The sequence below is a fragment of the Pseudovibrio sp. M1P-2-3 genome, from assembly GCF_031501865.1.
GTDB classification, from domain to species: domain Bacteria; phylum Pseudomonadota; class Alphaproteobacteria; order Rhizobiales; family Stappiaceae; genus Pseudovibrio; species Pseudovibrio corallicola.
The window spans coordinates 1-57,671 of sequence record NZ_JARRCW010000002.1; the positions used below are offsets into that span (position 1 = coordinate 1).

General features: G+C 42.8%; 51 protein-coding genes and 1 pseudogene (1 of these 52 running past the window's edge). 32 read left to right on the forward strand and 20 right to left on the reverse strand.

Translation table 11 applies throughout. The annotated features are described in order from the left end of the window. A partial coding sequence (locus P6574_RS20545) for a DNA polymerase Y family protein (RefSeq protein ID WP_455429064.1) occupies positions 1–987 on the forward strand: 987 nt, incomplete at its 5' end. A gap of 9 nt (positions 988–996) precedes the next feature. Here the strand turns inward: P6574_RS20545 and P6574_RS20550 are convergent. Continuing rightward, positions 997–2,040: a replication protein RepA gene (locus tag P6574_RS20550; protein WP_310622212.1), complete on the reverse strand. Its 1,044-nt coding sequence runs from the start codon at positions 2,038–2,040 to the stop codon at positions 997–999. A 1,425-nt stretch (positions 2,041–3,465) separates the two neighbouring features. Here P6574_RS20550 and P6574_RS20555 point away from each other — a divergent pair. Further along, a complete protein-coding gene (locus tag P6574_RS20555) occupies positions 3,466–4,056 on the forward strand; it encodes a hypothetical protein (RefSeq protein WP_310622213.1) in 591 nt (196 codons plus the stop codon). A 226-nt stretch (positions 4,057–4,282) separates the two neighbouring features. Here the strand turns inward: P6574_RS20555 and P6574_RS20560 are convergent, their stop codons facing one another. The 10 genes and pseudogenes from P6574_RS20560 to P6574_RS20605 all read right to left on the reverse strand — a co-directional run bounded on the left by P6574_RS20560 (position 4,283) and on the right by P6574_RS20605 (position 16,488). Beyond that, complete coding sequence (locus P6574_RS20560; protein WP_310622214.1) at positions 4,283–6,730, reverse strand: TraM recognition domain-containing protein; 2,448 nt, start codon at positions 6,728–6,730, stop codon at positions 4,283–4,285. Between the two features lie 284 nt (positions 6,731–7,014). Beyond that, positions 7,015–7,146, reverse strand: a pseudogene (locus P6574_RS22195) (IS21 family transposase); the annotation flags it as partial. A 175-nt stretch (positions 7,147–7,321) separates the two neighbouring features. Continuing rightward, positions 7,322–7,840 (reverse strand): metallophosphoesterase family protein, encoded by a 519-nt coding sequence (locus P6574_RS20570; RefSeq protein ID WP_310622216.1) that lies wholly within the window; start codon positions 7,838–7,840, stop codon positions 7,322–7,324. A 48-nt stretch (positions 7,841–7,888) separates the two neighbouring features. Continuing rightward, entirely contained in the window at positions 7,889–9,196 is a 1,308-nt protein-coding gene (locus P6574_RS20575) for a type II toxin-antitoxin system HipA family toxin (protein ID WP_310622217.1), read from the reverse strand. 5 nt (positions 9,197–9,201) lie between these two features. Continuing rightward, the gene (locus tag P6574_RS20580) at positions 9,202–9,417 is read right to left on the reverse strand and encodes a helix-turn-helix domain-containing protein (protein WP_310622218.1); all 216 of its coding nucleotides are present in this window, start codon (positions 9,415–9,417) and stop codon (positions 9,202–9,204) included. Positions 9,418–9,582: 165 nt separating this feature from the next. Then, positions 9,583–10,224, reverse strand: coding sequence for a GNAT family N-acetyltransferase (locus P6574_RS20585; RefSeq protein ID WP_310622219.1), 642 nt, complete (start codon positions 10,222–10,224; stop codon positions 9,583–9,585). 131 nt (positions 10,225–10,355) lie between these two features. Next, the gene (locus tag P6574_RS20590) at positions 10,356–11,762 is read right to left on the reverse strand and encodes a UvrD-helicase domain-containing protein (protein WP_310622220.1); all 1,407 of its coding nucleotides are present in this window, start codon (positions 11,760–11,762) and stop codon (positions 10,356–10,358) included. Continuing rightward, positions 11,755–13,467: an ATP-dependent nuclease gene (locus P6574_RS20595; protein WP_310622221.1), complete on the reverse strand. Its 1,713-nt coding sequence runs from the start codon at positions 13,465–13,467 to the stop codon at positions 11,755–11,757. The genes P6574_RS20590 and P6574_RS20595 overlap by 8 nt, the downstream gene beginning before the upstream one ends. Positions 13,468–13,658: 191 nt before the next feature. Then, on the reverse strand, positions 13,659–14,555 hold the full coding sequence (locus P6574_RS20600) for a DUF5671 domain-containing protein (RefSeq protein ID WP_310622222.1): 897 nt from the start codon (positions 14,553–14,555) through the stop codon (positions 13,659–13,661). A 397-nt stretch (positions 14,556–14,952) separates the two neighbouring features. Continuing rightward, the gene (locus tag P6574_RS20605) at positions 14,953–16,488 is read right to left on the reverse strand and encodes a Fic family protein (protein ID WP_310622223.1); all 1,536 of its coding nucleotides are present in this window, start codon (positions 16,486–16,488) and stop codon (positions 14,953–14,955) included. 569 nt (positions 16,489–17,057) lie between these two features. Between P6574_RS20605 and P6574_RS20610 the strand changes: the two genes are divergently transcribed. Continuing rightward, a complete protein-coding gene (locus tag P6574_RS20610; RefSeq protein ID WP_310622224.1) occupies positions 17,058–17,240 on the forward strand; it encodes a hypothetical protein in 183 nt (60 codons plus the stop codon). 104 nt (positions 17,241–17,344) lie between these two features. On the opposite strand, the gene P6574_RS20615 is transcribed toward P6574_RS20610, so the two are convergent. The 3 genes from P6574_RS20615 to P6574_RS20625 all read right to left on the reverse strand — a co-directional run bounded on the left by P6574_RS20615 (position 17,345) and on the right by P6574_RS20625 (position 20,193). Continuing rightward, positions 17,345–17,749: a helix-turn-helix domain-containing protein gene (locus tag P6574_RS20615; RefSeq protein ID WP_310622225.1), complete on the reverse strand. Its 405-nt coding sequence runs from the start codon at positions 17,747–17,749 to the stop codon at positions 17,345–17,347. 186 nt (positions 17,750–17,935) lie between these two features. Beyond that, positions 17,936–19,249: an NAD(P)/FAD-dependent oxidoreductase gene (locus tag P6574_RS20620; protein ID WP_310622226.1), complete on the reverse strand. Its 1,314-nt coding sequence runs from the start codon at positions 19,247–19,249 to the stop codon at positions 17,936–17,938. Between the two features lie 17 nt (positions 19,250–19,266). After that, positions 19,267–20,193 (reverse strand): AAA family ATPase, encoded by a 927-nt coding sequence (locus tag P6574_RS20625; protein ID WP_310622227.1) that lies wholly within the window; start codon positions 20,191–20,193, stop codon positions 19,267–19,269. 268 nt (positions 20,194–20,461) lie between these two features. Between P6574_RS20625 and P6574_RS20630 the strand changes: the two genes are divergently transcribed. The 21 genes from P6574_RS20630 (at position 20,462) to P6574_RS20730 (ending at position 42,180) form a co-directional block, all read left to right on the forward strand. Next, positions 20,462–21,334, forward strand: coding sequence for a toxin co-regulated pilus biosynthesis Q family protein (locus tag P6574_RS20630; RefSeq protein ID WP_310622228.1), 873 nt, complete (start codon positions 20,462–20,464; stop codon positions 21,332–21,334). A 17-nt stretch (positions 21,335–21,351) separates the two neighbouring features. After that, positions 21,352–23,046 carry a PilN family type IVB pilus formation outer membrane protein gene (gene pilN / locus P6574_RS20635; protein WP_310622229.1) on the forward strand — a complete coding sequence of 565 codons (1,695 nt, stop codon included), beginning with the start codon at positions 21,352–21,354 and terminating at the stop codon, positions 23,044–23,046. Then, entirely contained in the window at positions 23,047–24,387 is a 1,341-nt protein-coding gene (gene pilO2, locus P6574_RS20640; RefSeq protein ID WP_310622230.1) for a type 4b pilus protein PilO2, read from the forward strand. It abuts the gene before it with no gap. Continuing rightward, complete coding sequence (gene pilP / locus P6574_RS20645; protein WP_310622231.1) at positions 24,359–25,090, forward strand: type IV pilus biogenesis protein PilP; 732 nt, start codon at positions 24,359–24,361, stop codon at positions 25,088–25,090. Before pilO2 ends, pilP begins: the two co-directional genes overlap by 29 nt. Before the next feature lie 39 nt (positions 25,091–25,129). Further along, positions 25,130–27,004 (forward strand): GspE/PulE family protein, encoded by a 1,875-nt coding sequence (locus P6574_RS20650; protein WP_310622232.1) that lies wholly within the window; start codon positions 25,130–25,132, stop codon positions 27,002–27,004. Between the two features lie 2 nt (positions 27,005–27,006). Continuing rightward, positions 27,007–28,074, forward strand: coding sequence for a type II secretion system F family protein (locus P6574_RS20655; protein ID WP_310622233.1), 1,068 nt, complete (start codon positions 27,007–27,009; stop codon positions 28,072–28,074). Positions 28,075–28,085: 11 nt separating this feature from the next. Then, on the forward strand, positions 28,086–29,186 hold the full coding sequence (locus tag P6574_RS20660) for an ATPase, T2SS/T4P/T4SS family (protein ID WP_310622234.1): 1,101 nt from the start codon (positions 28,086–28,088) through the stop codon (positions 29,184–29,186). A gap of 30 nt (positions 29,187–29,216) precedes the next feature. After that, positions 29,217–29,717 carry a hypothetical protein gene (locus P6574_RS20665; RefSeq protein WP_310622235.1) on the forward strand — a complete coding sequence of 167 codons (501 nt, stop codon included), beginning with the start codon at positions 29,217–29,219 and terminating at the stop codon, positions 29,715–29,717. Positions 29,718–29,726: 9 nt separating this feature from the next. After that, positions 29,727–31,187, forward strand: coding sequence for a shufflon system plasmid conjugative transfer pilus tip adhesin PilV (gene pilV, locus P6574_RS20670; RefSeq protein WP_310622236.1), 1,461 nt, complete (start codon positions 29,727–29,729; stop codon positions 31,185–31,187). A gap of 13 nt (positions 31,188–31,200) precedes the next feature. Beyond that, positions 31,201–32,295: a radical SAM/SPASM domain-containing protein gene (locus tag P6574_RS20675; RefSeq protein WP_310622237.1), complete on the forward strand. Its 1,095-nt coding sequence runs from the start codon at positions 31,201–31,203 to the stop codon at positions 32,293–32,295. A gap of 38 nt (positions 32,296–32,333) precedes the next feature. After that, a complete protein-coding gene (locus tag P6574_RS20680) occupies positions 32,334–33,134 on the forward strand; it encodes a hypothetical protein (RefSeq protein ID WP_310622238.1) in 801 nt (266 codons plus the stop codon). After that, positions 33,127–33,720 carry a hypothetical protein gene (locus tag P6574_RS20685; protein ID WP_310622239.1) on the forward strand — a complete coding sequence of 198 codons (594 nt, stop codon included), beginning with the start codon at positions 33,127–33,129 and terminating at the stop codon, positions 33,718–33,720. The genes P6574_RS20680 and P6574_RS20685 overlap by 8 nt, the downstream gene beginning before the upstream one ends. Before the next feature lie 91 nt (positions 33,721–33,811). Then, positions 33,812–34,960 (forward strand): radical SAM protein, encoded by a 1,149-nt coding sequence (locus P6574_RS20690; protein WP_310622240.1) that lies wholly within the window; start codon positions 33,812–33,814, stop codon positions 34,958–34,960. Then, positions 34,960–36,075, forward strand: a complete 1,116-nt coding sequence (locus P6574_RS20695) for a radical SAM/SPASM domain-containing protein (RefSeq protein ID WP_310622241.1) — start codon at positions 34,960–34,962, stop codon at positions 36,073–36,075. The genes P6574_RS20690 and P6574_RS20695 overlap by 1 nt, the downstream gene beginning before the upstream one ends. Next, positions 36,072–37,163 carry a radical SAM protein gene (locus P6574_RS20700; RefSeq protein ID WP_310622242.1) on the forward strand — a complete coding sequence of 364 codons (1,092 nt, stop codon included), beginning with the start codon at positions 36,072–36,074 and terminating at the stop codon, positions 37,161–37,163. The genes P6574_RS20695 and P6574_RS20700 overlap by 4 nt, the downstream gene beginning before the upstream one ends. After that, positions 37,156–37,578, forward strand: coding sequence for a hypothetical protein (locus P6574_RS20705; RefSeq protein ID WP_310622243.1), 423 nt, complete (start codon positions 37,156–37,158; stop codon positions 37,576–37,578). Before P6574_RS20700 ends, P6574_RS20705 begins: the two co-directional genes overlap by 8 nt. Beyond that, positions 37,520–38,365, forward strand: coding sequence for a hypothetical protein (locus P6574_RS20710; RefSeq protein ID WP_310622244.1), 846 nt, complete (start codon positions 37,520–37,522; stop codon positions 38,363–38,365). Before P6574_RS20705 ends, P6574_RS20710 begins: the two co-directional genes overlap by 59 nt. Positions 38,366–38,376: 11 nt before the next feature. After that, entirely contained in the window at positions 38,377–38,673 is a 297-nt protein-coding gene (locus P6574_RS20715; protein ID WP_310622245.1) for a hypothetical protein, read from the forward strand. A 97-nt stretch (positions 38,674–38,770) separates the two neighbouring features. Next, on the forward strand, positions 38,771–39,787 hold the full coding sequence (locus P6574_RS20720; protein ID WP_310622246.1) for an SPASM domain-containing protein: 1,017 nt from the start codon (positions 38,771–38,773) through the stop codon (positions 39,785–39,787). Positions 39,788–39,849: 62 nt separating this feature from the next. Further along, positions 39,850–40,563 (forward strand): hypothetical protein, encoded by a 714-nt coding sequence (locus P6574_RS20725; protein ID WP_310622247.1) that lies wholly within the window; start codon positions 39,850–39,852, stop codon positions 40,561–40,563. A gap of 366 nt (positions 40,564–40,929) precedes the next feature. Continuing rightward, positions 40,930–42,180 carry an IS256 family transposase gene (locus P6574_RS20730; protein ID WP_310622248.1) on the forward strand — a complete coding sequence of 417 codons (1,251 nt, stop codon included), beginning with the start codon at positions 40,930–40,932 and terminating at the stop codon, positions 42,178–42,180. Positions 42,181–42,361: 181 nt separating this feature from the next. Here the strand turns inward: P6574_RS20730 and P6574_RS20735 are convergent, their stop codons facing one another. Then, the gene (locus P6574_RS20735; protein WP_310622249.1) at positions 42,362–43,456 is read right to left on the reverse strand and encodes a hypothetical protein; all 1,095 of its coding nucleotides are present in this window, start codon (positions 43,454–43,456) and stop codon (positions 42,362–42,364) included. Positions 43,457–43,469: 13 nt separating this feature from the next. Further along, positions 43,470–43,856 carry a hypothetical protein gene (locus tag P6574_RS20740; protein WP_310622250.1) on the reverse strand — a complete coding sequence of 129 codons (387 nt, stop codon included), beginning with the start codon at positions 43,854–43,856 and terminating at the stop codon, positions 43,470–43,472. A gap of 128 nt (positions 43,857–43,984) precedes the next feature. Between P6574_RS20740 and P6574_RS20745 the strand changes: the two genes are divergently transcribed. Next, entirely contained in the window at positions 43,985–44,686 is a 702-nt protein-coding gene (locus P6574_RS20745; protein WP_310622251.1) for a DotI/IcmL/TraM family protein, read from the forward strand. Positions 44,687–44,719: 33 nt separating this feature from the next. Here the strand turns inward: P6574_RS20745 and P6574_RS20750 are convergent, their stop codons facing one another. After that, positions 44,720–45,775 carry a hypothetical protein gene (locus P6574_RS20750; RefSeq protein ID WP_310622252.1) on the reverse strand — a complete coding sequence of 352 codons (1,056 nt, stop codon included), beginning with the start codon at positions 45,773–45,775 and terminating at the stop codon, positions 44,720–44,722. A gap of 368 nt (positions 45,776–46,143) precedes the next feature. Here P6574_RS20750 and P6574_RS20755 point away from each other — a divergent pair, with 368 nt between their 5' ends. From P6574_RS20755 to vapB, 3 genes are all read left to right on the forward strand, one after another. Further along, positions 46,144–46,569 carry a hypothetical protein gene (locus P6574_RS20755; RefSeq protein WP_310622253.1) on the forward strand — a complete coding sequence of 142 codons (426 nt, stop codon included), beginning with the start codon at positions 46,144–46,146 and terminating at the stop codon, positions 46,567–46,569. Between the two features lie 59 nt (positions 46,570–46,628). Continuing rightward, complete coding sequence (locus P6574_RS20760) at positions 46,629–47,198, forward strand: type 4 pilus major pilin (protein ID WP_310622254.1); 570 nt, start codon at positions 46,629–46,631, stop codon at positions 47,196–47,198. A 376-nt stretch (positions 47,199–47,574) separates the two neighbouring features. Then, positions 47,575–47,844, forward strand: a complete 270-nt coding sequence (gene vapB / locus P6574_RS20765; RefSeq protein ID WP_310622255.1) for a type II toxin-antitoxin system VapB family antitoxin — start codon at positions 47,575–47,577, stop codon at positions 47,842–47,844. On the opposite strand, the gene P6574_RS20770 is transcribed toward vapB, so the two are convergent. From P6574_RS20770 to P6574_RS20780, 3 genes are all read right to left on the reverse strand, one after another. After that, positions 47,829–48,967, reverse strand: a protein-coding gene (locus P6574_RS20770; protein ID WP_310622256.1) for an IS3 family transposase whose coding sequence is annotated in 2 segments (ribosomal slippage) — positions 47,829–48,703 and positions 48,703–48,967 — 1,140 coding nt in all. Because the reading frame shifts where the segments join, the coding sequence is not laid out codon by codon here. The genes vapB and P6574_RS20770 overlap by 16 nt on opposite strands. Positions 48,968–49,229: 262 nt before the next feature. Further along, the gene (locus P6574_RS20775; RefSeq protein WP_310622257.1) at positions 49,230–50,399 is read right to left on the reverse strand and encodes a hypothetical protein; all 1,170 of its coding nucleotides are present in this window, start codon (positions 50,397–50,399) and stop codon (positions 49,230–49,232) included. Between the two features lie 35 nt (positions 50,400–50,434). After that, positions 50,435–51,535 carry a radical SAM/SPASM domain-containing protein gene (locus P6574_RS20780; RefSeq protein WP_310622258.1) on the reverse strand — a complete coding sequence of 367 codons (1,101 nt, stop codon included), beginning with the start codon at positions 51,533–51,535 and terminating at the stop codon, positions 50,435–50,437. Positions 51,536–51,760: 225 nt separating this feature from the next. On the opposite strand from P6574_RS20780, the gene P6574_RS20785 reads away from it, so the two are divergent. From P6574_RS20785 to P6574_RS20800, 4 genes are all read left to right on the forward strand, one after another. Next, positions 51,761–52,768 carry an SPASM domain-containing protein gene (locus P6574_RS20785; protein WP_310622259.1) on the forward strand — a complete coding sequence of 336 codons (1,008 nt, stop codon included), beginning with the start codon at positions 51,761–51,763 and terminating at the stop codon, positions 52,766–52,768. Positions 52,769–52,988: 220 nt separating this feature from the next. Continuing rightward, a complete protein-coding gene (locus P6574_RS20790; protein ID WP_310622260.1) occupies positions 52,989–54,314 on the forward strand; it encodes a hypothetical protein in 1,326 nt (441 codons plus the stop codon). A 102-nt stretch (positions 54,315–54,416) separates the two neighbouring features. After that, positions 54,417–56,603, forward strand: a complete 2,187-nt coding sequence (locus P6574_RS20795) for a DNA topoisomerase 3 (RefSeq protein WP_310622261.1) — start codon at positions 54,417–54,419, stop codon at positions 56,601–56,603. A 98-nt stretch (positions 56,604–56,701) separates the two neighbouring features. Continuing rightward, a protein-coding gene (locus tag P6574_RS20800) for a hypothetical protein (RefSeq protein WP_310622262.1) crosses the window boundary here: on the forward strand, positions 56,702–57,671 show its 5' portion. The gene runs 5 nt beyond the window's last position; 970 of the gene's 975 nt are visible here — the first part of the coding sequence; the start codon lies at positions 56,702–56,704; the stop codon falls past the right edge of the window.

Sequence of the window (57,671 nt, forward strand, 5' to 3'; positions counted from 1 at the left end):
GTGTACCAAGCACGCCAACTTTGCCCGTCAATTGTGTTTCGTCCCTCACGTCATCAAATATATGCGCGTGCAAATAGAAAAATTGCTCAAGTTATTGATGAGATAGCTGAATTGGAACGTGTACGCCCAATTGACGAGTTCCAAGTTGCACTCAGCCCCAACCAGAGCAAACAGGCGGTAAAAACAAAAATAGGGCCAGAATTACGCTGCAGTATCGGATTAGGTCCCAACCACCTGCTTGCTAAAATAGCCGGTAAGCTTTCAAAGCCAGATGGCCTGCAATGGCTTAACAAAAATAATATGCCTGCTCGTTTGGAGAATATTCCTTTGGAAGCACTTCCAGGAATTGCTCATGGCGTTCGCAAGCGCCTCTATTATGCCGGTATCTTTGACGTACCCAGTCTTTATAAGCTGGATCCACGCCATGCCCGCCTGATATGGAGATCAATCGAAGGGGAAAGGTTTGTACGATTATTACAAGGCGAAGATATACCGGTTCAAGAGACCAAAAGAGGAAGTTACGGAAACTCAAAAGTACTAGCTCCTGAATACCGTGTGTTTGCTCAGGCCAAATTAGTTGCCCGCTGGCTCACTGAAAAAGCTGCTTCTCGTTTACGAAGAGACCATTATTGTACAAGGAAGGTTATGCTTCAATGCAGATTTTTACCCGGAGGCGGTTGGTCTGGCCAACAGAGCTGCCCAGCTACTCAAGATACTTTGATACTCTTAAAAGTTTTTGAGGAGTTGTGGGCCAAAATGCTTTCCCATGGAAAAGCAGCATTGGTGGGGGCGGTCTCTGTGCAACTATTGGAGATAATGCCGTTATCCGAGAGGTCAGGGGAGCTCTTCTTGCCACTAGAAGCAGGTAAACAGAATGAAAGAGAGAGGCTAGCAACAGTCATGGACCGTCTCAACCGTAGATACAAACGCCGTGTGGTCCAATTTGGCGATCAACATCAACATCCTGGATTTTTTGAAAAGAGCTAAAAATCTAAATCACCTCCTCCCCATCAGGGAAGGGGGTGATACCTGTCGTTTAGATGTTTCTATAGCCTGCTTTTCTGGAATCTGAAAAGCAGGCGCTTTTACAGCATAAAGCTTATCTGTTTTCAGTGCTGGGGGAGATGGTTTCAAAATGATTCCGTTTCTTGGATCCACCTCTACCCGAGCATCTTGATACACGGCTAATACTTTTGGCAGCCAATCATCTTTAAATTTGGCTTTGAATTGTGCCAATGATTTAAAACCGTGTCCGTGCTGGGCATAAATCCCACGCCACGTTATTGGAACATCCTCAGTGATATGATGTAGGCGATAACATAACCATGTGTATACATCGATTGCGATTGATGAGTTTTGCAATGCAGCAATCGCTCTCCCCTCCACCTTTAGACGGTGATTAATGAGAGTATTATAAAAAGATTCAGAAAGTACTGCTGTTGGGTTTGAACTGGCAAGCCTTGTGTTTATAGACATTTCCTCGACGATATTTTGTCTTTGGATTTTTTCAGTGCCATCATCTCGTATGTAGCTTAGGCTAATACGGCATGCAGCAATCCGATTTGCCTGTTCTAAGACCTGTGCTCTGCTTTTGCCACCAGTTGAGATGCCCATTTGGGTCATCCACTGCTGCATAGATGTACCTAACTGGATTACTGGCCCATTTTGGATCGCTTTACTCTGTAGGTAAAGCATGATCAATCTTGCTCGGGACCCATATGGAACTCCGTATTGTATGGGTTCACCATCTTCACGAGAGTACCCTGGCTCAATCATAATTGATAAGCCGGCGCTTTCACGATCCCAAATTTGATCAATGCTTTTAAGTTGTCGATGGGGAAATATTGAGACAAGGCCGAAGCCAGAGTATAATGTCTGGGCTACGTCAATTTTTGATTGCTCGTATTGTTGTTTTATGTCTAGAGCTTTTTTTTCGGAAGGAGTTGTGGCTTTTTTTTGAGCATAGTCATCGCCAAATTTCATTGCGATTTGAACTATATTTTCCTTACCGTCTTTAACGGGATTGGCTCTTTTTGCCATGGGTCAATCCTTGGGTGAAAATAAACTATGTCCTATCAATCAGTAAAACTTTTGCGAGAGTCAACCGTGACAGCAAATGCGCTCGCCCGCGCAAACAAATTAGAAAATTATAAATTTGTTGTTTAATTAGTATGTATCACTAAAGTCCCTCCATATATCACTAAAGTCCCTTCAAAATGGCCATATTTATCACTAAAGTCCCCTTTGTATCACTAAAGTCCCTTCTATTAAATTTGGGCAATGCTGCTGTTGATAACATAAGGGCAAGTGTAGGATAAATCTCCAATAAGCATTTGATAAATAAAGATAATAGTTATAAACAGTACGTAACTTAAGTCTGTTAATAAGTGCAATTATCACTAAAGTCCCGATTATCTCATCAGTTGTGTCAATATACTGTGGATACTGGTCAGGAAAAGGTGAGGGGGCTAAAATTCCTTCGTGATATCCAGAAACCATACCGAAGATATATCGGTGATTCACACCTAGTTCCTATCCCGTTGATATTACATGAACACTTGATTGGAGGCTTCCTGAAAAGGTCCCTTGGTGATGAAACAGAGATTCATATGGCACCCTTACAAATTGAGATTCACGTAAAATGCCGGAAGTTTGAACACGAATTATCACTAGTGAGAGTTCCTTAATGATTTATGGCAGGGTTCCCAGAAGGGACTTTAGTGAATACCCGAAATCAGAAAAGTCATAAAAACTCCATCGAAAGGGGACTTTAGTGATGTAAATGATGAATTTCCCATGAATTTGGCTGTTTTTCCGATGAAGAATGAAGGGTAGGGACTTTAGTGATATATTAATAAATAACTAATATAAATCAGATAGATAAGCGGTGTATGAAATGGGTATTACTGGTCTACTCAGGAGTTGTTTAGGCCTTTTTGAATGAAATTTACGGCTAAGATCCCATAAAAAAGGGACTTTGGTGATAATTTCATCCGAAAAAGTAGCTTTCTCGATCAGGAATTTGATAAAAACATGATTTGGATGATTAGAAATTGGGATGAGTTCAATAAAAAATAGAAAAACCTAGGCAGTACACTGAAGGGACTTTAGTGATTAAACAGTGTAAGTTATTGATATATATATTATAATAAAGTTACGCATGCCATCATGCACAAAGTGCAGGACTATTAGTAGACCGTCTTGGGCTTAACGGAAATTTGTATTGCTGGTTTCGGCTTGTCACAATGTGTCAAATTAAAAGTGTGTTAACACATTGTAGCGATTAGAGCCAAGAAGGGACTTTAGTGATATTTTGAAAATTATATATATTATACAAGTAGATAAGAGATGTTTTAGAGCTATGCCATATCCAATTGAGTTATGAAGCCGCGGGAGGCTACGTGAATGAATGGTAAACTAAATTGATAAAATGCGGTCAAATTGTTGAAGTATGGGAACGTTTAAATGAGTTTTGGATCACGTGGGAAATACCACAATGTTGGTTTATCAGACCGCTCCAGATTAGCAGCGACACCACGCCAGCGTATAAAGCTTAGAAATTTGACCGGCCGCCACATAGCCGGATTAACTCGTGGTCAGGCAGCGGAGTTGATCGAAGAACAGCTGGAACTACGTCAACAAAAACAACGCCCTCTAGATCAAATGAGTTCTGTTCTATTTCAGGCCATGGTTGAGAAGGCAGTAATGGCAGCAGATACTGCAGGGGATGTGTGGCAGGAGAAGCCAATAAGTGTCACTGCGATCTCAGCCTACAACAAAGAAAAACAGGAAATATCAATCTCAGGGCCTATTGGTTGGGCTTACCTAGAAGTTTCTGACAAACGAACAAGTTTTTATAAGTGGTTAAAGACTAATAGGTTGCTGGAGGCAAAAAACTCTAAGGTAAAACTTCCATATAAGTATGCCGACACATATGACTTGAACTTACAGATCGAGTGTTTGCGCGCGGCATGGTCAGTTTTTCAAAGTTCGTCAAATACATCTGGACTTATGCTTATGGCTATAACTGAGGATGAAATCTTAGGGCAACATTGATACTTTAATGCCCATGGGACATTAAAGTATGTTGAGATTATGTAGAAAATTACCCTGCAGCCTTGTTGTAAATCCATGACTCTTAGGTGTCAGATGCTAGACTAATGTGGGGGAGATCCTAACATGGCGGGCTGGTCAACAGGCCCACTTCACGAGGTACTGGCACGTGGTGTCCTCCCATAAGAGAATGAAAATCCCTTGAGCTTCAACTTTTTGAGGAATTGCATTAGTGATCGACCTTTTCGTCAAATAATTCATCTAAGTAATTCATGAGTATCATGCCACTTTTTGAATCAGAATTACCTTCCGTCTGGTCTTGCTCATTCTCAATATTCTCCCATAGGTCCTGAGTGGTTTCAGCTGCCTCGGACAATAAATCATGATCAGGTTTTGCTGGATCGTATTTATCTGTTCCAATAAGGCGTGTATCGATGTCCTGAGGTGTTACCATGTCATCAGTGGAGTAATTAAGCTCAGATACCTTGTTTAGTAGCCCGACATTGGGCTGTTCATGAACATTGATTGCGCTTTTTTCGGTCACATTAATAAATGCTTCATGAGGGATATCAGAAATGAAATCCGCGCCAAATTCTGGTTTCTCTATTGCAGCTTTAGGAGCACTTTGAGAATTGACAGCCTTCACTGCTAGTGCAAGTTTTTCAGTCTCTGTGGCCCCCCCTCCTGAGAAGAGGCTCAATGCAGCGCAGCTAGTTTCAATGGGTCTACGTTTACTGTCTTTACACGACCGAAGCTTTTGTAGGGAAACAGTCAACAGACCCATATCTGTTTGGGGGTTGGGATTCTTTGCGGTAGCCACGGCATTTTTCGAGATGAGTTCCGTGAATTTCTTATTAGTGACACGGTTTATTATCTTCGGTAAGACTTCCTCAGATTCAAGAACTTCAGGATCTGGTGTCGAAACAGGGATCAAAAAGTTTGTGCGCAGGTACAGCTTTTTCTTGTCTACTGTGTGCTCTGGTCCTGCGTAGAACAGCCGGGAACGTATGACCGTATCCCCGTTAATAACGGTAGCTTCACCTGTATTTTGGCCACGCAGATCGAGGTTGTCTACTCTATTAACCTCTGTGAGTCCTGCATCGCCGGGATCGGTATAGCCGCCGGTCAAGCCTGAGGTTGATCTTTTTAAGTTAGTACCTTGTGCTCGGTGGGCTTTACCACCTGCTGCAACAGCCATATCAACGGTGTCTTCATCACCAGTTTTCATTATAATCTGGGTGTTGGTGTTAGCAAGGATGGAACCTGCAATTTTGTCATTTAATGATTTCATTGCGGTGACATCTTGGGCACCGTAAACAACCATGAATCCCAAGCCTCTAGCCTGTGCTGCGATCAGGTTCATTCCATCTACTGTATAATAGCCCACTTCGTCAAAGTTGATGAGAAAAGGAGAAGCTGAGTTGGTGGCTCGGTCTTCTACAATTGTTTGCCAAGACCCCTCTACTTCACTTCCAAGGTTGGCGCCCATCATTACCTTCAGGTTCGAAATAATGATTTTACCAAGTGCAGCAAGTTCGTCTGTTGCCTTTTCTAGAGCAGGAAGAATGATAACCAGTAGACGTCTATTTAGGACAACATCAGTTAGATCAATATCGCCAGCTGATGCACCAAATATATGGCCATAGTCACTACTTAGGAGGGAGAACACCTTTGTAAACTGCATAACTTGATAGCCATGCTGTTCAAGAACAGTTTTGTCTTGGTTGGGTCCTAATTTATCATTCCATCCTGGAAGGTCCTGTAGATAGTCTTTGAGTGCTTTTCTAAGATCCTGAGGTAAATCTTTATTTAGGGTCTCATCGGCTAGCTCGTATAGAGCTTTCAAAGTGGTTGCGTTTCTAATTACTTTTGCGTTGAGCTCTAGTAGACCTTGATCGCGTTTCCATACCAGAGGCCTGATGATGGTTCCAATTAATGTTGTTGCCCTTTCCTTCCACATTGGATCTGACCCAGCATCTGCCATTAGGCCAATAATCATTTGAATGATGTTTTCAGCTGACCCTGAGGCGAAAGGGTTCATTGTATTTGTTTTTATACGGCCATGGGTCTTTGAAACACTTTTGTTCCCCGTCATATAGTTTAGGAGAAGTAGATCATCCTCGCGCCCCATTCGGCGAGCCAGGGCATAGATACTAGCAAAAAGATCAACATCACCCTTACCGTCACAATATAAGAACCCCGATCCCCATAAGATTGCATTACTTGCGAAGCTGATCATTACTTGGGTTTTACCAGCTCCGGTTGTTCCAAGTACGAGAAAGTGTTGTCGGCAGTCATCATTAGTAAGCCAGATTTCAAGTCCCGTTACCTGCTCATTTCCTAAATAGAAAATACCTTGGGCTTTTGATGGCCGCCCATCTTTAGGGCTTATTTCGTTCTTGTCGATCCTGTTTGCTTGAATTGGTAGTTTAAAGGGGACTTTTTCTGGTCTGGACTTAGCAAACAACGCTAGACTCAGAGCAATGAGGAGGGCAATATCAGCTGTACCGGGTACAAGAAAACCTACAAGTGCTAGAATAAAGAGTAGAGTTACAACAACCTCTCTTTTATGAAGAGAGTCAAATATTTTTTTGGAAACAGGCCGAGCATCACGAGTAATATGCTGCTGCCGTATTTCCTGCGATCCTGTTGTGCCACGAATTTCTTTATATGCCATAATGTGGATTGCCCAATTGAAGACCAAATTTATCCATAAATACCGGACTAATTAAAATAATTATAGGATTAAATGTGAGTTCCTAGGATATTTCAGGTTGTATCTTCATCCTAAGTTAGGTTAGAAAGGTACATGTTGTCGTCTCCTATGCTAAAAGCTTTGACATCATGTTTTTGTGATATGCTGTGTGCACTTAAAACTGTTTTTAAGTGCACACTTTTTTAGTAATATACGATAACTTGGCCGCCACATGCATTTTAAGGCTGCAATATGACAATGCAGAACAGTCTCTGGTTGTTACAGTAGTGTCCCCATAGAAATCGGGAATGCCCCAGAATATAGGAAAACAACCAGACTTTCCGCGGTATTCCCGGCTCACTGGTAAACTCTACATTAAACTCGGCAAAGTCCACCTGTGTCCCTTCAGGAAATACAGATGCGCTGCGAACGTGGGAAATATTCAAACAGCCGCTTGGGGGAGAATACATCCAGTACTAACGTCGCGCACCTTCTTTGGTTCCCATTTCTTGTCTCCGCGCAACAATCTAAGTAATATACTTGATTGTCCGGAAACTGGGGGGAACTCCAGAGTTATGCGAACTTACTGCGTATCTGGTTCACACTCACTGGGTAGTAGTTCCAGCAATCTACGCCCACATCCGTTGATCGATCATGATCTGGTAGGGAGCCATGTGAATGGCCAAAAAGGTGGATAGAGCCATGGTGGTCTTCCGGCCAAGTACGCCAAGCATAATGACACATGAAGTAGGTCTGCTTATTATGCTTGAAACGTAGCTGATTGGTTAAAGCCAATTCAGGTTGTCGAGCATCATGTGAAGTCCACGGAAGAGACCTAACTTCTTGATTGTCATGATTGCCGAGAACAAGTGATTTTGATCCATGCAAGCTTTCAAATATTCCGTGTAGACTTCCGGGAGGGGCTTTAAATGCAAAATCTCCGAGAACAAATACATGATCGCCTGGCCGAACCACAGCATTCCAGCGCTCAATAAGCTGTGAAGTCTGGTCTTCAGAGTTAGCAAAAGGTCGGTTGCAATGCTCTATAATGGCGTCATGACCAAAATGCGTATCCGCAGTAAAGAAATACAATATTGCCTCGTTGTTTGAAGTTTAAGATCTTGAAACCTATCTGTTTATTCACGGGCTAGGACGGCGCGGTATGCGAGGTGTGGAATTCAAATTTTCCTTTTGGTGGTATTCAATTAATGAGAGTATCTTGCGAGATCTAGATTGGATTTTTTTGTCAATTGTTTGTAGCACAGGGGACCTCTCACCTTTTTGTTGATACTCTTCCAGAAGTTCCTTGGATTTAGTAGATGTCTGTATTGCAAGTGCTTGCAGCTCTTTGATTAAAGTCTTCTTTGCTGCAGCAGTATCCGGTACCAATGAAAACCAATGTTTCAGGGTAATTTTGTGGGGCTGATATTGTGCCAGCATACTCATGGCCATATTACTGGTAAATTGAGGATAGATCGTGGTGCTTATAACATCATAGACCGGTGCCAACTGAGGTTTATCTTTATCATATATTAAGGCAAAGTTTTTGCCATGAGCGTCAGAGTTTCCGGCCAAATAGTTAAAGATCACCATTTGTCTGAATGTTAAAATGTCTTGTGCAGGGCGGCATGAAGCTTTTTTTATTAGATCCATTGAATGGGGTAAGCCGGGGCCTCCATCCGCTTCATATTTGAGAGCTGGTGGTACACTCATGGCCTGACAAAAGTCCTCTTGATGGAGTTTTTGTATGCTCCCGTCAACCTGTTTCAGCCGATCGTACCTTTCAATGAGCAAAAATTGTATATCTCCGGCTGTTGACTTTGATACAGAGGGGACGTTTAAGCCGACCCGTGCAGCTAATTCCATACAAAATAATTCATTTTCTACGGTGCCACTTAACCCTTTGATGTAGGGCTTTAAAATATGGGTTGTGGGCCTTCCTTGTTTGGGAAGAGCGATCTCATTATCTACAATACATACGGCCAGTTTATCTTGCGCGCCTGCAAGTGACATCCTGATCCCCTGTTCCCCCCCAAGGAGTGGTTTTTGTCGAAGTAGCTGGAGGAGTTCGTTCAAACGCTTCTCGCTAACAAAATCGACTTCCGAAGATGAGAGATCCGGGGGAGATGAGCCTGATGGCAACAAAGATAAGGCTCCTGCGCATTCGCCGCCTACCACTTCTAAAAGTCCAAATTGATTGTCCTCTGAAAGACCGAGTGTACGCGCAAGCCGGCGCCTTGCCTGTTCATCAGGTAGTAATCCTGAGAAAAATGGAGACGCTATGTGATCAGGATACGGTTCTTCTCGAAGAGGCATGGAGAAAGAAATGGGTGCTGAGTGCCTGCTCAAATAAGCCCCATCATACGTGAAGGACATCCGGGCCAATTCATCTTGCGTGAGCCGGCCAATAATTTCATTGATCAAATAAACATCCAGTTCACGATCCATATCTTTTATGAGCTCCTTGATTTTACTTCTATCGATAGTCCAAGTGCCTGCATAACTAAAAATGCTAGTCCTATTTGACAGCTACTCTTTCCGGTTTCGAGTTCGCGGATATATCGGATACCTACGCCGCTCACTGAAGACAGTTGGTTTAATGTTAAGTGTTGTGCTTTCCGTTCTTTCCGGATTGCAGAACCGAGATCTACATGGTTTTCGATTTTCATAATTGTCCCTCTCGGGACAATATTAGATAAAAAATAGAGATCTTCAAGAAAAAATCCCGTTCGGGATAATTATCGTTAAATACTGAAGTTAACATCAAATAAGTACCGATCGGGATTCATTGCAGTACCCACAACATGTTTGTAATTGAAATGCACATAGGGCTATCATCGCCTTGTACATACTGTGAGTTTTGATGGATAACTCTCATTTTTGTGGTCAGTTTCATAGATCAAAGTATCATCAATATGTTCTATAATATCTCGAAATTCACTATCATCGGTTAGAGGTATTGGGGCCGGTGTTGGATGGTTATTGAGGCCCATTACTAAGATATCTGCTACGTTATCAATATCTTCAGACAGTCTGGTTACATCATAGGCAGGCTGAAATCCAAGAGACTTCCAGAAAGGCATGGTATGGCCGCTACCAAGTGCAGCACTTCTGAGCCTAACACGTTGAATAAGGGATGAGGCTTGCGCCATGGTAGACTTGGCTAGCTGGGTTCCAATTCCTGTACCACGTAAAGATGGAGGTACATACAGCATATCAATATAAAGAATGCTCTCATCCTCCCATGCCTTAATATATGGTTGGGTTGAGAATATATCTTCAAAACCTTTCTCAACCTCAACATGTGCTGGCCATGGGAAATCTCTCAGATCCAAATGTATTCCTGAGCTATAATTGAACTGGAATTTCTCTAAATATTTTTCTAGTGACTGTGCTTTGATGAGGTCTAAATTTTGAGTAATTTGGTTAAATTCAAGAGCATCTGTTGCGTAAAGTGCCCTTTTATTGAGCTTCATAAGGAGCTCATTGAGCCGTTCATAATCGGGTTCGTGGTGAGCCGACTTGTGATCCAATTATACCCCCTCCGTAATCTTTACTTTTTCCCTGCCTAGTATCAGATTTCTTTTGCAAGAATAAAGAGGTAAATCTATGAAGGTTGCAAGGTGGAACTAGGAGAGCATACCAATATACGTTTTGCACCTCGCGTGAGGGCAACATAGAGATTTTGGGCATTTAAGGACTGGGTATCAACGATGACCACTTGATCGGCTTCCAGTCCCTTTACCAAAAGAGTGCTGCCGACAGCTCGCTTACCAATGGTACGGCTATAGAAGCGCCTTTCTTCGCGTATCTTAATAGCGCGTTCTTTAATATCGTTTGGAGAGGGCGATGAATTAAATGCCTTGAGTAGCCCCCGAAAAACATCCTCACGATAGATGGACACTCCGGGTTGTTTTGAAATTGCGGATAACATTGCAGCAGCGTATTTAGGCGTTCTACTCCTATCAAAAGTGAGGATTGCCTGCTCAGCCTCATTCGGAGGCTTACGTGCAGTACCGGACTTTAATGAAGTGAACCTTTTGATTGTTTTAGATACCTCTACGCTTCGGAGGATATCTCCAGCCTTTCTTATTAAAGTCTCTGTTGCCGTCTTGGAAGAAAATTCATATGTAGATACGAAGTCAATGAGATCGCTCAGTTCTGCATTTTCAACAACAGTGCTTCCCATCGTTGATCGTGCGATTTTTTGTTGCCTTCTTTTGTTCGTGCTATCACAAATAATTATAGAAGAGGTGATGCCATGTGGCATAGAATGAGTTGCCTCAAGTATTGGTGGCATGTTGGCGCTTGATGAAATATTGACCCAGGTAGCTCCAAATGGAGCTTGAAGTAAGTCTATGGGCTGCCCCATCAAAAGGTTAGACCTGATTGATAACAACCAATCTCCTAAGTCCTGCTGGCCGGCATTAATCCAACGATGGGGTGTCGATAATTCAGTTTGAAGCGGAAAATCTTGTAAAACTGTTTGGTCCCAATCTATCTGGGTATCGCCAAAATCGAATATGTTTTGAAGAGGGTCGCCAAACACGCAAGTGGGTAAAATCTTAGACAGCTCATTTACAATAGCGTGCTGTGTTGCCAAGCAGTCTTGGTATTCATCGACAAACAAGTGCTCGTAGTTTGAGGCAATAAGTTCACTTATGTGCTCCTTTTTAAGAAGGGACAAGGCAGCCGCTTTTATGGCTGGGTAATCATTTTTGGGGGTGGATAGCTGGAGCGTTTTTGATGTTATTCCGCTCTTTTCAGGAAACATACTTACAATACGCATTGCCCAGCCATCGAGTGTGGCTAATGCGTAATTATTTCGTGGTACAGCTTGTTGAACCAATCTACTTCGTAAAGCTGCAACCCCTGCATTTGTGTGCGTGAGCACGAGAATAGGTTTTGCAGTATGCCTAATCTTAAGACACTCGGTAATAAGGTGGGTTTTACCACAGCCAGCTGGTGCGACTATTGATCCCTTGGAAATATCCAATGCTGCGAGTTCAAGCATTTTGCCAATCCATCCATTTCAGAAGAGCGTCAATAACTTCCCTGAATGATTCATCAAGCATGGCGTAATTGGGTGCTATAATTTCATTTGCAACATATTCGTACCTATCAATTGACTTAAACCATCCGGCGCCAGCCTTTGCTGTTTTACCTAGAATGGTGACAGTCTCTAGTGAAACAGATTGATCATGAAGCTCGTGCCTTATGGTCTCAAGGTTATAAGAATTACTGGATTGGGATTTAATTTGATCATTTATTTTTGCCTCTCCAACTTCTGATACTGCATAGTTCAACAACTTTTCTAAAGGTAGATCGTCTACACTTTGGAAGATCGCATCTTCAAGAGCCCATCCGTTTGGCCATTTAAAGATGGAGCCACCGTTATTCAGAAAACTTTCTTCCCCATATTGTTCAAGAGCACGATCACTGTCCATAAAGATAGCGGTCCGGAAGCCCAAACGTAAGAATTCATTTGCCTTGGGAAGTATCCCAGAAGTTCCACCCGCATCGACCAGACTAACTCCAAGAATTTCATGTGATTTATTTCGTCCGTGTCCTATGCCCCGTATGAAACCGATTTCTGATTTACCTTCACAAATCACGATGCTTTTGGCCAAAAAGGCCTCAGGAGCTGTTCGTAGGATGGCTTGGGATGTTTCCAATGGCTCTATAACGGTTAGCTCGCCACTTGAACTGTTTTTTCTAACAATGGTAAGCTGACTATAAGTCAGTTCACGCAGGACAACCGGAGAGTGGGATGTCGTAAAAGTCTGAAGTTTACTATTTTGATCCTTTGACCCTAAATCACTTAAAAGGCGCCGGATACGATGAGGTTCCAGGCCGGTCTCAACTTCATCTATCAGTGTTATACTAGAGCTATGGGAAGCTTTTAGAGCAAGTCCTGATATGAGAAGCGTTTTCGAGCCTGTTCCAAGTGAGGTGAGGGGAACACTTCTCGCTCCATGAAGGGCAACTGCTCCCGCCCCAAAGCTGACCGCATTGGCATCAAGCAGCGCGGATACACCGTCACCAATTTCTATTCCAAGAGATTCTGCTGTTTCATCTACAGTATTCAAAGTGTCGGTGAGTTGAGCATTTGCTGTACTACCGAAATCCTCGCGTGCTTTTCTCGCAGAGCTGGATAGGGCTGCAGTAAGATCAGGACTTTCCTCAGTTAGTTTTTGGAAAATTGAGCCCTTACGCCAACTCATGTGCCAATCTGGATGGGTACCTAGTCTCAATGGTGATATTCGTTGTCGATCATCCCAACGTAGAAAACGTTGAATCCCTTTTTCTTCTGCGCGCCGTGATACCAAGGACCATTGCGGTTCAAGGTCACTTTCAACCTTTAGTTGGATTGCTAAACAGGCCTCTAAACCAGCTTCTGGTTCTTGGAGTACCTTATGATTTATATGATCGTAGGCTTGTAAAAAGTCTCCATAAATATCGAATGTCATAAGTTGCTCATCTAAATCTCCAAGAGCAATCCTAATAATTATAGGTTTGTGAGTCTCCAGATTATGGAAGTCAACATCTGAAAAGCTATAAGAACGTCTGGCGCCCAGACATAGGTCGATAGCATCCAAAATTGTTGTTTTTCCCGAATCTCCACATCCAATCAAGCAGTGTAAGCCGGGACTTGGGTACCACTTGAATTTTTTGATTGATCTGAAATTCTTAATTCCAATTGCCCGAATTTGTGACATTGAATCTAATGCCTATCAATTACATACCTCAATCCAGAATCGAGACTCAACAAGTATAGTATGTAATGATGGTCAGTTCATATACGGAATGGGCAGACTATGTTGAACTTGACAGCATCATTCATAGTCCGCGCCATCAGCCACCTCATGGTAGATGTATTGCACAGTCATAATGTGTATGCCTACCTGTACTACTGTTTGGCCTTTTTGATAGACTGTTTCACACAGTAGGTATTGCCATTGAGTGTCCCTGATAGGCCAGATAAACGAAGGGGATCGGAAACTTTAATGCATAACTGGAACCAGTTGGATGACAAGCGGTGGTATGTAATGGCGGCTGCATAGCCTGAGAGGGATTGCGGGTTATTTGCACAGCTCATGGGATCTAGGCTGGCTGGCAGCTCAGCTGCTTTGATGGTCAAGCATTGGGTAACCTCACGCTGCAATGTTCGCAAGTCTGATAGACGTATACGGTCCAGATATTCTTTGCGGCCTTGGGCAGGTCCGCCAATCGTTGCAAACGAGAGCAGCAGCACGAGGACTGCTAAGCCTGCCGGTAGGACATTCGCTAGTGATCCGGCGCGGGATGTGGTAGCGGCACGTTCTTGTCTGAAGTAATAAATGACAACGCTTGAGATCACCGCAAAGGCAGCGGACTTGGCTATAAACCGCGCAGTGACATCCCCATCCAAAAAACGATACACTAAGTAGATGGCATCACACAGCAACGTTAGTGAAGCAACAAAGATGGCAATCGCCGTCAACCATTTGCGAAATTCGCCGTGTTTTTGAGCAAAGTTATCTGTATGAACCCGCATATCTCGAACATGCAACCACACAAATAGGGGCGTGAAGACAATTGAGGCGGCCATGGACCAACGCTGCCCCTTAAGACTACCATACGAATGAGGTGTGGTTGGATCAGGGATCCAGAGCGTAATTTGCCCCAGAAGCATTATCAAGGTATTGATGATCACCATACCAAATGCGGTAAACAAAATTGAATAGAACAGTGCTTCCCATGCAGCAGTTGATTGCTGGGGTCTCGGTACGGCGCCACTTAGTTCACACCGTGCCCAGCTGTTCAAGGCTGCGTCTACTTCTCCTCGGGACCACTTATTATCTAACAAACACATGCGTATCTGTTCGTTGGATAGACCCTTATTGATAGCTTGGTGGACAAATTCAGATAAGACCTGCGATGGTTTCATGGTGCCCCACGATAACTCCAATTTCAGAACGGTTTCGTCAGCATACCATTATATTATGTGTTCCGGTCCAGACCATAAACCCCAGCGCTCACAACTGCCGTTCCACAAGATGTGCCGTATGGGACGGTGTGGGCCTGCCAAACACGCAACTCGGCGGCTTGGTTGCAAGATAATAGCTTCCACATGGCGTAAGGATTTAGCTGGGCAATGTTACATTGCTGCTCTGTCTGTATTGCTTGCTGCACTAATATTTAGAACCCAAATCGCAGATTAACTAAATTCGCGCAAAGCTTTCACGGTAAACTGCCTCAACCTGATGAATTTCTTCAGCCGTCAGCCCCTGAAACTCCCTTTCCATAGCGCGTTTTGATAGTTTGCCCGCATTTTGCTTCAAGAAGTTAAAGAGCAAGTCGATCATAGATGCGGGCATTTCGACCACCGCTTCAATTTTGGTTTTGAAAAAGTCGTAGTTTTCGAGGAATGCGGCCTGCTCTGGCAGGTCTTTTTCTATTGTTTGCTGAACGCAGTTATAGAGGAACTCGGCGTGTGAGGTTGCGTCGAAAAAGCGATAGAAATCAGCAGTGTCGTTGATGACCTCTACATTCATGCCAATGCTTGGTTTCCACTCAATGAACGGCAACAGTCTTTGAGAGTATATCTCCAACACCTTGCGATAGTCATCAATCCGCTCCAGAATTGCGGAAGAAACTGGAAACACAATGCCAGGCGGATTAAAGCCTCGCGTTGTCAGAACGTGATGGATGAGGTAGCGATGAATACGGCCATTCCCGTCTTCGAAGGGGTGGATATAGACAAAACCAAAGGCCAGTGACGCAGCAGCCAAGACAGGGTCAAGAGCACCTGCATACTTGTTATCAAACTCGATCAGCCCTTCCATCAGCCCAGGTAAATCGTCATGCTTGGCGCTAATATGCTCTGGCAGTGGCAGGCGCGTTTCGGGTTCATGCTCCCCCACGAAGCCGCCTTCATGGCGTAATCCAAGTTTGATGAAGCGCTCTTTCCCAATAACGATGTGCTGTAAGCGCAAAAATTCATCCATATCAAGTGGGTGTTTTCCTGCCTCTCCTATGGCTTTCCCCCATCGCTGGATGCGGTTATGGGGCGGGGCCTCACCTTCAATGGCGTAGCTTGATTTTGAGTCTTTCAAGAGTAGGAAAGCTGCAGTTCTAGCGAGAACACCTGCGGACAATTTCCCAACAACGTCTTGCGCTTGTTCATCAAGCTTTGCAGCCACATAGTGCTCCAGCTTTTCCGTACGGCGAATGAGCGGGCAATATTTGTTTGAACCGGTCAGGTTGTTTCTGACGCGGTGGCGCGTTGATGTGGAACCGCGCGCCCCCCATTGCAATTTCGTATCTACGATATCGGCATAGGTTCCAGCTTTAGCGTCGGGAAGATTGAGCTGCTCATCAAGTAGCCATTCGTATAAAAACCAAATGCGGCGCATATAGCGACTGGTTGGCTTCGCTCTGATCAGCTCTTCTATTTCTCCAGTCGGTAACGCATGGAACAGCTTTTTTAAGAGCGCTAAATCCAACCCTTCATATTTCAGCGCAAAAACGAGATGCCCTTCAAGGGTTGCAGCAGGCTCATGGCGTGGAGTGTATATTCGCCAACCATTCTCTTCATATATTTTGTGCCGCGCGCCAATGGCTGATAGAGTGAACGGCAGTGGAACCTCTAGCTCAAAAGCTTTGATCAAAGCGGCATACCCCACGGGCAGAGCAGGTTCTGGAAGCCTGCTTTCGTGAAAAATATTGACTGGCTGTGAAAAGAAGGTCTGGGGCATGGCACGCGTGAAAACCCATTACAGAATGTGAATATTGATATACATAAACACTATTATCATGAATTTTGATTACTTTCAGTGTTTTTTGTTCTAAACTGACACAACGCTTGAAAAGCTATCACGGCTGCTGAACATTAAAGGGGCACGGGTATACGGTAGGATGGGTTCTAACTAATGAGAACTGGTATAACACAACATCATTTATGGTTGTTACGTGCACCACAAGGAATCTTGTGAGACGAATTTGGAAGGTTAACTACCACAACGGAGGGACCGACTCCGTGTGTGCTGTATATGTTCTAGCTGTATGGTCCTGAGAGGAGGTAGAATCAACGTATCGTTGTCTGGCGGGAAAATAAAGGGATGCCTCCTATAATGGAGAGAGGTTCTAGAGGAAAAAGAACAAATTATGTGGGAGAAAATATATCAGCGCCATTTTAAGTTCCATAAAAAAGATTATCCGACTTTTATATGGAAGAACGGTATTTTAGACCCGTAACCTTCCAGAATTGCTGCACTTGTTGGAATGAGCGACCCTGTCAAGAAATTCATACGGGAGCTCTTATCTGATGGTTACTCGAGAGCGGTATCTTTGGACAGTCCACATCCTTGTTCGCTCCGATGGTGAGCGTCTGCCGATGGTGCTCGACGCCAACGGCGTGCCCGCCCATTATCCCACCTGCCTAATCCTTTCAAAGCGCGCCAAGCATCTGGCGTATTCAACCCTCTATGGTTATCCTACTGCGCGATGATAGAGTATATATATGTTGACCAAATTTCTGCTGGTAGGACTTCATAGATAACCGTGGACGGACTGTAGAGGTGTTTTATATTCCGTCCTAGATGACGAAAAATGCTATGAATCTTGACTTACTTTTGAAAGCTCCTTGGTTAAGGATAATATGCTTTTTTGTACATCACTACTGCATTTTTTAAAGTTGTTGAGTAATTCAAAGGCACCACTGATTGCTAAAAGCTCGCTTTCCTTGGTTTTTGAATATATTTCAACTCCATCAAGTTGGGAAATACCCATAAAAAAATATGATACTTCCACATTCAAATGGAAGCTGATTTTAAATAATCGGTCAGAGGATATCCGGTCAATGCCATGTTCATACTTTTGGACTTGTTGATGTGAGATACCAATAAGTTTGCCTAACTGGGGCTGAGATAATTTTATCTGTGTACGTCTGATACGTATACGAGAACCAATATACCGGCCGATATAGCTCTCTTCCTCTGTTTGGTTTTTTCTAGGCATTTATCCTACAATTCTGGGAGTACTCAATGGGTGAGTTTGAACTCATTCAAGTTTATGGCTTTAGAAAGAGAAGTTATTCCCTATTACACTGGTGATAAAAAACTAGCATGTGCAATGAATGTCTATCTCAAACGATCCTATTTGGGCTTATGCCCGATCTTGGAGCATAAAATTGCCTAACTATAATCAGCTGCCATCTTCTAAAAGGCCTAAGTTTGAATTTATCTTAATTTGTTGTGAATTGGGGTAAGGAGAATAATCTTGGGAAAGATTTTCAAGGTTTGTGATCCACTGGAATGCTCTATCACAATCGTTACTTGGTCCACCTAATTGTTTTGAGGATGTTTCACAATCAAGTTTCCAGTCAGTGACACTTTTATTGTGCTTATACCATGAAGAGACAACTTTATGTAACATTGCCGCTTCCTTTTTGTAATTTAGAGTGACGTTAAAGTTCGCACTTACGTCCCCCTCTATTGCCCGAGAGGCCGCCCTGCCCCGCATTAAACCATAGTGACACGCAAGTGTTACACCTTGACTTAAAATTGGATCGAGAAACAAAGCAGCATCTCCAGATAAACTCCAATTCTTTCCGTGTAATTCTTCAGAGGCATATGCATAATCTGGATGCTTATAAAATTCGTCTAGAGGACGATTATCATAAGTTCTCATCCCATTTAGGGGGCTTCCAAAAAGAGCTAGTGTCTTATCGAATATTTTCGTGCATCTCGGTGTGAGTGATTTCATATCTCCGGGGGCGCCGACGAAACCGACACTTGTTAACTCCCCCCCGGCTGCTCCAAGATGTATAAACCACATCCAGCCATAATCTGAGCTTATAATATTTGTACGGTAGGGTGAGAAGCCATTACTCATGGCTGTGTCCCAGCATATTGAATTTGAGTAGAAATATTTTGCAACTTTTGGCGCTGAAATTTTTTTACGTATTGATAGCCGCTTTGATAAGAATGCTGATTGTCCAGTACAGTCAATATAGTGTTTCGCTTTGATTTTTAACCCAGTTCCAGTTGTTATACTTTGGATATATGCATCCCCAAATTGACCGCGTATGGCAGCGTGTTTCGCTTTTCCCTCGATGAGGGATGCCCCGGCCCTAAATGCTTCTTCAAGCAATATCCTGTCAAATTGGTGACGGGGGACATGAAGGGCTAGTCTACCTTCATCCACTTTTAACTCATTAGGATAATTTAAAGAATTGTCACAAGGGTAATCGACATACCATGGTATCCTGCTCTCACCCCATACATATGCAGCCCCTATCTTAGGGTGAAAGTTCTGCTTCAAAACCGCATCTAAGACCCCTGCTTCTTGCAAGGTATATATGGTTCCAGTTAGCAATGCTTCGCCAATACGATGAGCGGCTGATGTTTCTTGTGACAAGAGGGCGACATTGATATCTGGATTTTCTTGTAAGGCGCCGATTGCGGCCATAGTGGCTGCAGGTCCGCTACCTAAAATTAGGATGTCTACTATTTTCATTATAGAGTACTCAATAATTAGGCCATGCTTGCTCTAGTTTTAGGCCAGGCTTCAAGCGCTTTATTAAGATAGAATTCATCTGTATATTTACCATCGGACATATATTTTGCGCGCGAAACAGATAGTACGAATTCTTCCGCATCAGCATAGTTTTCAACCTGAAGCATAATAGCGACCATTCGCAGATTCACAGTTTCTGGAATAGAAATACCGTAACGTGGCAAAGCTTCCTTTAAGTACTGCGTATAGTTGTCATAATTAGGGGCAGGTAGGCGTATCCTAACCTTTAAACGCCTTCTCAAGGCACTATCAAGGTCGCCATGGAAGTTTGTTGCCGCAGCTATAATCACATTTGGTGGGACTTTATCGAAAAGTGTTAGCAACGTTGTTACAACTTTTGTATCAGATCGCCCTTCACGTGATTGGCCGATAGCATCAATCTCATCAAAAAATAGTATACAATTTCTTTCGGAAACATAGTTGAAGATTTCACCGATTTTATCTAGATTTTCGGTTTCATTTTCACTAGCCAGTGCTTCATATCTGACAAAGTATAGTGGCAGATCCAAAAGATTTGCCAGAGCTTTCGTTATTTGAGTTTTTCCGTTACCGGGTGGACCAATAAACAGTAGAGTATTTCTTGGTTTGATACCAAATTCACTTAACTTATCTCGTGAATTATACTCTTCTGCAAATCTTCTAACTTCACTTCGAGTTTCCTCCGATAAGATGATACTTTCTAGGGTGGCATCACAGGAATGCCTGGAAAGTGCAATTGGAACTTGTATCCCATCCGACATTTTTTCTATTCGCTGTAGGACACGTCCATTGGCCTCGTGAATTAGGGTGTATTGTTGATTTTCGACTGTTTCCTGTAAGAAAGCCTGAAATAAGTCGATTTGAGATTTAGATAACCCATCTAATAATTTATCAAGATCCAACATAAAGAACGGTTCTTTCACATTTATCCTTAAACAGATGGATGAAATCTATTTTATATCTTCCATCTTCACGAAAATATAGATAAAAAATAGACGAATACCGCTTTTCAGTAAAGGGTATCGATCACTATTAATTTAGCATCCTAATGGGGTGAGTCCGTCTGTTGCATAAAAGGATAATATACCTTATTCACTTTATGAATAGATAAATATGCCAGTGATGTGGTTAGATATGGTAGGCCTGCGCGGGTGGTAAAGGGTTGTATTGCAGATGATGTCGTTTAGTCAAAAGATAACTAAAATAGTAGTCTCAGGTTCTATTGCTTTCCTGAGCACAGCTGCTGCAGCATACGATGGTTTTGGGAAAGATATTCCGCTCTCAATGGCAATGTCAAAACTAGTTCCGGCTGGGTGGAGAATTGACTATGCAGATGGAGTTGACAACCAAGCTTTAGTATCATGGTCATCTGCAAGTAGTTGGAAAGTTGCGTTAAATAAAGCGATCATAAAGCATGGTTATGCTGTTCACTACGAGAGAAATCGCTTGCTTGTTGTTCCTGCTAAAATATCTGCAAGTGGTGACAATGTTTCGAATATGTCGAGCAGCGTAGTTCGTACAGACACAAACTCTGCATCTCCATATGCCTTTCCCTCTTCATCTCGTAGTAGTCAGACCATGAGAAGGACAAATACATCTTCAGAATCTGAAGGTAAGTCAAGGAAAGTTATTGGTGGGGCTGGTTTTTTAATGACACCATATCACCAAGCTCAAGTAACTGAGACATCTGGACATTGGCGGCGAGGTTGGATGCCGTATGCCGGTGTTGATGGCCTTTCCAAAGGCGATGACCTGCCGCTTGTCGAGGAAATTCAAGGGGACTTGAAGAAGTTCCACATTATAAACGGACTAGGTTTACGAACAACTCTAGATGAATGGGCGTCTAAGAGTGGTTGGAAGCTTGTATGGGATAGCAGCTACTCATACCCAGTATCGGCGAGCGCAACCTACGTTGGAAATTTTGATGAAGCATCTACAGCACTAATTACTGCTATGGGCAATGCTCGTCCTGCGATAACGATGACTGTTTTTGAGGGGAATAAAGTCGTTGTTATCGGTAATGACGCAGCTGATGATGTTAATTAGAGTATTAGGATAAATCCATGACTCAGAGAAATCTTATTGCACTACTGTTTTGCTTACTGTTAGTTGGCTGCAATACATCAATGTATGAACGCGCACATAAGAAAACCCAAGATAATATAAGTGAGAGTTCCAAGTTACTTGATGTAGCGGCTGCGCCCATGAAAGCCACAGATATTTCATGGATCCAGAAAGTGGCGGGTGTATATATTGGCAGTGATGGAGTTCGAAATGAGAGAGGCACCCCTCTTCCTGCACGATATGAGCGAGAATCTGGAATATTTATTTCCCGCGAAGACCCGTTCACACTCCGCGAGATTGCAACTTTTATCACTCAGCATACTCAGATCCCAGTTATACTGGCCACTGCCGATAAATCTGCTTTTGGCGGTGCTTCGTCGCCTATAGATACCAATGCGACAAGTGAAATGCCATCTGGACCAGTTCCGCAAGGTTTCCCGATGGATACTGGACTTGCTGCTTTGACTAACCCAACATCAGTGATGGGAAGTTCTGGTAAGAGTGATGATGAAATGCAAACTGTTCAATTAAACTACAAGGGCGCATTGAGTGGTCTGTTAAACATTGTCTCTGCGAACTACAATCTCTCATGGCGTTATGATGGTGAAACTGTTGTTTTTGATAGTGTATTGACCAGAACCTATGACATTCCTGCACTTCCAAGTGTTGCCTCTATGCAGTTTGATCTTGCGTCTAACTCACAAACCTCTGCAGATTCTGGAGGCGTGACATCTGGCCAGTCAGCTGGGACCAAATCTACGAGTGATGTTTGGACTGAGTTGGACAAGGGACTGGCTAGTATTATCCCAGAAAATAGTGGACAGAGTTTTTCCGTTAGTATGGCAACTGGAGTTGTAACTGTTACAGCTGATCCAAACACGCAAAAGCGAGTGGCATCGTATCTAAAGATCATAAATGATCGATTGTCACAACAAGTTGCTCTGTCAGTGAAAGTTTATACTGTATCTGTAACCGACACAGATGATTTTGATATTGATATTGGAGCTGTTGTTGAGGCAGCCGGGAAATATGGATTAGCTATTGGTAACGCAGGAACAACAACTTCGGTACCAAGTGTTGCTGGAGCTGGTGGTAGCGGCTTAGGTTGGGCGATCTTAAACCCAAACAACCGCACGAATGGCTCTAACCTTCTTCTCAAAGCTTTGTCTTCAAAAGGTGATGTATCAGTAGTAACCACCGCAAGTGTGACAACACTTAACGGCATTCCCGTACCACTGCAAGTTGGCGAGCAACGGGATTATGTACGATCAGTACAAGTAACAACTACAGAAGAAGGCACGGAGTCATCAATTGAGCCAGGTACAGTGTCAGCTGGCTTTAATTTACAGTTGTTACCACGGGTAGATCGTTCTGGAGATTTATTGCTACAATACGGTATTACAATTAGTGAGTTGACTGGTGCAAATGACGGATTTGATACATTTGAATCAAATGGCACTAGTGTGCAACTTCGCAGACTTAATCAACGTAACTTGGTACAGCATGCCAAGATCCCCAATGGATCCACACTCGTCCTGGCAGGTTTTGAGCAAGTTAGCGCAGCTGGAAAAATGTCAGGTACAGGTAGCCCTCGTTTCCAGTTATTGGGTGGATCACGCGCATCATCTTTAAAAAAAGAAATTGTTGTTATTTCGATTACCCCTACCCTACTAGACATTAGGCGGAGGGGCTAAATGTCGGGAAACGATGAGATACTTTCGGCCCTTTCCGAAACAGAGCCTAGTTTAAGTGGTGAGGGCGTAAATAATACAGCAACGAACTTCTCTAGGGTTACTGTTGGTAAAAAAGAGTATGCAGTAGGCCTTGTTTGGGATCGCCCTAGTGAGAAAGGTAACATCGGCTCTTATGCGCGTAAAAAGGCAAGAGAGCCGGGGGTGCAAGCTCATTTTTACGTTATCTTAAAAGGTTACGTACGCCAATATGGGCTGGGTTTTAACCAGCTCGGGCATAAGGTTGGTATGCCGGCACTTGCCGGCTGTATGGCCTCGGCACAGGTTGGCACATGGGTTGGTGCATTTAAGGTAGATTCTGGATACTACATCATTGCATGTGAAAATGGTGAAGTTCTAAATGATGATACTGTTGATCAGATATTTAGTGACTATGATGAAGTGCAAACGGTCTTTGCAGACCTTCTGGAGTCCCGTGAATGGGACGAAGTGTTTGCACCTAAATCATTTCATATAGATGGTACAAAGCCTACTTCGATTGAAGCGCTTTTACCAAAGAAAACCAATGTAGTTTTGCAAGAGGTAAATCAAAGCAAGCTTTTACTCAAGCTTGGTTTGATATTTGCTACTACGATTACGTGCGCCATTGGATCATTCTATTATTTTGATGCAGCAGAAAAAGCCCGGATTGCTCGTGCGATTGAAACAAAGGTTGAAAATGCAACTGATAACTTTGCTGTAAAGCAGGAGCCTGAACCCATTCCTCCTATGCCATGGGAGGATCAACCACGTGGTTATGCTGTTCTACAGTCTTGTGTAAAGGAAATCTCTTCATTCCCGGCTATTTTGGCAGGATGGAAAGTGCAGGGGTTTCTCTGTAAAAGTGGGTATATTGCAGCGCGTATAGACCGTGTAGGTAAGCTAGAACTTGATGGTGGTCCGTTTAAGTGGGTCCAGCACCAACTGATAACTGATACCTTTAAACCGTCTATCTATCCTGATCCTGTGGGAAGTGGACAGAGAGTGTCTGTACAGTGGGATTTGAAGAACCTACCTAGGACAACTCTAGATATTGAGAGTGCTAAAATTTCCGTCATAAAGGGTGCTTTGTTGTCCTATTTTGAAAGTAGGCATATACCTATTTTCTTTGAAAGTGTGACGGGTGATAAGTATTCTCGCCAGGTTTCATTCTCATTCAAAACTAACCTCATACCAACAAAGTTTAATGAGGTATTTCGATTGCTGCCAGGCCTGATTTTTGAGGAAATTGATTACAACATGATCAGTGGAGACTGGACAATAAATGGAAAAGCATATGAAAAGATCCCTCAAGCGACTAGCTAGATTTGCTGCGGCCGTAGTTATACCTCTCACGACTTTACATGCGGCTTATGCGCAGGAGAAGAATACAAACTTCAACGCTGAAGGCTTCGATCTCATCAGTAATCAAGGTCAAGATGCTGACGCTGATGATCCTGGTGTATCCGTTGTATTACCAGATGGGGCGAGTTTGGATGATTCAGCTGAACGATTGCTAGAAATGGCCCGAACTGCAGAGGAAGCACTTGAAAACCTGATGGGTGGATCATTGCCCTCTGAGGAGAGCCTTACAGTCGATGAACTCAATTCAAAGAAGCATAAAATACTCTTGATGCGGCAGAAGGTTGAAGAGGCAAAGCTTGCTAAGGAGCTTTGGGTATTAGTAAATGGCAAAGATCAACTCAATGAGAAAGTAGTTGAATTAGAAAGGGAAAATGCTGCCTTACAAGAACAACTTCGTGAAATCCGTTCCAAAGCCCCCAGAGCTGTTAAACAAGATAAGAGCTTGCCTGTTGTATATGGCATTAGTGGTGTAGGTAGAAAAATACAAGCAACTCTATTGGTTCCTTACCATGGCAAGGTTACTGTAAATGTTGGGACGATTTTGCCAAATGGAATGAGAGTACACAAAATAGGTGAAAATGGAATTGTAGTAACGGATAGTGATACCATGATAACCTTACCATCAGGTACCAGCGTTCCTTTGACAAGGCCCTATGGCTCTTAATTTGTTCATTTGATCATCCTAGTATAGGAAGGATACGGTGTGGGTCTTAATGACGCGATACGTTCTGTATTTAAAAAGAGCAGCGCTAATGCCAATAATATTGTGCCTTCTAACCATAGAAAAAAAAATGGCAATCCGTTACCCTTAAAGAATGAAACTTTGGGGCGGAAGAAAATAGCACACTCAGCCGCCACAGGTAAGAAAAGCGTACCTAGCAAGATAAATAGAGCCAGAGTAGAGGCCGCTCCCCTCTCTGAACCTAATTTGCCTCAGATAAGATCACCACATGCCTCAGCAATTAGTAAATTTCATACACCAAGGGATGATCAGCTCTTAATTATTAGGAACTATACTGGACCCGTTCACACTTTAAAGGGTGGTATTGCTGAAGTTAATGGGAACCTTTGTAATGCCATTTGTATTATTGGGAAACCTAAAGATAATCTTATTGTCCTTCTCGATAAGAAACGCTCCAAGGATGAAGACGTTCTCTTACAAATTGTGACACTAACACGTAAGAGAATTCGTTGGTTCAAGGCTTTTCTCGTTGAAGAACACATTATTCGCACTCTAAATGATCGTAGTATACGTTTGGGTGAAGAGGATAATGCCAATGAAGGTGTAGAGCGTCAGAGAGAGTTTCTTGAGATTATTGATACGGCATTCAGGAATGGCGCTACAGATGTTCACTTTGAAGTAAAGAACCTCCAAACTCGTATTGAAGGGCGTATTGATGGGCACATAATTCCTTTGCGGGAATTACCCGCGGCTGATGGGAAGCTTTTACTTGGTGCGGCATTCAACATGGCAGATGAGGCAGACGCAAACTATACCCCTAGCACTCCTCAGGGAGCACGTATCAGTGCTACTGGTAGCGATGTATCATTGCCCAATAATATTCAAGCCTTACGACTACAGTTTAATCCTCAATCTCCAGATGGGTTTAATTTGTCCGTGCGGATTTTGCCGATGCGTAAGGATAGTAGTAATGACATAGTCCATTTAGGATTTGATGCGTATCATATGAAAGACATTTCTATAATGCGAAAGCATCCTGAAGGGGCAGTAATTATTGCAGGGCCAACTGGATCTGGTAAATCCACTACTCTAAAGAACACTCTCGGTAAAATTATGGAGGAACAGCCGGGGAAACGAACACTAACCATTGAAGACCCTCCAGAATATGAAATACCAAGAGCTGTTCAGATACCGGTAACGAATGCTGATACGTCTTCTAAGAGACGTGAGGCTTTTAACAAAGCTATTGGATCAGCGCTACGTTCGGATCCAGACATTATCATGATTGGTGAAATTCGTGATAAAGAATCAGGAACCTTAGCTATGGAAGCAGCTAACACTGGTCACAGTGTATGGAGCTCGCTTCACGCAAATGATGCATTCACGATCTTGATAAGATTGAGAGAAATGCAGATTAGTCCAAGTTATATTTATGAGGCAGGTATTGTTCGAGGGCTTATCGGGCAACGTTTGGCACCCGTACTAGATACAACGAAAACAATCAACCTGAAGGTGGCTGTTCAAAAGGGCTACGTTAGTGAGAGCACTTACGAAACAATTGTAAGTTTGGTAGGTGACTATGCAAGGTATATTAATGTAGCTGATTGTGCTGGTAATGGAAAAAATATACTTAAATATTATAAAGGGCGGACAGTTATCTCCGAAACGGTAGTAACAGATCAGCAATTTCTTGATTTAGCTAGGGATAACCAGAGATCTAAAGCCATTACATATTGGAAAGACTATCTAAATGGGATTTCAATGATTGAGCATGGGGTTTTAAAGATGTGTAGGGGTATTTTGGATCCACGTGATGTGGAGTCAAAAATTGGTTTGCTTCAGCAGGTAGAAAAGGAAAGAATTCAAGAGATTTTGAAAGATAAATTGGAGCAATAACAATGAATAATATTGAACTAAAGTTTATTCAGCTCCAATTTAAACTTTCAAAAGGTAAGCAAAATGATCTATTGATGCAAATTCTCCAGTTTTTGGATGCTGGCATGACTATAACCAAGGCATTAGATAATATATATCTTTGTGAAAGTTTTGATGGTAAAAAACCCAAAGCTATAGGTGCAGTTGCTGCAAAAGAATGGTCTCGTGTAATTAAAAATGGCTTAGGGTTAGGAGAAGCGCTGGCGGGGTGGATCCCTGAAAGTAACCGTGTAATCATTAGTGCTGGAGACGCTGCGGGAAACCCTCCAAAAGCAATAAAAAGTTACCTAAGAGTTAGTGCTGCGGGTTCTAAAATTTCAAGTGCTTTATGGGGATCTCTAGGTTATCCTATTTTTCTGTTTTCATTTGCTATTCTGTTTTTGATATACACGTCAAAGAAAATCATACCGACATTCTCTGATATGCTACCGATAGAACAGTGGCCAAGTGTACCACATAGTCTGGCAACAGTATCTGGTTTTCTTGATAATAATATTATATCAGGCATAATACTATTAGTTCTATTGGTATTTGCTATCATTTGGAGCTTACCGCGCTGGACTGGTCGTGTACGACAATATGTCGATTATATACCACCATATTCACTATATCGTATTATTGTTGGTTCTGGATTTTTGATGTCGTTTTCAAGCATGATGTCAACGGGTATGCCAGCACCAAAGATCTTGCCAACTTTACTTAGGACAGCTTCTCCATGGTATGCAGAAAGACTGCAGCAAATAAAATATCAAAACGATAACGGCAATAATATTGGCAAATCTTTGTATAAAAGTGGTTATGTATTCCCCACAATGCGCGCCGTTATGAACTTGCGAGCATACTCGGAACTTAAGAATTTCGATAGGATTGTTGAAGAGTTGGCTGATCAATGGCTAGACGAAAACATATCGACCTTTGCGAAAGTTGCAAAGATACTTAGTATTCTAGCCCTATCCAGTTTTGCTATGATTGTGCTTTGGATTTTCTTAAGTATGCAGATCCTAACGACGCACTTGAGTTCGTCTATGTAAGAGCCATATTAATGTCAAATGATTTAATGAATGCCCGATTAGACGACACCAAGGACTTAGAAGATGCGCTGAGCAGTACAGTCGTACAAAGGTTATCAACCCTACCATTTACGGATATTTATTTTTCCGCGAATGGGAAGGTTATGATAAAGGGATTTGACTATAAAGATAATAACCTGAACGGATTACCTGCCAGTGTCCTCATGGAGTTGGATCAACTAGGCAAACTAATCCTACGCAAAGCGGCACGACAGGATGAATTTTTTCTTGACTTTGGTGGTATTCGTTATCGGATAGCAGCTCTCAGTACAGTGCAAGGACAATTGTATGTTGCCAGAAGAGCAATGGCCAATGTCCCGAATATTCAGGATCTGAATATATTTACCCCGACTAGAGGGCGTAGATTAGCTGCGATCGGCCATAGTGGTGGCCTAATTCTCATTGCTGGTCGAACCGGGAACGGTAAAACAACAACAGCATATTCCTTATTGAAATATTACTTAAGCACGTTGGGTAATACTGGCATTACGATAGAAGACCCTGTCGAAATGACTTTAAGTGGTCCAGTGGGTAAGCGTGGAGGTTACTGTTTCCAGACAGAGTTGAAATCAGGGCAGTCATATTCTGATGCGTTAAAAGTTGTTTTGCGTGCACACCCTCGCTTCATTCTGCTGGGTGAGATGCGCGAAGCTGAGGATGCATATGCGGCACTACGGGCAGCAATTTCAGGGCACTTGGTAATTTCAACTATCCACGCAGGTAATGTCCAGGAGGCTATTGAGGCGATGATCGTTCTTGCTGCCTCAAAAGGGATGAGTGAAACATTTGCAAGCAGTCAATTGTCTACAGGTTTAGTTGCAGTAATACATCAAAGAATGATGCATAGCAGAAGCGGCAAGTTTCAAAAAGTTAACGTAGAAACTTTGTTTATTGACAAAAATGATGCGGGAATACGAAATTTGATCAAAAAAGGGGACATCCCGAAATTGGGCACGTATATTGCCGCCCAGGCAAGTGAAATGAAAATTGAGGATGGGGGCGGAAGCGCTAAAAGACTTGAGTCTATTACAGCTTCAAGCAAACGACTTCTAAAAAAACGAGTACATGAATAGAGTTGGATCGAGATGCAAGCAATTTATAGTATGAGTGTAATGCTGCTCCTGATTGCAACGGTCAGCTTCTTGTCTCGTGAAGTCCAGCCTTCCAAGGTGATTGATAGCCGAGGTGTAGCCCATCATATGGCTGTTTACCATACTGTTGCTGCGAAGCATTGTGCAAATACCAGCTGTGTAAACGGTGTTGTTAATGTACCTTCATATCTGCCTGATAATTTGAGCAATTCTTACTACTCAGATGGTAAGACATTCGAAAGCATTTTCGACACTTCATCCAGTTCTGTGGTTACATATGCTGTTAGGGAACCTATTGGAAAGGCATCCATATCATTTGAAGTATTAACGGCCGGGCTTTTATCAATTTTTGAGGGGCACTCTTTAAGTGTAGGGTACTATGATGCAAGCCTTAGTAGAATAATTAGTAGAATTCCAACAGCCGCTCCCTCTAGTTCTCAGGTAACCCTTCCTAGTCCCTTCGGTGGCAAAATACTGCCAAATGGAACCCCAACTATACTTACACGCATTTAGGAGGCTGGCATGACATCTCATACTATCCATACAAAAAGGCAGCTTCATTTAAGAAGGATAAGGGGTGCTACCCTTATTGAGAGTTTGCTTGCTGTAGGCATAATTGCAGTTATGATGACAACATTCGTCAGAATGACAAATGAAACGATGATCAAAGTAAGAGCCAAAGCACTGGCAGATCAGATAATTGATATTCGGGTAGCCGCTACAGAGTATATAAAAGCAAATAAAACATCTCTTCAGTCAACCGCCCCTTCAGCACCCTTAGTAAAAGTTGTTTCTGTAGGACGCACATCTGCAACAGCAACAATACCAAGCACTTCCTTACAGGGTATGGGCTTCCTTCCTGACAGCTACATTAACAAAAACGGATTTAATCAAAAATATGCTCTCTTGATCCAAAAAAATAGTTCTGGTGGACTTAATGCGCTAATAACATCATATGACGGCCTTACAATTTCGGATGATCTCCTAGGATTTATTACCACCTTCGTTGGAGCCAGCGGGGGACATATGCTGTCAAATCCTTTAAGTGGTACTTCAGGCTACATCACTGGCTTTCAAGGTGGCTGGCAAGACAAAGCAACCAACTGGGGTACAACTGGTGTCAAGCCAAGTAAGGGACATTTCATGTCAACTCTGGCATTCACCGATGAGGGACTTCTTACTGACTATCTTTATCGCAATGATATAGGAATTCCAGAAGCAAACAGGATGAACACGTCTATAGATATGAATGGACACTCCCTTGAAAATGTTAGCAAAATTACAGGTAATACGGATCTTGAAGTCGGCAACAATCTGAAAGTCGTCCTTGATGTTTGGTCTGGTCAGGATGTGCTAGCCAGCAGAGATGTACATGCAAATAGAGATGTATATGCAAATAGACATATAGTTGCTAAGTCAAATGTCGTAGCTGAAGAGCACTTGAAAGCTAGATTGAACCTTTATGTTGATGGTAATAGCTACTTGTCTGGAGACGTGACAGCTGAACAAAATCTTGGAGTAGCAAACACAGCTACCATTAAAACCACCAAAACCGAAGATTTACAGGCTGATAAAATGGATATGGACTCGGTTGTTTATAGTACAGGCCGAGGGATTTCTGCTGGTGATAATATTAAATTATCAGACCTGCTGCCACGGATGGTTGCTCAATATTCCTATCAGCGGCTGTCAACGCAAACTAGCACCCAACGATTGGTGTATAAACCGCAATGCGGTGGAGATCCAAGCCGCGCTAGAATTTTTATAAATAGAAAACAAAACTCCAATAGAGCCCGATATCTTAATGGTCTACGTTATAGTAGAGGCACTATCATTGATGACGATTCATATGTGGATGTATATGATGATGTGTATGCGGTTAGTGTTGATAGTAATTTCTGGCGGGTGGAGTTCCGTGGTCAGGAAGATATGCCCGGAACTGCAAAGGCTGTTATTGCCCGCACATATTGTTTTTATGGCTGAGGGCTTTGAGTAGATGCCGGTTGTTTACCTAAAACCTACCAATAGATGCACCATTGGGTGTTCTCATTGTTTTTTGCCTGAGTCCGTTAGGATGAGCAAAGAAAAAATGAGCGAAAAAACACTACACAAAGTAGGTTACTTCCTAAGTGAGGCTCAAAAATATGGCGATAAGCGAACCCCTCATATTATATGGCACGGGGGCGAGCCGTTATCCTTATCTGCAAATTACTTGTCTGGCGCTGTAGAGATATTGAAACAATATCTGCCAAAATTTACCCAGTCGATACAAACATCCTTGATACCATTGAAAGATGAGCATATCCCGTTTATCAAAAAAAACCTTAGATCAAGGATAGGAAGCTCCATTGACTTTGGTCCCAGAAAGTTAAATGGATCCGTTTCAACTTACCATGATATATGGCTCAAGAAGGTTGAAAAAGCGCGCTCTGCTGATATTGAAGTTATCCCGACTATGGTCGCATGTAAGCACCACATAGGCCATGAACTTCAAATATTAGATTGGATGGTTTCCCATCATTTTAAGATATTCTCTGTAGAAAGATACAATAACTTTTCTGACAATACTATATCGGTTGATCGGCCTTCAAACAAAGAGCACGCTCAGTTTTTGAATAATCTGTTTGATGCCCTAATGGAGCGGATGAGGAAGACAGGATCTTCTCCCTTGGTTGGAGCTATCAAGGCCGCAATATATGGTATTATTTACGGCCTACAAGGAGACCGATGGGGCGGTGGTTGCCAGACCAGTTTCATTGTGATTGAACCTGATGGTAGCTTGAATAGTTGTCCAGATCGCAGTTCCTTTGAAGAAGCATTCAGTAATGTTACTGATGGTTATACCGCCTTTATAGGCTCATCACTTCGCCGAAAATGGACAAGGTATCAGACTTTTGGTCACCGGAATAGCAATTGTTCAACCTGTGAAAATAGCTCGTTCTGTAAATCAGGATGCCCAATAACATCAAATAATCTTCTCGATGAAGGTAATGAATGTTCGGGGTACTATTCGCACCTGAAGTTTATACGAGGGTGGCTAGAGGTACCGGGGAATAAGGAGCTTGCATTGACCTACTGCGCTCAGGCTTGAACAACTGGTTTCAGTAACCATTATTGAAAGTTTTCCATATGATTACACTATCAAAACTTGTCGCAGATGAAGGGGGAAAGCCAACAGGCATCCCAGAAGGTATAGTCGCCATCGGATCTAGCAAGAAAGTACATGCTATCTGGGGCCTACAGCTCAATTGCAATGATAACTTGAGTACACTAAATCACTATATTTCTAGCTCGCCATATAATATCAAAGAGGTCAGTATATCTATCGAGTTGAATGATGGAAGCCTTTGTGAAGATTGGCTGGATGTAGTCATTTATTTGGTCAGCACAGGGATAAATGTCATTGTAGAAATCAATCCACACCAGCTTCTTCAGGTCAGGGATTTTTCCAGTTTATTAGATGACCTTGAGCACTTAGATGTGAGTGTAAGCCTCTTTCCGTCATATAAAAGTAACCTGAAGGAGCGGGAGGATTTCTACAATGACTTAGAGATACTTACTTTGCGATACATGCAACACACACATAGCACAAGGCAGATATATCCAATTGGATCATTCTTACGTGGAATAGTTCAAGAGCATCTAACTGGCAACTTACACCCTCCTCTCGCACGGGGGCCCAAATATGTTACACATCGGATGCGGTTTTTTTTAAGCGAAGCAGATGAGCAGAGAATTCTGGAACGTATTAAACCAATCCTTGTAGGGGGTGCTGGAAACTTGCGCTCTACAATCAATCTATCATTAAATGCCCTCCATAGGGATATAAAAGAAAAGCTCAACAATACAAAAAGTAAAAAAAATTTAAATAACCTTCTAAAAAAACAAGTAAAGTATAAACTTAAAGAAGAGTATAGAAAAGATGCATAAGCCCCCTCCGTCAATTTCAATTCTATCTACTGCTGTACTCATTCAGATATTTGCAGGTATCGCAGATGCTGCCCATTATCAAGATGGTATACTTGAGGTTGAATACCCATCTGGGTCAAAAGAGAATGGAATATACTTGGCAAGTCCGGAATACACACTATTACAGAATATGATCAATAACGTTCATATTAAAAATGCCATTGAGCCTGCATTATTAAGTATTATCAATAATATTGGTGTAAATGGTAAAAGCCTTGCTGATGAATACTTGCCACAGATTTCGGATTTATATGCACAATACAGTGGTGATGGATCAGATGACTTTACAATGCCAAGCCCGTCCGATCAAATGGATATTGGTTGTCATGCTGCATGCTATAGTAACTGTCATGCACCAGATGATGATGAAATAGGATCTGGCGAAGACGAAGAGGTTGATCCAGATGATCCTAATTTAGATGATGATGACGAAGATGATCCAGATGATCCTAATTTAGATGATGATGACGAAGATGATCCAGATAATCCTAATTTAGATACTGGTGATTCTGGAGACCCAAATTTAGATGATACTTCTAGTCCATAAAGCAAAGCTGCCTGATATGGATAAATGCTTGACCTTTGCTCTAGGTATTGTAAAAAATTAGCACAAATCTAATCTAATATAGGATAAAAAAATGGGCATTAATGTTGTTATAATTAAGCCAACTAAGTTTTGTAATGCCCAATGTACATACTGCTCTGCCCCTCCGGAAGCAAATGGGGCCCCTAAATGGTCTCAGGACCGATTTCGAAGGTACTTTGATAAGCTGGCTCCCCACTTAAACGAGAAAGCCCTACTATTGTTTCATGGTGGTGAACCTATGTTAATGGGGCCTGACTTTTATTGGAAAGCTTGGGAATATGTGAGGATCACGCATCCAAATTTACATTTTTCGATGCAAACGAACATTCTAGGATATGAAAGCTCTAGGTGGAAAGACCTTCTTAAAGGGCCGTTTAAAAGTTCGGTTTCAACCAGTTATGATCCTGATGGGATTAATCGTACTTATAAGGGATCCGGTGAGCTTTACGGGCGAATTTTTTGGAAGCGTCTTGATAGTATGCTTGCTGATGGTTTTCATCCTAAGGTGATCGGAACATACACAAATGACACTATAGCTACATCTCATGAAATGTATGATACTGCAAAGTCCTATGACAATCAGACATTTGATATCCGCGTTAACTACCGGTACCCGGCTGGGCGAGACCATGGTAGTGGGGAGATGCTATCACCTGATTTATATGGGAAAGTCTTGATTGAGTTATATGATCGCTGGATAGCAGATATGCCCAGTTTTGATGTGACACCTGTCGATGAGATGTTTAAAGCAGTTGTTGGCTTAGAGACAGCGCGTTGCCCATGGACAAGAACTTGTGGTGGACGTTTTCTTGGTGTTGAGCCAAATGGAGATGTCTATAATTGTTCCGAATTTGCCGATCTAGGGGACACTGACTACTGTTTTGGTAACCTTGAGACGGATTCTGTCGATCAGATGCTCATGAGTGGTCCTGCTAAACTTATGCGCTTACGACGAATAAAACTTCCTGTCGATTGTACTACCTGTTCACACTTTAAGGAATGTGGAGGAGGTTGTATGCGTGACGCAGTTTTGTATGGACGAGGCCTTGGGGGGAAATTTTATTACTGTTGGAGCTGGAAGCAGGTGTTTGCTCACATAAAGAATTCCATCCTGGATGGGAGGGCTGATGCTATGATTGGACGGTACCAACTTAGTCCAGCAACAGTCAAAAGTCGTGTAGGAATGGATTGGGCGGTATAATGCTTACAATATACCTAAAACCGACCAATAGGTGTACGGTAGGCTGTAGTCATTGTTATTTGCCAGAAAGCATTAGGCAGAGTAAACATGTGATGACGGAACGGAAGCTCCACGAAGTTGGGAAATTCCTGGCCCAAATGCATGAGAAAATGAATTCAAGACCTATTCATATCCTATGGCATGGTGGTGAACCCCTTACACTTAGACCAGATTACTTTTTGAAGGCAACTAGGATACTTGGAGAGTATATTCCCAAGTTTACCCAATCTATTCAAACATCTCTAATACCCTTACGCTCCGACCACCTGCCGGTGATTAAAGAGTTATTTGATAATCAAATTGGAACATCGGTTGATTTTGGTTCACGTAAACTAAAGGGCTCAGTGAACACATATATAGAGTTGTGGCTCAAAAAGGTTCAGCTAGCACGTTCGTCTGGAATTGGAATAACTCCGATTATGGTTCCGACATGTTCTGATATTAATAGAACGCATCAGATCGTTGACTTTATGGAAGAAAATAATTTTTCGCGTTTTAGCATAGAGCGTTACAATGACTATGGGCAACATATTGGATCCTGTGATCGTCCCAATAATCGTCAACATGCTGAATTTCTAAACGACCTGTTTGATAGTGTAATGGTCAAGATGAGGAAGGCTGGTAAGGCTCCAGCAGTTAACGTTACACGTGCAGCACTTGCAGGTATGCTTCACGGGGTTAATGGAGATCGCTGGGGAGGAGATTGCCAAACAAGCTTTGTTGTTATTGAGCCTGATGGTGGGTTAAACAGTTGCCCAGATCGAAGTTCATTTGAACCTCCATTTAGTAATGTATCTGATGGTTACATGACATTTGTTGGTTCTTCCCTTCGGCGGAAATGGATACGCTATCATAATGTTGGCCACAACAATGCCCATTGCTCACAGTGTAGCTATAGTGAGTTTTGTAAGTCTGGATGTCCTATTACCCCAAATGTACCAGAGAATGATGGCTATGAGTGTTCAGGATACCATTCACATCTCCGGCATGTGAGCTCATGGTTGTTAGAAAGCGCTGATAATAAAAAACTTGCCATTCAATATCTAACACAAATTCGAGAGGGTATTGATGCATGAGTGCAGAAAGTATATTTGCCCCGAAGTTTGATCACTTAGTTTATATACGAGTATTTGAAGGATGCAATCTTCACTGTTTGCATTGCTTTATACCCTCGAACCCAAAGAGGATGACGTTTGTCCAAATTGAGGAAGCTGGTGAACATATAAATAGATTAGCTAAGTCTGGACAAAAGGTTCTCATTCAATGGCATGGCGGAGAACCGACCCTACTAGGTGTAGAATATTTAAGTAAATCTATTGACATATTGAGCAAGACTGTCAGGGCTGATGTGGAGTTGCTACATGGTATCCAAACGAACCTCATGACATATAATCGCGACTGGTCCCAATTATACCATACTCATTTTAATTCTAGTATTGGTGTTTCTTGGGACCCAGTTATTAGGTTACTGCCGGGAGCTAAGTTAGAGTCTAATGTCCAGTATGAGGCTCGGTTTTGGAACAACTGGGACCGCATGCTATCTGATGGTATAAAACCATATCTTGTTATGACCGCAACAAGACAGTTTTTTGATTCATACCCTAACCCAATCCATTTATTGAACGAGTTGTCACAAAGAGGTGTTAAACATGGCCACATCGAGCGACTAACTCAAACAGGGTATGCTGATAAAAACTGGGACTACATTGGCGTCGACAATTTATACTATTCGAAAAAAATGGCTTCACTGCTTACTGCTTATTTGGCTTGGAATAAAGATCGGTCGCAAGGGGACAAATTATATTTGAGCCCGTTTGATGGATTGTTGGCATCCGTTGATACACTTAAGGATCAAAATAAGGTCGGGTATGGTTGTTGGTCAGGAAAATGCGATAGTAGGTTCCATACAATTGATGCTGAAGGTTACAAATTTGGCTGTACTGCATTAACCTCCGGGCCTGAAGGCGGATCCTCACTAAGTCCTAAAGTACTAGAATCAAGGCGATTTGAAAGGCGAGCTGCTCTTTGTCATTCTTGTGAATATAGGGTAATTTGCTCTTCTGGTTGCCTCGCATTATCCTATGTCGATGATTCTGGTGAATGCTCGGGCAGTAAGACACTTTTCAATAGGGCTGAAATGTTATTAAGGATAAGAAATGGATAAGAATGTTAAGGTGAAAAGCGCAGTTATCTCCGCATCGATGTTAATGGCGATTACCCACGGTATTGCTGAAGCAGCGGTACATTCGGATGATCTTTTGTCCTCTAAGTTATCATCTTTAGATAAATTATCATCTGAGGATATCGCTCTGCGTGAACAACTTGCACCGTTGATTGATCAGAGAAAAGTAAGGATCACAATGTCCTCACTCTTCTTTACACTTGTCAATAGGTTAGGAGAAGAAGATGAGAGTCTGGCTCAAAAGTATCTCCCAGAATTATCTAAGATCTACGCTGCCAACCAGCAAGGGTCAGCCGATGATTTTACAGGAACAGCCCCGCCAATGGTAGATGCATGTCATGGAGCTTGCTATAGCAATTGCCATAGTGCCTGCCATGGTTCAAGGGGCTGGCGATAACCAGGGTATCGATATGATTAATTTGAGCACATTGGAAAACCATAAGATAATTGATACACCTTTTGTGTGTATTGATAGGAATAATAATAAATATGGCGTCTGGTCCGTAAATATTGATACTGGTGACCCCATTCAGCTTCTTGATAATTTAAGATCGCAAGACGACCATCGTTTAGGTGAAATTGGTATAATTCTGCAGTTGGAAGATGGAGACTTCCCTGATGATTGGTTAGATGCGGTTATCTATATGTCACAACATGACATAAATACCATTGTTGAAGTACCCAGTGAGTTGCTGCTAGAAGATTATCAATATTCCATGATTTTGGACACTCTGTCTAATCTGGATGTTAGCATATCTTTTCTACCGCCGGACAGCACAACTGATGATGAAGCTTTTCAGGCATATTTACAGAGGATTGTTAAGCTTTGCGAGCTATACACAGAACGGAAACAATTCTCATGTGAACTTATTCCGATTACTAGCTATCTTGAATATTTGCCAATTGAAATTCTATTGGGCGATCGGTCAGATACATACAAGCCAAAAAACCCATATGTCTTAAATGCATACCACAATGTGCTTCCAGTACACCTCTCAGACGAGCTGAAAGCAACTATGAAGCCACTGTTATTTGATATAGGTGGCAATCTGAATAAAGTTGTTCATCATACAGTTAATATCATAACCGAAGCCCTTATCGCAGACTTAAAAGAACAGGCTGAACAGCCAGAGGTTATAGATAATCTAAAACAAATCATTTCGAACATTGATGCAACAAAATAGAGCTGTATATTATGCTGCCACTACTGAAATTCTTTTTTAAAAAGAATAGCTTGCTTCGAGAAAGTAGGAAAAACTCATCTGATAAGGGTGAAAAAGGGATAGCCAAACTAAGTTCAATTGCACCAAAGCACGGTGTAAACCATATTTATCAAGATGATCACATTGGCGATAATCATAATGAGTTGGATTCTGTCCTAATGGCGCATCAAGACAGTGGGATAGGACGAGAAAGCACAGTACAGTTACCCAAGCTAAAAAATCGATATATGACAGATAGTCATATTAAAAATATAAATGCCGGGGCTTAGGACAATAGGACACCTTACATTACATGTACGCTTAACTCACTCCTGCCAAGCCAGTTGTAGTTACTGTTCTTCATGGCGCAAGCAGAAAACCAAGCGTATGTCTGCTAATGAGTATGAGAAAGCATTAACTTTTCTTCAAAAGTCAGTGTTTCCTAAACTTGGATTTGATACTGGTTATAGTGTAGTCAGTATCCAGTATGTAGGGGGGGAAATTATGATGGTCCCTCCCAAAGAACTAGAGAAAATCGTACATATTGGTAGACGCACTTTATTGAAGTCCTTTCATCAGGTGCTCGACGGCGCCCAATCGAACCTCTTAGGTTCGCCTCAACGTATTAAGTTCCTAGATACCCTGTTTAATGGCAGACTGGGGACTTCTGTTGATCATTTAGGTAGTAAGAGAACACTTGCTGGCTCTGCAAGCCATTACCGGAATGTATTTAACAGTTCACAGCAAATACTTAAGCGTAGACGTGGAAAGTTACCTGGTGCGGTTTTCGTTGTTGACAGTAGTTCGTTGGCACATGTGCCAACTGAAATTAATTATGCAAATGAAAAAAAATACTCACTAGTTCTACGGCCTGTTTTCCAAGGAAGGAGCCAGATCGATTCCGTAGATGTGGGGGGATTATCCAATGTTATGGGCGATGCATTCAATGAGTGGATTTTGCACTCAAAAGTGAATGTGGAACCGTTTTCTCTCCTCTTAGCAAGGCGCCTTAAGATCGCCAATGGAGGAAGTGTATGCCCATTCCAAAGTAATTGTTCAAAAGTATCCATCTCATTGGAGCCAGACGGCAGTCTGTACACTTGTTTAGATATGGCTGACTCAGGACAAATGCCATGGGGGAATGCGATATCTGGTACGTTTGATGAAGATGTATGGGATCGTTTAGACGCCAGGCCTAGTATGCTTGATAACAAATGTAAGGCATGTCCATACTTACAGTCTTGTCAAGGCGGGTGTATGAGTGAAGCCATACATGCAACAGGAAGCCCGTATGGAAGAACGAACTTATGCACTGTTTGGGAAAAGCTATTCTACCAAATGGATAAATCAATTGAGATATACGGTCCTGATAAAATAACTAAGTGGCTGGAAAGTCTAATATGATCGGGCCATACAAGACGGCATTCTTATCAAATGAGCGATTTAACTCATTGTGTGAGTCTTCTATGGACAGATATGCTCTATTTTTAGAGCACATATTGAACATAAAAGAAAATGAACTGATTAAACACTACTATGAATTTGATTATATTATACAATTTGGTAACCCGTTAATCGGATGTCTCGTTGCACTCTCAATACAACAGAGGGAGCCGGATGCTTCTGTTGGTATAGTTCCTGTTGCAACGAATGACCCCTGGCCTTATGATCTAGTAAATAGCCAGACATTTTTGAGTCAACTAACCATGCCGCATTGTAACCGCGATGTTGTTGACATTCAGAGCTTATGCGGTTGGCTGGCACGTAAATTTAATAAAAATGTCTGGCTATTCAATTATTCATCGGTGTCACTTCAAACAACTTTAAGCGCACACGAATTGCCACTCTTAGTGAGCCCTATTAGTCATTCTTTAGATATTAATCCATTTGTGATAAAGGCATGGCATGAAGTTTTTCGAAGCCTCGATGAGGGTAGTGTATTGGATCTGGATGTTAATCGAAGTTCCGGTATTTTCACTAAGCAGCTTGTTCTTACTAGCTTTATGTCAAACTTTAAAAATACGCTGACAACACCCTCTCCTAATGGAGATGCTGTCATATGGGAGAGCTCTAAAATTCGACCCTTTGGAACAGCAAGTATTCTTCCCCCAAAGGGTACGTTTCTATTGCAGCATTATGTGAATGAGTTGATGTCCCTTTATAGCAAGCTAAGGTTATAGTTTGGTGTGTCTCGGGATACAAGGAAGCCCACCGTTATTTGTTTGGGTTTGTAAATAGATTAAGCTCTCACGGTGAACCGTCTTCTGGTGGTTGATGATTGTTATACCCTCGGCTGAATTGCGATCCTGTGGCCACAGCCGGTCTCAGGACCGTCATTGAGTCCGAACCGGCCCTGTTTCAGCTGCTTCGTGATAACCTTGGCCCCTTTTGTCTCCAAAAGGGCTAGACACGCCTGCCGTTCACTTGCCAACCTGCTTCTCGGAGCTATAACTGAATCTGGTGTATGGGGCTTTTGATATAGCAGCGTATCGGGTTGAATGTTTGATGACCAAATCAACGTTTCAACCAGTAGGAGATACGCCACCATGGATAAGGATAATGTTCTTGATCTTCCCCGTCAAAGAGCTGGTTTTGATGATCCACTGACACAATTGCTGCGTGAAGGAGCGAGGGAGTTGTTGCAGAAAGCTATTGAAGCCGAACTTCAGTCTGTTCTTGGCAGTTACCAAGGTGAACTTGAAGAGAGTGGTAAAGCTCGAATTGTGCGTAATGGCTACCATCCTGAGCGCGAAATCCAGACCGGGATTGGCCCCGTTTCAGTGAAGGTACCCAAGGTTCGCGCACGCTCCGGCAAAGCTGTGACATTCCATTCAGCCCTTGTACCTCCTTATGTGCGCAAGGCTAGAAGTCAGGAAGCCGCCTTACCGTGGCTTTACCTGAAAGGGATTTCAAGCGGTGAGATGGAAGAGGCCTTGAGGGTTCTGGTTGGTCCCGAGGCGCGTGGTCTTTCTGCCAGTACCGTCGCCAAGCTGAAGAGAGAATGGAAGGGCGAGTATGAACACTGGCGTCAGTCTCGTCTGGATCAGGACGAATGGGTCTATATCTGGGCGGACGGCATTTACAGCGGCCTACGGGCAGAAGATATCAAACTGTGCACCCTTGTTGTGATTGGTGTTAATGCGCTGGGACACAAGAAGTTTCTTGCTATCGAGGACGGTGTGCGCGAAAGCACGCAGAGCTGGCGGGAGGTGCTGTTAAAGTTGAAAGAGCGTGGCATGAACGCGCCCAAACTGGCAACCGGTGACGGGGCTATGGGGTTCTGGCTCGCCCTTGACCAAGTCTACAGCACGACCCGCCATCAACGCTGCTGGGTGCATAAGGCAAACAATATCGTGGGCTACCTGCCCAAGTCTGTGCAGGACAAGGCAAGGGTTGCCCTAAAGGATATTTGGATGGCGCCGACGAAGGCAGAGGCTGAAACGGCTTTTGATCTGTTTGTTGAACAGTTTGAGGGTAAGTATCCCAAGGCCGTAGAATGCCTTCTCAAGGACCAACACGACCTCCTCACGTTCTATGATTTTCCGCAGATGCATTGGCAGTCCATCCGCACCTCTAACCCCATTGAATCCACATTCGCTACTATAAGACACCGCACCAAACGCGCTAAGGGGTGCCTGAGCCGCGATGGTATGCTGCAGATGATGTTCAAACTCGCGCAATGCGCACAGACAAGATGGCGAAAACTACGCGGCTTTGCCGATCTTGGCAAACTCATCACAGGCATCGACTTCAAAGATGGAATTGAACAACAACAACCCGATCAGAAAGCTGCTTAAGCAAATGCTCATACACCAGAATTGACTATATCTCTGCTTCTCGAAGCAAAGCAGCTATCTGGCGATAGACGTAGCGATCATATTGGCGGGCCAGTTCAATCATAAACGTGGACCACTTCATTGTGGGAGACTCAAAGTGTCATCCGAGGCCGTTCACGCTTAAGGAACCCAAGTTTTAGAATTACTCACAAAGTCCTGCTTGCGAAGCACCATTGCCGTATAAGGAATTTAGCACAAGACAAGAAGTAACCTTCAGGTTCGTTAGAGCGATCCCGGCAATAACAAAGACGATTGCCATGGAATAAGTTCCCACCTGACGTCCATGTTTGGAGACTGCGTGCGCCATAGTAAGACCACGGGCAAATGTAACAACGCCAAATCCCGCTGCGATCCACAAAGAGTATTTAACAAGTTCCTTGTACTTGAATAAAGCCTCGAACTCTCCGTTGCCTGTTCCCCCGTTATAGGACAAAAATTTACTCTCTTGAACAAGGCCACTTGTTCCAACCGGTCCTGAAATGTTTCCTAAAAAGGTTGTGGTCAAAACCTCCATCAAGAACGGCGAATTCATCATGAGTATTGCAATTAATCCTTGCGTGATGAGCCCGCTAGTGGGTTGGCGTGTTTCTTTGACACCGGCAAGGCCAATTACTGCGCTTGCAAACAGTAAAAAACCGACAAAAAAGAGAAGTGCAAAGACAACAACAATGAGTATGGGAATGATGTTTGTGGCAATGTTTTGCGCCATACAAGTGGCAGGTGCCATTGTGATTTGTTTATCTTTTGCTTGCGCAAAGCAGTTTAGGGTTTCGGCTACTGTATGGTCACCAGTTACTCGAAATAATTCCAGAAAGTTCTTATCAGGATTCTCACCCTCAGAAAAATCCAAGTGCGATCCGACAAGTGTATCACCACCCTGAGCATAGTCGAAAAGCGATATCATTCCCATTCCGGCGGCATCTGGAAGGGCGATGAGGACGGCACCAGCTGTAATGTAGCTTAAAGCAACGCCTACACCTCCACCGCGCTCCCCCCCTGCAAGTTTTAGAAATCCTTTAAAGATGAACATCAGTCCAACTAAGCCAGCAATGATCACCACAAGGATAAAAAACGGTGTCCAACTGTCTTCGAGTGCCCGTTTTAAAACTGCCCCGACCGTATCTATAGTACTAGGTTTGGTGGACGGTGATGAACCGGGATCAGTGCGCGCAAAAACCGTTTCCGGTAGACATAAAAGGATACCAAACAATAAGAGAGGAACGCGCTGGTTAACCATCGATCAGATTGCCTTAAAACTTAGTGTCACTGTCAAACTCGGCACTACCCAGTCCGAGGCTTTCTGTGAGCATCCCGGTTGTTGCGGGGGCGACCATCATTGCAGCTCCAATGAGGCATAACGCTAGAGCGGTGCCGTAACCTGCGTCCCGTCCTTGTGAATTTGCCGCCTTATAGAATTTTATGAACCCGATCAGGAGAATGAAAACACCAGCAGCGAAGATTAATGCAACTCCGAGTTTTTTAATGTTATCCATTTGACCTGAAATAGTTCCAGCCGCGCCACCGAATGTTAGTTTATCAGTAGTAGTGCCATTATCTGCGAGCGCTTGTGTGGCACTTAAGACTGTAACGGAAACAGCGGCGAGACCTTGATAATATAGGTTGTGAACCTTGTTCATCATTTTTTCGTCCTCATTGGTCTGTAAATTTCTCTGTATCAGAGGAATAAGGGTAATTTTGTTGCTCTCTAGTGAGAGTTAAAATATACTATAAAGATAATTAAAGGTAAATAATAGGATAAAGTGAATTGAAAGATCTGGCTCATCCCCAAAATGGACGAAAAAGCAAGGAAACGCCTCGCCGCTATCCAATTTATTCGCCTGAGGTTATGAGCGAGATAATCCTATTGGGGAGGCAATACGGCTATGTTCGCAATACCTATCTGGCTAGACTTGCCATTGCGCTTCTAGTTATCGTCACCGCACTTGTTATTGGGATCTTCATAATATGGGAGAAGCCCGCCAGATACAGGTATATCTTGACGACTGAAAAGGGTGTGGTCATGGAGCTTCCTCCGTTGGATGCCCCTAATCATACAAATGAGTATGTTGTAAAATGGACCATCGATGCGATCACCAACCTCCATAGCTATGACTTTGTGAACTATCGCCAACAAATGGCCGTTTCACGGAAAAAACTTACACCAAATGGCTGGAGCAGCTTTGAAGAGGCCTTAAAGCCTAGTGGCCAGTTCAATACTATTTTCCAGCTTGGTTTTGTGGCTATGGCTGCCCCAAATGGGCCAGGCCAGGTGGTCGCAACGGGTAATTATCGTGGTAGGTATGCATGGAAAGTGAAGTTCCCGATCATTCTAACCTACCAATCTCCCCGTGACGATGGTCCCCCAAAGATCATAACTCAAAAACGAGTGGCGACCGTAACAGTCATTCGGATGCCAGAGTATTTGCATGACAGTGGTTTGGCCGTCATCGGTCATGTCATTCAGTAAGTCTTGCTCGCCAATATTATTCTTTTAACATCCTTAGAAGAGTACGCCTGTTGCATCCGGTGCTGTTGATCTTGTACTCAAGGGCGGTGTACTCACGCGAAATTTCTGCCATATATTGGCCATTGGGCTCTTATAGCGACTACCTTTGACAAACTTAATGGAAAAAGTATGCCGGTTGCCATTTTGCGATGCATCGAGTTCCAACTTCGTGTGGCCGTCCATGAAGGTATGGTTACCAGTTAGCAACCTATTCCCTAGATACTCACCTCCTTCGTGGTACTTGGCCAGCTTTGCATTATATGAGCGCGTGGCAGTTTTTATTACGTTGTTGAGGTTTTCACCATGAGCAACAAATTTCAGACCCGTCACAACCCATGGGGCCGTAAAGATGACCTTTTTAGGGAGCTTGGAACAATATGGTATGGCTGCAGGACAGTCATCCATTTCCATACCACCCATTTGAGTAAGTTTAGTCAATCCGTATAAGCGCAGCCCTGGACGTTTCCCAGTACTGCTAAGGGCCAGATGATTGGCATTAGGCTCAAGTCTCATGGTTAAGACAAAATCCGCACCAAACAGGCTCACGGGTTTCAATCGCACATGCACGGGAAGCCAGAGAGCAAGCTGTCTATGCTTTTTATGATGCTCTTCCAGTGCGAAATATACCCCATCCCTTGTTTCATGGCTTGCCAGCTGGATGACGGAGTTTTGCACTCTGGCCAATTTGCGATCATTGTTGGTCGATATCTTTTGCTCATTTGTCATTATTGTGGCTTGGACTAGTGAATGTACCATTTTATAGTCAAAATCAAATCGTGAGAAGTTGAAATCCCACGACTTTGACGCATCAGTTGTCGGAAAATAGAAATTTAGACGAACATCACCGGGTATTGTTCGAAGTTTACAAACTGCAGTTAAAAACTCCTCTTCCAACTGGATTTGTAATGGCCATTTAATCCCACCAGATTTTACTGGTTGGTTAACGCCTGGTAACTGGCAGGGTGTAGTGGGAGAAGCATTTGCAAAATGCCAGGTAGGTAGCAGGGAAAGAAAGACAAAAAATAATCCAAGAACGACCTGACCGACCATAATACTACTTGATCCTTATTCAATCCTAATTTAGGGATAACAATTAGATCATATATTAGGAAAAATAAACCTATAGGTAAAGTATGGAACCTTTATACCGCTCTCAGGATGTATATGCTGTTTTCGACAGGTTTATGCGCCTACTGCTTTTACCTATTAAGGCTCTAAACCTGGTTGTTGAAACGCTGTTATCATTACTCATTTTAGGCCTTGTTGCTGGTGGATTTGCGCTCTGGTACGGGATAATTCCGGATAGGGTTGTCATGGATGTAATAATGGCAATCGGGGAACGAATATTTGAACTAATTGATATGTTTTCGGTTCTTTAAGGCCTATAAAGGAAACAGCATAGATTAAGGTAAAATAGTTTGAGCAATAAATCTAACAAAGATAAATCTGCAGATAAACTAATTGGGGATGTTGCCGGTGGTCCTATTTCTTTCAAACTGGTTGGTGCAGCTCAATTCTCAGAAACTGCAATACTTGCTCCAACGCGTGAGCGAGTTTACATTGCCATAGCCAATATACTGACAGTTTCCAATATTCTTTCTGATGTATTGATTGAATTGAAAATTGTTTATGGCAATGATCAAACTACAAAGAATGAATATATATACTGTGACATTCTTAAAACATACTTTGATAGCCCATCAACTAAATTAATTGATGATGTTTTGTTTCCGGAAGAGCAATATATTCTGGATAAGGTATCATCTTTGGATAAAGATAGTGTCACCCCAGTTTTGTTTAGAAATTTGGCAGACCTTGTTAATAGGATAAATATCGATAGCTAGTGGTAATTTTGCTTATGATATTTTAAAAAATAACATACTATCAAAAGGAGAAATGATAGATGACTAAATATGAAAGCCAGCAAAATAATTGGCAGGCTGCAATTACCAAGAGACGTAATAAGGGTGCGACACTCACCGAGATGCTTCTTGTTATGGGCATTATCGCAGGCATCCTAGTGACAGTATTTGTGACATACCAGCTCACTGAAGACTCTAGAAAATCAACAGAGGCTATGCAAGAGCTTGCCTCAATACAATCCAAAATTCGTAACCTATACAGTGGGCAATCCAACTACAACGGTATTGGAAACTCCTCTGTAATCAAGATGCTTCCCAGTACAATGGTTAACGGATCAAGTGTCCTAAACGCCTTTCAAGGGGTCGTAACTATTGCTGCTGCTGATGGTGGGGGCGGTTCAAACTCTGGCTTCTCAATCAAGTACGATAACATTCCTATGGAAGGATGTATTGATCTAGCTACGTCAGACCTTGGGCCGAGTGTTTACACAATTAAAGTCAACACGACGACTAAGAGTTTGGGCTCTGGTGATGAGCTTCCGTTTAACCCTGGTAATGCATCAACGGCTTGTAGTAGTGAAGTGAATAGCCTTACATGGATCTTCCGATAGACCCTATTCCAACTCCTTAAGTATTTAGACATATGATACTGTGTCTGGTGATGTAAACAACACTATCGGACACAGTATATTTGAACTAGCTTATTTTTCTTTGCCCACCTCCCCTGTTTTGTGGGCAGATACTTTTGAAAATAAATCCCGCATCTATCACCCTACTTACGAGACTGTAACAGCCCCCGATGGGCCTTCTGGGACCTACAATAATTGTCTATGGGTCTCACCGGAGCTGGTATGTGTGGCGCGGTGGATCTGGACACAAAAGGGACGTTTGTGCCCTAGGTGGTTTCTCAGTAGGGATATACATTCGACATATCCTTACGATGAGGTAGCTTGTATATACACTAAACATACCCCTTAGGAGGTCACTGTGTTCGAATGTGCAGTATTCACGTCAAACCGGAATCAAGCGGTTCGGCTCCCCAAAGCTGCCTCACTGCCGGATCATATAAAACGGGTTGAGATTGTAGTGGTCGGAAACACCCGTATCATTTCCCCTGCGGGGGAAAGTTGGGCCATTTGGTTCGATGGTCCATCAGTAAGTGACGATTTCATGAGTGAAAGAGAGAGGTGGTCCGGTTTATTTAGACAGGTGAGCGAGATTTATAAGTGGATCTGCTCCTGTTACGCTGCTTGCTGAGTAAGCTGCGGGTCTTTGTTGTAATAAGCCTGATCCGGTGTCTTTCCGTCAAGCGATGAATGCGGTCTACGCTGATTATAAAAGGTTATGTAGTTTGCAAGAGATGTCCTTGCCTCCCGTACATTGTTGTAGGCTTTGAGATAAACCTCCTCGTACTTGATGGTGCGCCAGAGCCGTTCGACAAACACATTGTCCCGCCATGCCCCCTTACCATCCATGGAAATTTCGATGTTTTCTCGTTTGAGAACTTGTATGAAGTCCGTGCTGGTGAATTGCGATCCTTGATCTGAGTTGAAGATCTCCGGCTTACCATACTTGGCCAATGCTTCCTGCAAAGCATCAATGCAAAAGTCGGCCTCCATAGTGGTTGATAGTCTCCAGGACAGGACCTTACGGGTGTACCAGTCGAGGATGGCGACCAGATAAACAAAGCCCTTTGCCATGGGAATATAGGTCAGGTCCGTTGCCCAGACTTGATTAGGCCGTTTAACCTCCCGATCGCGCAACAAATATGGATAGATCTTGTGCCCTGTTGCTGGCTTGGAGGTGTTGGGGCGCCGGTAAAGGGCCGCAATGCCCATCTTCCTCATCAGCGAGCGGACCTTGAAGCGGCCAACTTTATGGCCCTCAGCCTTCAAAAGCCGTTGCAGCATACGGCTTCCGGCGAAAGGGTAACTCAAATGCAGTTCATCGAGCCGTCGCATCAAGGCCAGCTCTTCCGTTGAGACCGGTTTGGGCACGTAATAAACGGAGCTGCGCGAGATCCCTAAAGCCTTGGTCTGACGCGTGATCGATAGGTCATGAGTGCGGTTTATCATTTTTTGGCGCTCAGCAAGCCCGCTTTTGTGAGCGCTCCTTCCAAAAAATCATTCTCCAGAGTTAACTCGCCGATCTTGGCATGCAGATGCTTGAGGTCGACCTCAGGGGCAGATTTCCTCTGTTTGTCGGCACCAAAAACATCCGGCATGGCGGCCAGCGCATGATCCTTCCATTGCTTGATCTGGTTAGGGTGCACATCAAACTCCTGAGCTAATTCACTCAGTGTTTTCTCACCGCGGATTGCTGCTAAAGCCACTTTCGCTTTGAAAGCCGGGCTGTGGTTGCGCCTTGGACGTCTAGTCATAGGGTTCTCCTGTTCTTGGCATCATGCCAGTTTCAGGAGCAATATCCACTTATACGACCTGTCTAAATTTCCTAGGCCACTTCTAAACTAAGTTAGGCTGAACTTAAACCCAGAACTTCAAAGGCATTAGGTCGCTCAGGCCGAACGTTTACATTTATAGCAGGGACCGCCGAACTAAAAAGCGATGTGCAAAAGATGTTGTACGTTGTCGCGTATTTTATGACCTAGAACGAAATGTGAAATAGTCTTGTGTGTACAAAGACTATTTGGATTCTTGCATCCCACTATTAATTCTTCTTATTAAGTTATATGCCAAATGGGGACATTTATCTTTGTGCCTGTATTTACCTGTATTTCTCACAACATTTGTTGCAACATGAAACCCTGTCCCTGCACATATTGGGGAATACTCACAGCTTCCACAGCATCCTCGAGCATGTATCTTCATAGCGCTACGTTCAACCGCTCCAATGCCTTGCTGTAGTATTTCGCTAATTGAATTATGTTGTATATTGCCCATTACTTTTAAACCATGGCGTGGCGCATGGGTAATGTCTCCTACAGCTTCTAGCTTAGGCATCAAATTTCCAAATGAATCGAATTGGAGCGAATGACGTATAGTACTTTCCATCATGTCTTTAATTACTTGTCCACTACTTACTGAACCATTACACTTTAAGGCATTTATTGTCTTTTCAATGACCGGTCTGTAACTTGTGGTGATCCACTCTACTCCTTGTGCTAGCGTATCAAACTCCATAATCCAGTCGTTAATTACTTCGATGTTATCTATTGTTTCATGAGCATTGGATAAGGAGGGAGCCCAATTGACGGTTAACTCACTAAAATTATAATCCTTTGCAAAGGCAATTAGCTCGTGAGGAGTGATATCACAGCAACCTGAACTAGAGAGGTTGATAGACAGATCCACTTTACCAAATAGCCTTTTTGCCTCATGAACCATCGACTTCCAGCGAGGTCCGAACTTTATTGATTTTGTGATCCTACCATCTAAAACTACAAGTGGTATAAGGCTAATTGGTCCGGAAATACTATGATGAACTTGCCGGAGTGTCTCGAGAACTTTTGATGGTTTTGCTACTAACGAAGTCGAAAAGAATACTGCACTATGCTCAATATCTGATGGACATCCAGTGGTTATAATGTCAGAGCCGACCTTGTGAAGTTTGGCGATGTAGTCCGCACCCATTAAAACATGGTCCGCTATACCAAATGTTATATTTATCCTGTTCAATTTTTCTAGGTCTTCAAGGTAATTCTTTGTTCTCTCTTGTATAATTTCAAGAAGATCCCACGACATATCTGGTGATGTGATGGTGCGCTCTGAGCTAGTAAGGATACATCCTGCACAGCTGCCCAAGCACGACAGAACATCATCTATCTGAATTTGTAGTTCACTGGCTTGCTGCATTTTCGCCCTCATTATGTTTATCGATTTATGAGTATTCAGGAGTTAATGGATGAATTTTTTGCTCTTGCTCCTTTTTCGAAAAGATGGCGTGTATGATCTATAAACCCTTTGAAACCAGGACAGTCTTTGTCCACTTCAGGGTTCCAGTGTTTGGCGAGCACACCGCAACCAGATCTACAAAACGAATATGCATCACAATTAATGCAGGCTTTATTAGGCCGGCTGGCTTTAACTACGTTACGTCGAAAACTTGTGGTCTTGCTAACTTCTAAAACACTTGTCTCCAAAACATTACCAGACCATTCTGCGTTTTGTGCGCCCCCTGCCTCTAAACAAGTGGCTGCATTTCCATTCCAATCAATGTCTATTGATCCTGGTATAATTGGGCATACGATATCATCCAGAGGTTGATCTAATTCGATTGCATATAACAGGCTATCAATCGGGTTTATGTACAGATCAGGGTCCTTATCCTTATTCTCTATGTACCAATTGGCGACATCAATAAGGAACTTACTGGTTTCATGGAATTGTGGGAATACTGTTTCTCTATTTAGAGCGCCATCACCAGACGGTATAAAGAAGCCAAAATGGATTTTTTTTATACCTTCGTTATTGTATAGCCTCTTAATAATTTCAAGAGCGCCTTCCTTTATCACGGGAAGTGTTATTGAGGTAGTCACTCCGAACTCTAATTTTGCGGCTCTAATTGTGGCGATAGCGTTCCTCCACCGTTCTTCCAACTTTGGTTTTGGAAAACGTGTATGAGGTTCCCATGATGTGTTAATACGATCAAATAGGCGGGCAATCTTTAGGATCTCAGGATGGAGTAAGTTCGACACCAAACATAATTCATAGGTGTATCCATTTCCCGATAGAATCTCTTTTATTTTCGGGATTACACTTTGGAAAAAGGGCAAACCCAACATTGTGGGCTCCCCCCCTATTACATGAATTTCGGCATGACGATTTCCAGAATCAATCATATGAGCAGATATACCTCGCACGATGCTGAGAATGGCATCGCTAGTCATTGAGCCAGATTCTTTTTTGACTAGTGAAGAAATATAGCAGTGAGTACATCTCAGATTGCAGTCACGAGTAACATTTATCTGGTATAGAAAAGTCCCTGACATGTGTGCAAAATCTTCCTAATCTGGTAAAATGGTTATTAATTAAATTTAAGATCATTATAATCTAGTTAATTTAATTAATGGCACATCTCAATAGGATAAATTAATATGAGAACGCAGTACAGTATCGAAAATGGATACTTTGTCTTTACCTTGATGCCGAGCCTATACTGCCATTTACGATGCCCACATTGTTACTTAAGTCTGGAACAACGGCAAGACCGTACTGTGCTCTCACCTGACCTTATTGGTATGGCATGTGAAAAGATCGACAAATATTGGAATAAAGCTGGCGTAAAAAAAAGAACTGTTCGGTGTTATTGGTATGGCGGTGAACCAACGTCATTGGGCATTCCCATGTTTGCCGATATGGCTGATAGGATAAATGCAATTTTTAGTCCAGATCATATGTATGATAATACGCACACAATATTGTCATCGTTGGTTTCGGTTAAAAAGGAGTGGAACACTGCATTCACTAAATACACCAATGGAAAAGTTCAGACATCATATGATGGGGCAATGAGAGGGGATGCCTACCTTAAGAAATGGGACCGCAAAGTAAGGGATCTAATAAATGATGGTATGGATGTATCTACAATTAGCGTTGTTAATTCTGATCTATTAAAGCAAGGGCCAGAAAAGACTTTGGACTACCTTACGGAGCTCGGGGTATCAGAAACAAGCTGGCTTCCCTTTATGGAGAATGATCAAAATACCGGTCTCAAATATAGAAAGTACGCCCCAACTATGAGTGCATGGTCAGACTTTCTTATTGGTCTCACTGAGCACTGGTTAAAGTTGAAAAAGCAGGGTGCCGTAGTTCCAGAAATAGGGCAACTGCAATTTATATTGGGACAACAAAAAGCCCCTCCATTATCAAATATAGCTTCACAGACTCTTTTTTTGTTGCCTAATGGAGACTTTGTTCTACCTGATTATCGAAATGGCTGGGTTGAGTATATGCGAGTCTTTGGAAATATAATTGATCAAGATTTTATTGAGATTCTGAATTCAAAAGAACGACGTGAATATATGCGAAAGCAGGTCCGAGGGAACAACAATATTGAATGCAATTCATGTGAATATAAAAATAGTTGTGTAATGGAGTTTTGGAAGACAAATAGGGTAAATGATGACTGTTTCGGAGGAAAAAAATACGTTGAATGGATTAGCAACAACTTGAAGTCCATTCACCAAATTATTCCTGAAAGTTCAACTCCTATATTATTTTAGGACTATATTCACAAAACTGTCGATGACTAACTCTAGCTTTTTACCTATAAATTTTACTTGTTTCTTGCAAAAGAACAAGCATGCTGAAGTTAGGTTAAATTTCAGTCTGTAAGTAAAGGATAGCGTTATGGGGTTGGGACAATTCAAAGCAAAAAAAGGAAATGGTGGCGGGAACAAAACGACCCCTGCGATTGTCCTATACCGTGGACCTGCAGACAGCTTGAATGATGGTACTCCCGTTGCCCGTGGGATTGTTATGAGCCCATTCATGGACCTCAGTGGAAAGGTTATTGAACCTGGTGAAAAAGGGCTTGAGGTGCATTTCTATACGCCTGTCAAAGAAGGCAATAGCAAACGCCATACGGCAGCTACCCTGAGAAACGGTAAGAATAAAATTCCAGAAGGATTTGGGGTGGTCGAACTAGAAAGACCTAAGTTCACCACTGATCCTGATACGGGCAAATGTACCATCAATGCCGACTACATCAATGTTATCAGCCGGGATAAGACCGATCATATCAAAGTGCATCCGGAAGAAACTCAGTATCTTTACTCTGTATCACAAGAAGGGGCTGTAAGAGACACCAATGGGGAAATCCTCATTGACCAAGAATCGGGAAAGCCCCGCGTGTGGCAACAGCGCCAACATTTAAGTTTGCGTACATCCAAGCCGGTCCAGTCCATAGAAGATCTCCAGGATTCAGTGCTAACTGCGCTCACTCTCCCAGAGGGGTATGGTGTTGAATCCGAAACTGCTGTGGGGTCTCCATATGCATACATTCAAATGTGTCTCGTTGAAAGAGATGACCAAAATAATGTTGTAAAGGTCGAAGATACATATCGCACGGTATTCAATGCCAGTGAGAAATATAAAAATGAGAAAGGGGAAGAGAGGACTAGATTTCTTTCTCCTGAAAAAAGCTTTGAGGAGTGGATGGCGCGTGACATAAAAGATGCCTCAGAGAATGGTAGAAGGCCATGGGTTGACGCGCTTAAAACATTCGGAGGAAATACTGACTTCCATTGCATTGTGACCCGTGGACAATCTTTCAATACAGGCCGGGATTCTGTTTCTCTTTCTGAAGAGAATATTGATCTGAGGGAGGTTATTTCAGGTCGTGATTGTTCGAACACGGCGAACATGATCAGGGTAAAAGAAGATGGGAAGCCAATCTACAATGAAAGAGCTTATAAGCAGGGTTTCACAAAGTGTTATATTAGTGGCTTAGATCCGCTCAAGACACAAAATAATGGGAAATCCTACTTCGGGACCAGACTGGTGGCCTTACCTTACATTTCTAAAATTGATGGAAAAATAGAACTGTCCAATGCCAAGTTTAAATGTGGCCGGCTCCCACTCTTAGGCCTTCCTGCTGATGTTAAAAAATTCATATTGGAGGAAGCCAAGGAAAACTATAAAAAAGATAAGGATCTCAAGTTTGATCTTTGGCATCGTAAGAATCCCAAACCGCCAAAGAATGAAAACCGGGAAAACGCCCAGCCTGTGAACGATGGTGGGGGTAGCCGAAGCTACTTCAAACGTTAGACCAATCTGATTAATCAGAGAATGTAGGTCATCCAATCAATTCAAATGAAGGGTAGCTACGGCTACCCTCTCTTATTTAATGGGACCAGAGGCTTTATACTCATGATCACGCAACTTTTTATCGCCGAAAAACCTAAAATGGCTGCATCGATAGCTATGGTTAGGGGTAAGATGATAGGTGTAAGCCCACAAAAACAAAAGACACATTGGACACTGGGGGACAAAGAGGCAGTTACATGGGTGTTTGGGCATATGTATGATACAGCGCCGCCGGAGAGCTATGACCCCAAATACAAGGATTGGAATCTCCAAGACCTGCCAATTATCCCCTCGGTTTGGAAGCGCCAGCCATATAATGATAAAAAAAGCCACTTAAAAGCCATCCAAAATCTATTAAGAAAAGCAACTACGGTCGTAAATGCGGGCGATCCTGAAAGAGAGGGGCAACTCCTTATTGATGAGTTATTAGAGGAGCTAGAGTATCCGCCTTTCAGTGATAAAGTCTATAGGTTATGGGCTCCATCTCTGGCTGAAAGTGATTTACGAAAAGCATTACAATCACTCTTTCCCAACAAAGAAAAAGAGGATCTTTATAAAGCGGCTTTATGGCGGCAGCGAGCGGACTGGTTACACGGCTTGAATATGACCCGTCTTTATACCGGTTTGGTTAAAAGAGGTGGGGTAAATGAGCTGATATCTGTAGGCCGGGTTCAAACTCCGACCCTAAAGCTTGTAGTAGACCGTGATCTTCAAATTGCAAACTTCCAACCTAAAGATTATTTCGTCGCAACGGGGCTGTTTTTCCATAAAAATGGCAGTTTTTCCGCCACCTATAGTCCTGCAGAAAACAGTACTCATACCGATGAATACGGCCACATTCTAGATAGAGCCGTGGCCGAAAAAATACTGGAACAGGTGAAAGGAAAAGTTGGTAATATTTTACAGATAGATCGAAAACGAAAGACCAATGCCCCACCTCTTCCTTTTTCACTAAGTGCTCTGCAAACAGAGTGCTCCAACAAGTTTGGTCTTACTGCGGCTCGAACATTGGAGATAGCTCAATCACTCTATGAAAAGCACAGGCTCACAACATATCCACGTTCTGATTGCCGATATCTACCTCTTTCCATTTACTCAGATCAAGCTGCCATGATCTTGAAGCAATTTCAGGGCCATGATCAACTAAAGATGGCTGTTGCGGGTACAGACATTTCCATTAAAAGCAATGCATGGAATGATGGGAAACTATCTGATCATCATGCAATAATACCAACTACAGACTTTTCTTCCGCTAAATTTTGTCAGCTGAGTCAGGAAGAAATGAGTGTTTATTTATTGATCTCACAGTACTTTCTTGCTCAATTTTATCCCTCATACCAGTATGAGGCGACTAAAATTAGGATAAAAGTTGAGAACTATAACTTTGAAGCGTCAGGGAAAAGAACACTCCAGCAGGGATGGAAAGTGATATTTCCTGCCAGCTCAGCTGGAACTGAACCAAGTTTACCACAAATGAGCCCAAATGATCCTGTTAGAGTGGATAAAACGAAAGTAGAGAAGAAGACAACGAAACCCCCTGCCCCATTTAACGATGGTAGTTTAATTGCGGCAATGACAAATGTTTATAAATATGTACCGGATTCGTCTGCAAAAAAAATGCTTAAAGATAGTGACGGAATTGGTACGGAAGCAACAAGAGCGAACATTATCGAGACCTTATTAAAGCGAGATTATGTTAAACGTGAAAAAAAAGTGCAATTGCGCTCAACCCAACATGGGCGAACTGTTATTAAAGCGCTCCCCTCCGACTTGAAAGACCCTGCATTAACAGCAATTTGGGAAGCACAATTAACAAAGATATCTGCCGGTGATGCAGCTCCAGCCTCCTTTGAAAAGGCACTGCATAACTCGTTACATAAGTTTGTTCAACATGGACTACAGATAGAGAAACTGGAAATTGAAGGTAAGCGCGTGCCTAAAATCGATGGTGATGGGACGCTTTGTCCAAAGTGCGGGAAGGGTACACTTAGAACGCGCCAAGCAAAAAAACAGAAATCGAAATTTTTCTTAGCCTGTGATAACTGGAGTAAAGACAACCCAGAGAGCTGCAAGCACATCCAGTGGCCAGAAGTGAAAATCAGACCTCTTAAAGGAGACGGTCAAAACTGTTCGAAATGTCAAAAAGGGACAATGAAAACTAGGCAGGTACACAAAGGTACAAAAAAAGGAAAACGCTTCCTTGGATGTTCAAATTATCCTGAATGTACAAACAGCGAATGGCCAGACTAGAGCGCCGCTGATTTATTTGACCCAATCGAATATATTAGATACATAAAAGGATAAATATTTATCTTGGGTCTCATTGTTAGAAAAATAGGGTAATTTCGATGCGCAAGCTCCATTCACGCAGGGCTCTCTTTACTTTGGGCGTTGCCCTTGGACTGTCTGGTAATGTCTGTGCTCAAGTAACTGAGAGCCCACTTGAACAGCGAGTTACCATCTCTCCAGCTGTAGCATATCTTAAATCACAGGGTGTGAACCTCACTGCTATTGGTAAAGACGGTGGCCTGGAAGCATACCTTGGTCAGAATGCCAACGGAGATATGCAGACCTTTTACATAACTAGCGATGGTTCATATATCCTCACCGGTGTTTTACATGATACCAAGGGGCGTAATATCACCGGCATTCAATTGGCCGAGATGCGAGCAAGGTTCAATGCAGCTTCATTAGAATTTGGCCAAGATACTCCTCAAAATAATAAAACAGCATCTCCAGAGCCAGCTCCTGATATTAAAATCAAAGATCGGATTTCACAAGCATACTTGAACATTCCTATTGCCAGTGGTGAGGTTGTACAGCCAGAAAATGTCGATGCAAGCTTGTTCTTAAGCTCCATTCCGCGGGATACCTTCCTTGAAAGAGCAAATGAGACTGCGTACTTCCAAGTGGGCCATGTAAGCGCTCCTAATGAGCTATGGATGGTTGCGGATCCTCAATGCCCATTTTGCCACCAAGCATGGTCAAAGTTAAAGACATTGGTTCTGGACAGGAAGCTACGCATAAAGATAATTCTTATTGCGGGCCTTCAAGGAAGCAAACCACGGGCGCTGGATATGCTGTCCAAAGATAATATTTCCAGTTACTGGTTTGAAACTGAAGGTGGGCGTCTTCAACATCTAACTGATAGTCCAAATATGTCAGCAGATGCGCGCTCGTACCTCACAAAAAATGAGAGCTTTGCACGAGATTTCGAACTCTTACAAACGCCATTCTTAGCATACGTTGATGGCTCAGGACGGTTTTATTCCTCAAAAGGATTACCAAACGATATAAATGTCTTTTTGTCCGCAATGA

Coding starts and splice junctions, on each gene's coding strand:
- P6574_RS20590 (WP_310622220.1), bottom strand. CDS start 11,762: ATGCTTGAACTCGCAGCATTGGATATTTCCAAGGGATCAATAGTCGCA.
- P6574_RS20675 (WP_310622237.1), top strand. CDS start 31,201: ATGCCGGTTGTTTACCTAAAACCTACCAATAGATGCACCATTGGGTGT.
- P6574_RS20605 (WP_310622223.1), bottom strand. CDS start 16,488: ATGCCCCAGACCTTCTTTTCACAGCCAGTCAATATTTTTCACGAAAGC.
- P6574_RS20750 (WP_310622252.1), bottom strand. CDS start 45,775: ATGGTCGGTCAGGTCGTTCTTGGATTATTTTTTGTCTTTCTTTCCCTG.
- P6574_RS20630 (WP_310622228.1), top strand. CDS start 20,462: ATGATGTCGTTTAGTCAAAAGATAACTAAAATAGTAGTCTCAGGTTCT.
- P6574_RS20660 (WP_310622234.1), top strand. CDS start 28,086: ATGTCAAATGATTTAATGAATGCCCGATTAGACGACACCAAGGACTTA.
- P6574_RS20760 (WP_310622254.1), top strand. CDS start 46,629: ATGACTAAATATGAAAGCCAGCAAAATAATTGGCAGGCTGCAATTACC.
- P6574_RS20555 (WP_310622213.1), top strand. CDS start 3,466: ATGAGTTTTGGATCACGTGGGAAATACCACAATGTTGGTTTATCAGAC.
- P6574_RS20685 (WP_310622239.1), top strand. CDS start 33,127: ATGCATAAGCCCCCTCCGTCAATTTCAATTCTATCTACTGCTGTACTC.
- P6574_RS20725 (WP_310622247.1), top strand. CDS start 39,850: ATGGACAGATATGCTCTATTTTTAGAGCACATATTGAACATAAAAGAA.
- P6574_RS20625 (WP_310622227.1), bottom strand. CDS start 20,193: ATGTTGGATCTTGATAAATTATTAGATGGGTTATCTAAATCTCAAATC.
- P6574_RS20710 (WP_310622244.1), top strand. CDS start 37,520: ATGGAGCTTGCTATAGCAATTGCCATAGTGCCTGCCATGGTTCAAGGG.
- pilN (WP_310622229.1), top strand. CDS start 21,352: ATGACTCAGAGAAATCTTATTGCACTACTGTTTTGCTTACTGTTAGTT.
- P6574_RS20795 (WP_310622261.1), top strand. CDS start 54,417: ATGATCACGCAACTTTTTATCGCCGAAAAACCTAAAATGGCTGCATCG.
- P6574_RS20610 (WP_310622224.1), top strand. CDS start 17,058: ATGGTTACTCGAGAGCGGTATCTTTGGACAGTCCACATCCTTGTTCGC.
- P6574_RS20740 (WP_310622250.1), bottom strand. CDS start 43,856: ATGAACAAGGTTCACAACCTATATTATCAAGGTCTCGCCGCTGTTTCC.
- P6574_RS20655 (WP_310622233.1), top strand. CDS start 27,007: ATGAATAATATTGAACTAAAGTTTATTCAGCTCCAATTTAAACTTTCA.
- P6574_RS20720 (WP_310622246.1), top strand. CDS start 38,771: ATGTCTGCTAATGAGTATGAGAAAGCATTAACTTTTCTTCAAAAGTCA.
- P6574_RS20575 (WP_310622217.1), bottom strand. CDS start 9,196: ATGGATCGTGAACTGGATGTTTATTTGATCAATGAAATTATTGGCCGG.
- P6574_RS20690 (WP_310622240.1), top strand. CDS start 33,812: ATGGGCATTAATGTTGTTATAATTAAGCCAACTAAGTTTTGTAATGCC.
- P6574_RS20595 (WP_310622221.1), bottom strand. CDS start 13,467: ATGTCACAAATTCGGGCAATTGGAATTAAGAATTTCAGATCAATCAAA.
- P6574_RS20550 (WP_310622212.1), bottom strand. CDS start 2,040: ATGGCAAAAAGAGCCAATCCCGTTAAAGACGGTAAGGAAAATATAGTT.
- P6574_RS20580 (WP_310622218.1), bottom strand. CDS start 9,417: ATGAAAATCGAAAACCATGTAGATCTCGGTTCTGCAATCCGGAAAGAA.
- P6574_RS20680 (WP_310622238.1), top strand. CDS start 32,334: ATGATTACACTATCAAAACTTGTCGCAGATGAAGGGGGAAAGCCAACA.
- P6574_RS20700 (WP_310622242.1), top strand. CDS start 36,072: ATGAGTGCAGAAAGTATATTTGCCCCGAAGTTTGATCACTTAGTTTAT.
- P6574_RS20705 (WP_310622243.1), top strand. CDS start 37,156: ATGGATAAGAATGTTAAGGTGAAAAGCGCAGTTATCTCCGCATCGATG.
- P6574_RS20735 (WP_310622249.1), bottom strand. CDS start 43,456: ATGGTTAACCAGCGCGTTCCTCTCTTATTGTTTGGTATCCTTTTATGT.
- pilO2 (WP_310622230.1), top strand. CDS start 23,047: ATGTCGGGAAACGATGAGATACTTTCGGCCCTTTCCGAAACAGAGCCT.
- P6574_RS20615 (WP_310622225.1), bottom strand. CDS start 17,749: ATGCCTAGAAAAAACCAAACAGAGGAAGAGAGCTATATCGGCCGGTAT.
- P6574_RS20715 (WP_310622245.1), top strand. CDS start 38,377: ATGCTGCCACTACTGAAATTCTTTTTTAAAAAGAATAGCTTGCTTCGA.
- pilP (WP_310622231.1), top strand. CDS start 24,359: ATGAAAAGATCCCTCAAGCGACTAGCTAGATTTGCTGCGGCCGTAGTT.
- P6574_RS20780 (WP_310622258.1), bottom strand. CDS start 51,535: ATGTCAGGGACTTTTCTATACCAGATAAATGTTACTCGTGACTGCAAT.
- P6574_RS20620 (WP_310622226.1), bottom strand. CDS start 19,249: ATGAAAATAGTAGACATCCTAATTTTAGGTAGCGGACCTGCAGCCACT.
- P6574_RS20730 (WP_310622248.1), top strand. CDS start 40,930: ATGGATAAGGATAATGTTCTTGATCTTCCCCGTCAAAGAGCTGGTTTT.
- P6574_RS20775 (WP_310622257.1), bottom strand. CDS start 50,399: ATGCAGCAAGCCAGTGAACTACAAATTCAGATAGATGATGTTCTGTCG.
- P6574_RS20585 (WP_310622219.1), bottom strand. CDS start 10,224: ATGAAGCTCAATAAAAGGGCACTTTACGCAACAGATGCTCTTGAATTT.
- P6574_RS20695 (WP_310622241.1), top strand. CDS start 34,960: ATGCTTACAATATACCTAAAACCGACCAATAGGTGTACGGTAGGCTGT.
- P6574_RS20560 (WP_310622214.1), bottom strand. CDS start 6,730: ATGGCATATAAAGAAATTCGTGGCACAACAGGATCGCAGGAAATACGG.
- P6574_RS20665 (WP_310622235.1), top strand. CDS start 29,217: ATGAGTGTAATGCTGCTCCTGATTGCAACGGTCAGCTTCTTGTCTCGT.
- pilV (WP_310622236.1), top strand. CDS start 29,727: ATGACATCTCATACTATCCATACAAAAAGGCAGCTTCATTTAAGAAGG.